Below are 57110 nucleotides of genomic sequence, written 5' to 3'. Positions count from 1 at the left end.
ACCGCTGTGAAGGCCAAGTCGATCCCCAGCCCGCCGACGCGCACCGGGGGCAGTACCCGCCGCACCCGCCCGATCACCGGCTCCGTCCAGGCATGCGTCAGCTCGCGGGCCCGGCTCGCCCACTGAGGTCCGTTCGCCAACACGCCCGACCAGTCCAGCACCATCCGGGCCAGCAACACCAAAATGAACGCCGACAGGGCGTACCCGACCAGGGCTCCGATCAGGCTCATGATCAACTCCTCCTTGGCGGCCACACTGGCCGTCTTGCCAGTATCAACGTTGCCGGCCGCCTAGGAATGTCCGCGTCGCCATCTTCTTAGCGGACTATCAGGCAAACCAGGGCCTGGGGGAACTGCGGACGTTCGGACGACGGCACGGCCCGGCGTGGCTTCAGTGTCCGAAAGCCCAGGCCACCACCGGCTGGTCAGGTTTGGTTCAGGGGGGTGGCGTAGAGGACCAGGTTTTGGGTGTAGTGGTGGGTTTTGTGGTTGTAGGGGCCGGTGCAGGTGATCAGGGCCAGGCGGGGTTTTGCGGCGCCGTGGAAGAGGTCGGCGGGTAGGGCTTCCTGGTTGTAGATGCGGCGGGCGACTATCTCGTACCGGTGGGGGCGGCCGTCGCCGGCGGTGATGGTGACCTTGGTGCCGATCGGGACGTTCCACAGGGGGGCGAAGACGCCGTTGCCTTGGCGGGCGGTGTCTACGTGGCCGACGAGGACGACGGTGCCACCGGCTGAGCCTGGGCCGGCGCCCGGAGCCCACCAGCCCACAGAGGTTGGGGACTTCGGGACCTGGAGTTGGCCGTCGGGGGCGGTTGCGACCGGGGTTACCGAGGCGTTGACGAAGCCGGGGAGGGTCAGGTGGGTTGGCGGGATCGCGGCTTCGGGTTCTGCGGCTGCGGGGGCGGCTTGGGGGACCTTGCCGGCGTCGCCGGGCGGCCCGCTGAGGAGCAGGGCGGCGCCGATGACGAACACTGAGAGGCCCAGGAGGTGCCGGCGGGCTCGGATCGGTTTGCCGGCGAGCAGGAGGATCCCGAGGCCGAGCAGGACCAGACCTGTCAGCGAGCGTATCGCCTGAGTGTCGGCCATCTGGCCACCGTCGCCGGTGGGCACCGTCGGGGACTGGGTCCCGACGTGGCAGGGACCTTTCACCATGTCCTGATGCATCTGGATCACCGGCTGGGCGCCCTTGGCCACTGACTTGACGGCGGGCTGGGTGCCGTTCGCCAGCTCGGCCGTGATCAGCGTCTGGTACTGCTGGTGCCACTCGCGCTGCAACGCCAGCCAGGCGTCGTCGTACCCAGAGGTCCCGGCCTTGGCCGCGAGGGCGTCGAGTTGCTGGCGCTGTGCCAGCGAAGGGATGGGGACCAGCCCGACCCCGAGTTGGCTTGCGGCCTCGAGCTCCTGCGCGGCCAGCTTGCGATGGTCGCGTTCCAGGATGGCGCCCGCCTGCCGCACGCACGCACTCTTGCCTTGGGTCTTGGCAGCCACGCTGGCCTGGATGATCGTCAGATTGACCTGGTGGGCAGAGTTGAGGTAGGTGACATCTTGTTGCGTCGTCGTCGCAATCGCCGCCTGCGCCGTTCCGAGCACACTCGCCACGACAAGCAGCAGGAACCCCGACACGCGGGCGATCGCCAGCCGTCGGGGAGAAGCCGAGCCTGCGTCCTGCCGCTGAGGCACCCCTACCTCCCAGCGCGCTCAGACGTCGGCGCCTGGGCCGACACCTCCAGCGTGATTCGTCGTACCCAAGACAGTAAGGCGGTGCGCAGTCCCGGTCCAGCCATCCGCGAGCCACGGCCTCATTCCACGGTGCGCAGAGCGCCTGGTGATGAGCCGGTGGCGGCCTTGATGTGGCGGCTCAGGTGGCTGACCGAGTCGTAGCCGGTGAGGTCTGCGATCGCCTGCAGAGGCAGGGTGGAGTTGCGGATGTGACCTAGGGCGTGGCGCAGGCGGACGTGCTGGAGGGCTGCGCGCGGGCTGGTACCGCGGAGTCGGGCGAACGACGCTCGGAGGCCGGACGGCGAGATGCCGAGTTCGGCGGCGACAGTGGCGATCCGGATGCGCGAGGCGAAGCGCTCCTCGAAGATCCGTTCGGCTTGTGCGATGAGTTGCTCCGCCGCGGTCACCGGCGACGTCGCCGCCGCGCGGCGCAGGAGGAGGTCGAGTTCGGCGAGCAGCAGTGTGCAGAGCCGGTCGCTGTCGTCGGAGGGCTGAGTACTTTCGCGTACGAGCGTGTCGAAGACTCGGCCGAGACTCCGGTCGCCGTCGTCGAAGCAGATGCGTGGCCACGGCGAGTCGGCGGCGGCGTCGACCTGGAGGAAGCGATTGGCGTAGCCGGTGCGGCTCAGCTCGGCGTGCCATGTCCGCGGAGGGGTGAGCAATACGGTCCCCGGCGTGGCGGCGTACGTCGCGTCGCCGACCGGGCAGGTGATCCGCCCGCGCACGTAGTAGACGAGCTCCCACGAGGTGTGCGCGTGCGACGGGTAGTCCTTGCCCGGCCCGGCGGTGTGGATGCCGGCGCCGAGCAGCTGACGCGATTCGTGCATAACCACTGTCGCCTTCTGCATTGTTTCGCGAGCAGGTCGCATCGATGCTGGCATCGATTCGTGCATCTGTGAAGGAGTGCTTGGATGGATATGACGACCGCATTGCGCGACCTCGGCGTGACCGGCGACGTACTCACGCAAGACGAGAAGGACCGTCTGGATCGCGATGGATTCCTCCCGCTGGAGGGTGTCCTCACGCCGGAGGAGGTGTCCGGATTCAACAAGCGGCTGGCGGAGCTCACCGCCGCCGAGGGCGACCGGGCAGGCCTGGAGGTGCACCAGGAGCACGGCACCGACCGGCTCGCCGACCTGATCAACAAGGATCCGAAGTTCGAGGTCTGCTTCAGCCACCCACGCGTGCTGGCCGCGATGAAGCACGTGCTCGGCGAGTTCAAGTTGTCATCCCTCAACAGCCGCGCGGCACATCCGGGTCAGGGGCACCAGGGCCTGCACGCCGACTTCGGTCACCCGGTCGAGCCCGGCGCCTACGAGGTGTGCAACTCGATCTGGCTGCTCGACGACTTCACGCCGGAGAACGGCGCGACGCGCGTAGTACCCGGGTCGCACCGGCGCGGAACCATGCCCGGCGACGAGATGGCCGACCCGGCCGACGAGCACCCGGACCAGATCCAGCTGACCGGCAAGGCTGGAACGGTCGTGGTGTTCAACAGCCACCTCTGGCACGGCGGCACCCAGAACCGCACCGACAAGCCGCGCCGGGCGATGCACTCGTATTTCGCGCTGCGTCACCTGCCACAACAGCTCGACCAGCAGGCCTACCTCCGAGTCGAGACCTACAAGCGGTTGAGTCCCGCACAGCGGTTCATCCTCGACGTCACCGGCACCGGCTGAGCACCCAGGCATTTCCAACCGGGTGCCTCCGGCGTAGCGTCGAATAGCTGCGTGTTCCCGCTGAATGAGGCACACATGAAACCCTCGGGACGACCACTTTTCGTCCTCGTCGCGGTGCTGGCGTTACTCGCCCTGGCAACCGGCTGCGGCTCGAATAACGGCGGAGCGAGCCCGTCCGCAACCGCGGCTCCGCCGGCGACCAGTGGTTCAGCCACGACCAGCGGTTCGGCCGCTCCCAGCGGCGGCTCGACGGTCGAGATCAACAACTTCATGTTCACGCCGATGAGCCTGACCGTCCCGGTCGGCGCGACGGTGACCTGGAAGTTCGACGACTCGACACAACACACCGTCACGGCCGATGACAACTCGTTCGCTTCGTCGGCGATGGGGAGCGGTCAGACCTTCACGCACACCTTCACCACCGCCGGCACGGTGCCGTACCACTGCTCCATCCACCCGTCCATGACCGCCACCATCATCGTGAAGTAGGCGGACCTGCCTCGGTGGCAGGATGCGCCTATGCGATTGTCTGTTCGGACCCATGGGCCGCTCGACGCTCAGGCGATGGTGTTGCTGCATGGGCTGACATCGGATGGATCGTCGTTCGACGGGGTCGTCGGGACGCTTGCTCAGAACTGGCGGGTGTATTTGCCCGACCAGCGGGGCCACGGTACGACAGGGCCGGCGGACGCGTATGCGTTCGAGTTACTGGCTGCCGACCTGGACGAGTTCCTCGAGGAGCGTGGACTCACTGCGCCGGTTGTGGTCGGGCACTCAATGGGCGCGGTCGCGGCGTACCTGCATGCGGCCCGGCGGCCGGACCGTACCGGCCCGCTGGTGCTCGTCGAGCCACCGCCGCCGTTCCCGCAGCGCCGGCCGGTACCCGAGCGCTCGGACGAACCGCTTGGGTACGACTGGGACGCGCGGGTCGCGCTTGTCGGACAGGTGAACTCACCCGATCCCGGCTGGCTCGGTGAGCTTGCCGAGATCCGCGTTCCCGCGCTGGTGCTCGGTGGCGGGCCGACCAGCCCTTTCCCGCAGGATCAGATGCGCGCGATGGCCGACCGGATGCCTCGCGGAACGTTCCAGGAGATCCCGGTCGGTCACAGCGTCCATCGAGAGGCACCTACGGCCTTCTTGGCGGCCGTCACCTCATTCCTCAACACCGCGATCTGATGACGTTCTCGGTAGCAGAAGTGAGCCAGGCACTGGGTGTTCCGGTGATCGGCGTCGACGTGGTCGAGACGTTCACGGCGTCGTCGGCCGACGTTGCCCGGCTACGTCTCCGGTTCGCGGACCGCCCGGACCTCAGCGTGATCGGTAAGCACGCGACAGGTGCCGGCGCGGTCGGAGCGCGCCGCGAGGTCCGGTTCTTCGAGCAGCTCGCGCCGCGCTGGGATCATCCAGCGCCTCAGCTGGTAGGCGTCAGTGACGCCGGCGAGGGTGGACGCATCCTGCTGCTGAGCGAGGACCTGAACGCGGCCGGCTATCGCCTACCAGGCGTCACCGTGTCAGAGGCGCAACTGCGCGGCACGATCGAAGCGCTGGTGGATCTGCACGCGCGATTCTGGAACGACGTCCCGTTCGATGTGCTCGACTCCGCGCATCCCGAGCCGTCGGCGACCAGTGTGGCGCAGGCCTGGCCGCCGGAGGTGATCACGCAGCATGCGGCAGCCGTGCGGGCCGAAGCTACGAGCTTCTTTGCCTCTACCAGTGAGCTCGACACTGCCGAGCGCTCACGGCTCGACGAGGTTCTCGACCCCTGGGTGCGGCAGTTCCACGCGCGTGTGGCCGACGGCCGGGCGATCACGCTGATCCACGGCGACTTCCACTTCCTCGGCAACGTCTTCTTCGCGCCGAACGACGTACGCCCGAAAGTGATCGACTGGTCGGAGGCGAAGCCGGGCCTCGGCCCGCATGATCTCGCGTACTGCCTCACCGTGGTGCCCGCCGACGACCGGCTCGCGCGGGATCGGGTCCTGCTGCGGCGCTACTGGGAAGGTCTGCGCGGTGCGGGTGTCGACGACTACAGCTGGGAGCTCTGTGAGTGGGACTTCCGGTTCTCGGTGTTCTGCAATCTCTTCCAGTCGGTCTTCCAGCGCAGCGTGAAGTGGTACCGGAAGTCCCTGGCAGCGATCGACGCACTCGACGCCCGCGCAGCGCTGGCCGAACCACCGCCGCTGCACTGACCTCCCGGGCCTGAGCCCGGGAGGTCAGTGCAGGTGTTGCTACGGCTGTTTGACCGTGTCGACGACCCGCCGGCGGTTCGACCCGGTCTACTGGACGACGCGGAAGCCGTTGCGTTGACCCAGTTTGGTCAGGCTCGTGATGCCCGGGATCCCGTCGAACGGGGGCGGGACCGTGGCCTTCTGGAAGAGCGCGTAGGCCTTGCGGAACTCGGTACCGGCGTAGCCGTCGACGAACTCCGCCGGCTTGAGGCCCTGGTGCCGCAGCGCCTTCTCCACGATCAGTACGTCGCGCTCGTGCAGCCCGTCCCCCTTCGGACGGAACTGGTCACGGCGCGCGGCGTCGATGACGTTGCTGAGGTCGACAACCGGCATCTGTGGTGGGGCCATCGGCCGAAAGACCCGGACTCCGTTGACGTCCTCGCTCCAGCCGCGGTACTGCTGTCCCCAGCTGCGGGTGATGAACGAGATCGCGACCCTGTCGATCTTGCCGTGCCGCTTGATGTCGTTGCTGAAGCAGGTCCCGTCGCCGGCGCTGATGGCGACGTGCCCGTCACCTCCGTTGGTCCACCAGACGGGGACTCCGAGTGGTGGCGTACCCGTGGTGCCGTGCCTGAAGTCGGCCCCGAAGTAGCCCTTCTCGGCCGACCCGTACAGCGGCCCGACGTTGAAGCACTTCCGGACGAAGACCAGACACTGGCGGAACCAATCCTGGCTCGGGTTCGTCACTTGGCCCTGCGCGAAGTCGATCGCGGCCTGCCCGGTGCGGATCGCCATCTCACTGCCCCCCGTCCGGATCGACCTCGTCGGCCGACTTCACGGCCTCATCGGGCCGAGTCTCCTGACCCGGCTCCTCGCCCGGTTCCAGGGCGACCTCATCGCTGTTGCCGCGCGGCTCGGCGAACTCGCTGTCGAGCGCCGGGTCATCGGCCAGCACTCCCGCCGACTTGCCCAACGGCAGCAACGTACTTTCGTCCAACACCTCGACAGATTGCGAACTGTCGACCACTACTTCGCTCATCGCGAAACCTCCCCTTGGGTTGCTGTTACTCCCCCCAACTTCTCTCCACACCACCCTTGCCACATCCGAGGGAAACCCTTAGATCCGCGGCACGAACCCTCAGATTCTCAGCCGGCCGTCAGACCGCTCAGATGGTCACGCTGAAGAGACGTTGCGCGTTCTCGAGCGATTCGGTGACCGCGGCCTGACCGTGCGGAGTCACGTCCCGCTGATACGACGTGAGCGCCTCGAGCACCGGGGTCTCTTCGGTCAGTGCCCGGGTCAGACGGACGGCGTCCCAGAGGGCGGTGTTGGCGCCGGCGCCGGCGGCGGGGGTCATCGGGTGGATGGCGTCGCCGAGCAGGGTGACGCGGGAGACGGGCCAGGTGGCGACGCGCCGGCAGGTCCGGAGGGTGATGGGGAACGCGGCGTCGACCTCCGCGGACGCGACCAGCTCGCGGACGGTCGGGTGCCACGACGCGGTCACGCGGGCGACGATGCTCCACAGGTCGGCCGGGGACATCGCGGAGAGTTCGTCATCGGCGCATCCGAGTACGGCGTTCGTCCCGGTGAGGACCGACATCAGGTAGTCGCCGTACTCCTCCGGCGGCGTCCGGAACAGCACCGGCGCGAACGCCGCACCCGCCCCGCGCCCGTTGCTGACGAAGCTGAAACCACGGAGGAACGCCTGTGGCACAAGGGATTTCACCGCCGGGCTCAGCGGCACCTTGCCGTAGATGCACCGCACCCCGATGTCGGCCACCTCGAAGTCGGGCACCACCTGAGCCCGAACGCGCGATCCGACACCGTCCGCCCCGACCAGTACGTCGGCAGTCGCCGAAGTCCCGTCCGCGAACCGGATCCCGACCTCGTCGCCGTCAACGACGTACGACTCGAACTGCTTGCCGAACACGAGGACGTCGTCGAGCCCGGTCATCAGCGCCCGCCGGAACGCATACCGATCGACCGCGGTCACCCTGTCGGGTCCGCCACCCGGAAAGACCTGCTCGAACATCGGCTTCAACTGACTGTCGAACCCGGCCAGCAGATCCCCCGGATGCGTCGCGGTCTCGATGACACGGCGGCGTACCGCATCCGGCAGCAGCGCGGCCAGCGCCTCCTCCCCCACCGGGCTGATGTGGATCCGGTACCCCTGGTTGCGGTGCCGCGGCGACGGATCCCGCTCGTACACCGTGACGTCCACGCCCGCCTTGACCAACCCGTGGGCCAGCGCCAGCCCGCCGATCCCGGCTCCGACGATCGCAACTCGCATCACGCACTCCTTAATCATCCATTGAGAGGATTCTATCAACCATCTGGATGATTAAGTTAGCACGGTGGATGGCAGCTCCGCTACGATGGGCGCTGTGCGGAGATCCCCAGGGCCTGATGAGCGCCGGCGCGACGCCGAGCGAAGCCGGCAGCAGTTGCTGGACGCGGCGGTGGCAGAGTTCGGCGCGCACGGCTTCAGCGGCGCGCGAGTCAGCGAGATCGCCCGGCGGGCCGGTGTCAACAAGCAGTTGATCTCGTACTACTTCGGCGGCAAGGAAGGTCTCTATCGCGCCGTTGCCGAGCGCTGGCGGGCCGGTGAGCCGACCATCACCGCGGACGCCGGCACGCTGGGCGAGGTCGTTGCCGCCTACGCACAGGCGGCGATGGCACAGCCCGATCTGCTCCGGCTGCTGGTCCGCGAAGGCGTCGACGGCGACTCCGACGGCCAGGACGAGGAGGGGCGGTTCGCGCGGTTCCAGGGCATGCTCGCCGACTTCCGCCAACGACAGGCCGCCGGCGAGCTCGCGGCCGACCTCGATCCGGCGTACGCCGGTCTTGCGCTGTTCGGCCTGGCCTCGGCGCCGGTGGTGTTCCCGCAGATCGCCCGCGCGCTCGGCCTGGATCCCGACGCCAAGGACTTCGCCGAACGGTACGCCGAGCAAGCCGCCCGGCTCGTGTCACACCTGGCCGGCAACGACTAGAGAGCGCCGGAGATGGCCTTCTTGCGGAGGTCGGCGCGATACGCCTCGAGCGCGATCAGCTGGCCGAACATCTTGTTGTAGTCGTCGGCGCGGTCGATCGGATTCGTCCGCTGCAGCTTGGATTTCAGGTCCTGGATCCGCCGCGCACACGTCAGCTCCTGCAACCGGGCCAGCAACGCCTGCGCGTACTGCTCGTCGGGCTCGCGCCCCAGCCGCAACGGATCCACGGCCAGCGCGCTGACCACCGCGGCCGCCGGATCGTTGCCGATGGCATCGCGCACGGCGACCACCCACGCCTCACCGGGAGGAGCGGCCGCCGGACCACCGGCCTTCGCCATCCCGGCGCGGACCGCGGCCAGCCAGGGATGCGTGAAGTCGTGGTCGTCGAGCTCGTCGAAGGCGACGCCGACCAGGAGCGGATGCTGCATCGCGATCTTCAGCGCGTCCCACTCGATCACGAACCGCTGGTCCCGCGGCGACGGGATGTCGACGCGCGGCGGAGGCGCCGGAGACTCGGTCTGTACGACGACCGGCCCGCGATCACTGGACGCTGCGGGCGCGGGGGCCGGCCGGGAGGCCGCCCGATAGACCTCGGAGCGGACCTGGTCGACCTCCATGCCGAGCTGCCCGGCGAGCTCGCGGGTGAAGGCGTCCACCTTCGACCGGTCGCGGATGCTGATCACCAGCCGGGCCGCCTCGCGCAGCGCGTCGATCCGCGTGTCCGCACGATCCAGGTCGTACTTCGACAGCACGTTGGTGAGCACGAAGCGGTACAGCGGGACCCGCCGGCCGATCAGCTCACGGACCGCGGCATCGCCCTTCTGCAACCGCAGATCGCACGGGTCCAGGCCGTCCGGCTCGACCGCGACGTACGTCTGCGATGCGAAGGCCTGGTCACCCGCGAACGCCTTCAGCGCCGCTCGCTGGCCGGCCTCGTCACCGTCGAAGGTGAAGATCACCTCGCCGCGGAACTGGTCGTGGTCGAGCAGCAGCTGCCGCAGGACCCGCGCGTGATCCTCGCCGAACGACGTGCCACAGGTGGCGACCGCCGTCTGCACCCCGGCCAGGTGGCAAGCCATCACGTCGGTGTAGCCCTCGACGACCACGGCCTGCCGGCCCTTCGCGATCTCGCGGCGGGCGACGTCGACGCCGTACAGGACCTTGGACTTCTTGTAGATCGGGGTCTCGGGGGTGTTCAGGTACTTCGCTTCGATCCGGTCGTCGTCGAACAGCCGGCGGGCGCCGAACCCGATCACGTCCGCGGACGCGTCCCGGATCGGCCACATCAGCCGGCCGCGAAACCGGTCGTACAGTCCACGCTGTCCCTCGGCGGACAGACCGGACGCGACCAGCTCGGCATTCGTGAAGCCGCGGCCGCGCAGGTGGTTGGTCAGCGCCTCACCGCCACGCGGCGCGAACCCGACGCCGAAGTGGACGGCGGCATCCTTGTCGAAGCCCCGCTTGTCCAGAAACTGGCGGCCGAGCGACGCGTCGGCCGCACCGAACAGCTGCTCGACGTAGTACTCCGCGGCGACCTTGTGCGCCTCGACCAGCCGGGGACGCTGGTTACCGGGTCCACGCTGCAGCGGCGCGCCGGACTCGTCGTACCGCAGCTGGATGCCGACCTTCGCAGCCAGCGTCTCGACCGCCTCGTGGAAGGTGATCTGATCGATCTTCTGGATGAAGTCGATCACGTCGCCGCCCTCCTGGCAGCCGAAGCAGTAGAAGAACCCGCGCGCCGGGGTGACGTTGAACGACGGCGACTTCTCGTCGTGGAACGGGCACAATCCCTTCAGCGAACCACCGCCGGCGTTCTTCAAGGTCACGTACGAGCCGACAATGTCGTCGATCCGGGCCCGCTCGCGCACCAGCGCGATGTCCTCGTCCTTGATCCGGCCTGCCACCCCGCGAGTCTACGACGCCGGTGCGGTGGACTTAACCTGGATGCCGTGCCGCGAACTCTTCGTCCTGGTCAACGGTCCGAGCTCTACGTCGTGGAGGTGGGCACCGGCGACAGCCGGCTGGTGTACAGCTCGTCCACGGTGCTGTTCGAGGCGCCCAACTGGACGCCCTCCGGCGACCTCCTGGTCAACGGTGACGGGCGGCTGTTCCGGGTCGGCGACGGGCTCGAGGAGATCGAACTCGGCGGGGTGCCGGCGATCAACAACGATCACGTGGTGAGTCCGGACGGCAGAACGGTCTACGTGTCGGCCGACGACGGCCATCTGTACGCCGTCTCGCTCGACGACGGCACGCCTCGACGCGTGACCAACGACCGTGGACCGGGCTACCACCACTACCTGCACGGAGTCTCGGCGGACGGCACCACCCTGGCGTACATCGGGTTGGAGCACGTCGACGGTCGCCGGATCACCAACGTGTGGACGATCCCGGCCGCCGGCGGGGACGACGTACAGGTCACCGACGACGAGCACGCGGACGACGGGTCGGAGTTCAGCCCGGACGGGAAGTGGATCTACTTCAACTCCGAGCGAGCCGGGCACGCGCAGTTGTTCCGGATCCCGGCCGGCGGCGGCGAAGCCGAGCAGTTGACGTTCGACGAGCGGGTCAACTGGTTCCCGCACCCGGCACCGGACGGGTCGGCGATCGCCTACGTGAGCTTCCCGCACGGAACCGAAGGGCATCCGGCGGACGTCGACGACGTACGCCTCCGGCTGCTCGCGGCCGACGGCGAGATCCGCGAACTCGCGACGCTGTTCGGCGGCCAGGGCACGATGAACGTGCCGAGCTGGTCGCCGGACAGCGCCCGCTTCGCGTACGTCGTCTACCCGCTCTAGACCTCGGACAGTTCGACCGAGGTGTCGGCCAGGCGGGCCGGGTCGACCTGCTTGCCGGAGCGGATCAGCTCCTGGATGGTGTCGGTCGCACCCCAGGTGTTGACGTGCATCCCGGCCAGCACGTGCCGGTCGTCGTCCAGCCAGAACGCGACGTAGGCGCCGGACTTCGGGTCGCCGCGCAGCACCACCTGGTACGACGTACCGCGCGGAACGTCGCCGGCATACTCCATGCCGAGGTCGAACTGGTCGGTGAAGAAGAACGGGATCGCGTCGTGCGCGACGTCCTGACCGAGCATCGCCTTCGCGGCCGACTTGCCGGTGTCCTTCGCGTTCTGCCAGTGCTCGACCCGGACCGGCCGCCCGAACAGCGGGTGGTCCCACCGCACCACGTCGCCGGCGGCGTACACGTCCTCGGCCGACGTGCGCAGATCCGGGCCGGTGACGATGCCCGAGCCGTTCTCCCGGGTCGCCACCTCGATACCGGCGTCCGCGGCCAGCTCGATGTTCGGCTGGACTCCGACACCGACGACCACCAGGTCCGCCGGAATCACCTCGCCACCGCTGACCCGCACCCCGGTCACCTTGTCGGTGCCCTCGAACCCTTCGACTCCGGTGCCGAACCGGAACTGGACCCCGTGCTGCCGGTGGAACTCGGCGAACAGCTCACCGATCTCTTCCCCGAGTACGGCGGCCAGCGCGGTCGACTGCGGTTCGACGACGGTGACCTCGCACCCACGTTCGCGGGCCGCCGACGCCGACTCCAGCCCGATCCAGCCCGCGCCGACCACGACCACCCGCGGCTTGGCGGCGTACGCGTCGGTCAGCGCCTGCGACTCCTCGGCCGTGCGCAGGTAGTGGACGCCGGGAAGGTCTGCACCCGGTACGTCGATCCGCCGGACCCGGCTGCCCGTCGCGATCAGCAGCTTGCGGTAGGACACCTGCGAACCGTCGTCCACAGTGACGGAGTGGGCCTTGGGGTCGATCGCGGTGACGGTCTTCCCGAGGCGCAGCTCGATGCTGTTGTCGTCGTACCACTGCTGGTCGTGCAGCTGAGCCACTTCGGTCTGATCCTTGCCGAGCAGCACCCCTTTGGACAGCGGCGGTCGCTCGTACGGCAGTGAGGTCTCGCTGCCGATCAGGACGATGCCGCCGCTCCACCCTTCGGTTCGAAGCGTCTCCGCCGCGGTCGCACCCGCGAGGCTCGCACCGACGATGACAATGGGCTGCTGGTCTGCATCAGTCATGCCTCCGACTCTAGTGCGCGAGGCCTTGTCGCGCTGTCGCCGAGTAATTACCCGTGACGCAGGACCACATAGAGGTGACCGTTCGGGGGCGCCGACCACCTGATCATTCAAGGGGTTGTCCCCCGAGCTGGTGGGTTGCCCCCTCGGATGACCAGGAGGCAACCCACCAGCTGAGGGGGCAACCCCTCCAATGGGGACGGCAATCCCGGGATGCCAGCGACTTGGAGGCTGGCGCGCTGGGGATCCGGGACCTGAGGGTCCAGGTGCGGGAGGCGAGTCGTGGATCGCGGTTGCCCAAGTCCTTCCCCACAACCACATTCCACGACTCAGCGATCACCTGGCCGCCGACGCGGTCGCGGTCAGGTGCCCGGGCCGGCGTAGAGAACGCTCCCCGGAGTAACGGGCGTCGGCGGATGAGCGTGGTGGACGGGGCCCGAGGATCGGGGTGCCGGGGTGCCGGGAGGGCGAGTCGTGGATTGCGGCTGGCGAGACCAAGGGGTTCCCGACAACCGCGGTCCACGACTCAACCATCGAGTCACCCAATGCCCTGGGATGCAAGGTGAGCGTTCGGGAGCGCTGACCGGCTGATCATTCGAGGGGTTGTCCCCCGAGCTGGTGGGTTGCCCCCTCGGATAACCAGGAGGCAACCCACCAGCTCGGGGGGCGACCCCTGAAATGGGGACGGCAATCCCGGGATGCCAGTGTCTTTAGGGGCCGGCGCGCCGGGGATCCGGCGGCGTACCGGGATCCGGAGTGCCGGGATCCGGCGTGCCGGGATCCGGAGTGCCGGGATCGGGGGTCTGAGGACCCGGGTGCGGGAGGGCGAGTCGTGGATCGCGGTTGCCACAACCCCTGAGCCCAAGCCCTTCCCACAACCACATCCCACGGCTCCTGGCCGCTGACACCGTCGCGGTCAGGTACACGGGCCGACGTGCCGAACGTGCTACGCGGTCCGGGAGATCAGGCTGAAGACTCGGCCGGTCCCCGGAGTGACGGGCGTCGGCGGATGAGCGTGGTGGACGGGCCCGAGGCTCGCAGCGCCGGACAACGCCGGACAACACCGCCGGGCGGATGTGCCGGAGGGGCCGCGGGTGTGCTGGGTGGGGTCAGCGGACTAGTTGCGCGTGCCAGGCCTGAGCCGAGGGGTCGGTGAGGGAGGCGACCTGGTCGACGATGACGCGGAGGCGGGCGTTGTCGTCAGCCGCCTCCGCAAAGTCGGCTCGGAAGGCGGCGTCGAGATGGCGTGGCGCCGTCTTCCACAGGGCTTCGACGAGGTCTGTCAGCAACTGACGCTGGGAGGCCCGGCGGGCCTGGCGTTCGGGTGAGTTGAGCACGTGGAACATCCCGACGCCCTTGAGCAGACCGATCTCGACGCGGACACCGTCGGGGATCACCAGATCAGCCTCGTAACGGATCAGCCGCGAGCGCCCGAAGACCGCATGTGTCGCCTGCTCGGCCGCGGTCGCGAAGCGGCCGATCAACTGGCTGGTCAGATCCTTCAGCCCGCCGAGCGCCCGCCGGCTGTCGTCGAACGGACCGCGCGGCCAGTAGTTCAGCGACGTCAGCCGCCGCCAGCCCTCGTCCAGCTCGGCATCGGTTGCCTCCGGCAAGTACAGCTGCCGGACGATCTCCCAGTACGGCGCCCGGTCCGCGTCGACCGCGGCGAGATCGATGTGGTGGGCAACGATCCCGTCCTCGACGTCGTGCACCGAGTAGGCGACGTCGTCGGCGAAGTCCATCACCTGCGCCTCCAGGCAGCGCCGCTCGCCGACGCCCTGGCGCAACCAGGTGAAGACCGCGAGATCGTCGTCGTACACCCCGAACTTGCGCTCGCCCGGACGCCGGGGCCACGGGTACTTGGTGGCGGCGTCGAGGGTGGCGCGGCTGAGGTTGAGGCCGACGCTGCGGCCGTCCGCGTCGAACGTCTTGGACTCCAGCCGGGTCAACAGGCGCAGGGTCTGTGCGTTCCCCTCGAAGCCGCCGATGTCCGCCGCGAGCTGGTCGAGCGCCCGCTCACCGTTGTGGCCGAACGGCGGATGACCGAGGTCGTGGGACAGACAGGCCGCGTCCACGATGTCCGGATCGCACCCGATGGTCGCGGCCAGCTCGCGGCCGATCTGCGCGACCTCGAGGCTGTGCGTCAGCCGGTTGCGGACGAAGTCGTCGCTACCGGCCGTCACGACCTGCGTCTTGGCCGCCAGCCGGCGCAACGCCGCGCTGTGCAGGACGCGCGCACGATCGCGCGCGAACGCGGTCCGCCCCGGCCGCTTGACCGGCTCGGCGACCCATCGCTCCGCGTCATGCTCGTCGTACCACTCATGCTGCTTCCTCATCACTGCTCACAGTAGCGGCCATCACCGACAGTTCGATGAACAACTCACGCCGTGCATGCGGCCGGGAAGATTGGGAACCTGAGGAACACAAAGGCAAACGACGGGACGAGCCATGAAGGACAGCGCAACCGCCGCCCTGCCTCCGGTCGTCGATCGCGACGCCTACCAGGCAGAGGTGGACGCACTGCGGATCCGCGAGAAGGCTCACACCCACGAGGGCGACGCGATCGCGGCGGCCCGGCGGCGACTGCCCATGGTCGAGGTGGATGCCGGCCTCACGCTGACCGGACCCAACGGACCGCTCACCCTGCTCGACGCCTTCGAAGGGCGCAAGCAGCTCATCGCGTACTACTTCATGTGGCACCCCGGCCACCCCGCGGCCGAGCAGTGCCAGGGCTGCACCTGGTGCAACGGCAACGTCGGAGAACTGTCCTACCTGCACTCCCGCGACATCACGTACGCCGTCTTCTGTCAGGGTCCGTACGCCGAAAGCGTCCGCTATCGCGATTTCATGGGCTGGCCGATGCCGTGGTACTCGGCCGTCGACTCCCTCGACGAACTCCTGGTCGGGCGGAAGATCAACATGATGCACATCGGGTGTTACGTCCGCGACGACGACCGCGTGTTCGAGACCTGGTGGACCACGATCCGCGGCGTCGAGGCGATGGACAACAGTTACTCGCTGATGGACCTCACTGTGTACGGACGCCAGGAGGCACACGAAGACTCCCCCGCCGGCTGGCCACAACAGTGGGAGGTCGGCGGGCTGACCGCCGACGGCCGTCCCATCTCTCAGTGGTCACGCCTCGAAGCCGGCCGCTCTGACGAACTCACCTGAGGGGCGTGAATCGCCAGAGCGGTCGTCACGTCGAGACGCAGTAGCGAAGCCAGACAACGCCTCCTTCGAAGACCTCGGTGTTGGCGTGACGCAGCGGCAGCCTGCGCGTGTCACACCAGGGCCGGCCGATCCCGACGAGCACCGGATGCACCAGGAGGGCGAGCTCGTCGAGCAGGTCGAGGTCGAGAAGCGCGTTGACGAGCGCGTCGTCGGAGTCGACGCGGACCGTCTGGACTCCACGGTCGCCGAGAACCTCGAGCGCCTCGGCCAGGTCGACCTGCTCGTATCCGGTGACGAGCTCGCGGGTCGTCGCGTCGGGCGGTCGCGCGGGCGTCTGATCGGCGTACAGGGCGAGGACGTCGGACCAGTAGCCGAGCTGCCGTAGCGCCTCCCACTCCCGGACCCGCGCCCGGCTGTCGACGACCGCGAGCAGCGGACCATCCGCCCGCGGACCCGGCCGGGGAGCGGCCCGTACGGCGGTCTCCTGCGCGAGGATCGTGTCCGCGCCGACCAGCGTGACGTCCTCCTGCCACAACGTCGCGAGCGCGTAGAACCGCGCGAGGTCGACGTCGAATCCCGACGTCACCCCGTCCAGCGAGACCGCCAGCTGAGCCACCACATGAGGCCGCATGCGCCACAAGCTACGGGCGGCGACCGACAGTTACCGAAATCCATTGCAGAGACTTCTCTGCAGAGATTACTCTGCAAGCATGCGACGGATCGATGCCCGCAGTCTGCGCGGACTGGCCCACCCGCTCCGGATGAGCATCCTGGAGGCGGTCGAGCTCGACGGGCCGGCCACGGCGACCACGCTGGCGGCGCGGCTCGGTGAGAACACCGGGACGATCAGCTGGCACCTCCGGCTGCTCGCCGAACACGGCTATCTCGAGGAGGACGTCGAGCGCGGGACCAAGCGGGAGCGCTGGTGGCGGATCCCGGGCCCGACCGTGCTCGACCCCTCCGAGTTCCGCGACGATCCGGAGACCAGCCGCGCGCTGGACGTCTACCTGCGTGGCCTGGTCGAGCGGTACTTCGACCGCGTCCGCGCGTACGTCGACGAGGACTGGCCGGGCGAGTGGCAGCACGCGGCCGCGCTGTCCGACTGGCGCGATCTCCGCCTCACCCCGGAGCAGTTGCACCGGCTCAACGAGGAGATCGGTGCCGTCATCGAGCGCTACACCGGGACGGAACCCGCCGGCGCGAACGCCGAACGGGTGATCGTCCAACTGCAGTCGTTCCCGCGTCGATCGTGAGCCTGCTGCGGCGGCATCGGGACTTCCGGCTGCTCTGGATCGGCGAGACGATCAGCCGGTTCGGCAGCGCGACCTCGTCGGTGGCGCTGCCGCTGATCGCGATCTCGATGCTTCGGGCAACTACCTTCCAGGTCGGCCTGCTGACCGCGGCCGCCTGGGCGCCGTGGCTGCTGATCGGGCTTCCGGCCGGCGCCTGGGTCGACCGCGTACGCCGTCGCCCGGTCATGCTCGCCTCGTCCATCGCTTCGCTCGGGCTGTTCGCCGCGGTACCGATCGCAGCGCTCGCCGACCTGTTGACGATCCGCTTCCTGCTGGCCGTCGCGATCGTCGCCGGAGCTTCCACAGTCCTCTTCCAGACCGCGTACACCGCCTATCTGCCCAGGTTGATCGACCCGGCCGATCACGCCGAGGGCAACGCGAAGTTGCACGGCAGCGCGTCCGCCGCACAGATCGCCGGACTCGGGTGCGGCGGGCTGGTGGTCCAACTCGCCGGCCCGGCGAACGCGCTGTTCATCGACGCCGCCACCTTCCTCGTCGCACTCGCCTGCCTGTCGGCGATCCGGTACCGGGAGCAGGACACGGCCGTCGACCACGAAGCCGGCCTGTGGGCCGGGATCAAGCTGGGGATCGGCCACGTCGCGAAGGACGTCTGGCTGCGTACCCTCACCCTGTTCGGCGCGGTCTCGAACCTCGCCCTGATGGGCTACCAGGTGATCGTCGTCGTCTTCCTCGTCCGTGACGCCGGTCTGTCCGCCGGCACGGTCGGCGCCCTGGTGGCCGCCGCCACGAGCGGTGGCGTCGCAGGCGCCTTCGCCGGCCGTCGCCTGGCCGCACGCTTCGGCACCGCCCGAGCGCTTCTGCTGTGCGAACTCGGCCTGCCGACCCTCGCACTGCTCATCCCGCTGAGCACGGTGAGCCCCTGGCTCTACCTCGCCGGCGGGTTCGGCGTCAGCCTCGGCGTTGTCGGCGGCAACGTCGTCAAGGCCACCTTCCAGCAGTCCTACTGCCCACCAGAACTGCTCGGCCGCCTGGCTGCGACAACGTCGTTCGTCAACTACGGAACGATCCCGCTCGGCGCACTCTTCGGCGGAACGCTCGGCCAAACCCTCGGTCTCGGCCCCGCACTCTGGATCACCACCGCCGGCGTACCCCTCGCCGGACTGGTCCTCATCGCGTCACCGATCCGCCGGCGCCGGGATCTCCCGGCTCACCAGGGCAGCGTCGTACCGGCGACGGCCGCCGACTCCAGCCGGGCCCGGACGGCCTGACGCGCCTGGTCGTACGTCGTGTCGTCGTTGAGCAGGATCGACGCGAGATTCGCAGCTTCGTAGTACGCGTTGAGATCGAAGGCCAACAGCTTGGGGTCTGCGGCCAACTCACCCCGCTCGACCGCTGCACCGATCGCGGTCTCGATCAGGTCCATCCACTCGCGATGCACGGCGGCGAGCGCATCGTGTACTGCTCCTTGGCGGGCGGCGTACTCGTGCGAGACCTTCTGGAAGAAGCACCCACCCGGGAACACCCGGCGCTGCGAGTACTCCAGCCAGTGCGTGCTCAACGCCCAGACCCGCCCGACGCCGGGCTCGACCTCGAAGGCCGGTGTCACCACGTTGTCGGCGTAGATTCGGCGCGCGGCCCGGATCGTCGCGAGCTGCAACTCTTCCTTCGACCCGAAGTGCGCGAACAGTCCGCTCTTGCTGATCCCCAGCTCGGTCGCGAGCCGCCCGATCGACAGTCCCTCGAGCCCGTCGACCGACGCGATGTCGACCGACCGCCGCAGCACCGCGCGGCGGGTCTGATCACCCCGCACCAAGCGTCCGTCCACCTTCTCCACGACTACCGATCCTAAGGCTGTTGACGTCCAGGCCCTGACAAACTAATAATACGACCGTTCGTATAGTTTGCCAGTCGAGGAGCGTCATGAAGAAGCTGATCAACACCGGATTGTCGACAATCGGATCGTTGTCACCCCGACTGGCCGGGCGCCTCGCGTTCGAGCTGTGGCGCCGCCCGATGGCCCGCGGCCAGGTCCGCGACTCCGAACGCATGATCCACGCGGCCGCGCGGGTCGAGGTCGTCGAAGGGGTCGTCAGCTATGCGTGGGGCGACGGCCGCCGCCCGGTCCTGCTCGTTCACGGCTGGCGCTCCCGTGCGTCCCGGTACGCCGGTTTCGTCACCAGGCTGCTCGAGCTCGGCTACAGCCCGGTCGCGTACGACGCTCCCGGCCACGGAGACTCCCCCGGACCGATCGTCTCGATCCTCGGCCACCAGCGGATCATCCGCCGGCTCGAGGAGCGCCACGGCCCGTTCGAGGGCGTGATCGCCCACTCCCTCGGCGTCCCGTTCGCCCTGTACGCCGTCCGCGAGGGGGTCGCCGCCAAGCGGCTGGTGATGATCAGCGGGGTCGCCGACTTCGGCTATCTGGCCGACGCGTTCTGCCATGAGCTCGGACTGGGGCCGAAGATCAACAAGGTGCTCCGGCGGTCGATCGAGCGCCGCTACTTCGACGGTGACGACCAGATCTGGACCAGATTCTCGGTGGCCACCGGCGACGTCGACCTACTGGTGATCCACAACGACGAGGACGACGTGGTGGATCCCCGGCAGGCCCGGGTACTGCTGCGGGCCTACGGGCCGCAGGCCCACTTTCTCGCGACGAGCGGCCTCGGTCACCGCCGGATCATGATCGATCCGGAGGTGATCACCGAGGCCGCCGCCTTCCTGCAAGACCAACAGAGCCTGCAGGACTCAGATGTCCCTGAACGTCTCGATCTGGGCGCCTAGCGAGTTCAGCCGGGTGGCCAGGTCCTCGTAGCCGCGGTTGATCACATAGACGCTGCGCAGGACCGACGTACCCTTCGCGGCCATCATCGCGATCAGCGTGACCACGGCCGGGCGGAGCGCCGGCGGGCACATCATCTCGGTGCCGGAGAAGTGCGTCGGGCCCTCGACCATCACCCGGTGCGGGTCGAGCAGCTTGACCCGGCCGCCGAGCTTGTTCAGGTCGGTCAGGTAGATCGCGCGGTTCTCGTAGACCCAGTCGTGGATCAGTGTCTGCCCGGTCGCCTTCGCCGCGATCACCGCGAAGAACGGCAGGTTGTCGATGTTCAGGCCGGGGAACGGCATCGGGTGGATCTTGTCGATCGGCGCGTGCAGCTTCGACGGCCGGGTGGTCAGGTCGACCAGCCGGGTCCGGCCGTTCTCGGCCAGGTACTCGGCGCTGCGGCTGTAGTCGAGCCCCATCTCCTCCAGCAGCGCGAGCTCGATCTCGAGGAACTCGACCGGCGCCCGCCGGATGGTGATCTCCGAGCCGGTCACGATCGCCGCGGTGAGCAGGCTCATCGCCTCGATCGGGTCCTCGGACGGGGCGTAGTCGACGTCCACGTCGATCTCGGCCTTGCCGTGCACGGTCAGCGTGGTGGTGCCGATGCCGTCGATCTGCACGCCGAGCAAGTCGAGGTAGAAGCACAGGTCCTGGACCATGTAGTTCGAGCTCGCGTTGCGGATCACCGTGACGCCGTCGAACCGGGCGGCGGCCATGATCGCGTTCTCGGTCACGGTGTCGCCGCGCTCGGTCAGCACGATCGGCTTGCCCGGGGTGATCGCGCGGTTCACCACGGCGTGGTACTCACCGCCGGTCGCCTTCACCTCGAGGCCGAACGGCCGCAGCGCGGCCATGTGCGGCTCGACGGTCCGCGTGCCCAGGTCGCAGCCACCGGCGTACGGCAGCTGGAAGGTGTCCTCGCGGTGCAGCAGCGGGCCGAGGAACATGATGATCGAGCGGGTACGACGGGCCGCCTCGGCATCCATCGCACCAAGGTCGAGGTGGGCCGGCGGGACGATCTCCAGGTCGCCGGCGTCGTTCAGCCAGGTGGTCCGGACGCCGATCGAGTTCAGCACCTCGAGTAGCCGGTTGACCTCTTCGATCCGCGCGACCTTGCGCAGGGTGGTGCGGCCCTTGTTCAGCAGGCTGGCGCAAAGCAGCGCGACCCCGGCGTTCTTGCTGGACTTCACGTCGATCGACCCGGACAACCGCAGGCCGCCGACGACACGAAGGTGGACCGGGCCCCCACCGAGAGAGACAATTTCAGAGTCGAGTGCCTCGCCGATCCGGGCGAGCATCTCGAGGGTGAGGTTCTGATGACCCTTTTCGATCCTGTTCACCGCACTCTGGCTGGTGTTCAGTACTTCCGCGAGTTGCGTCTGTGTCCAGCCGCGATGCTTGCGGGCGTCCCGGATGAGGTTTCCGATCCGGCTCAGGTAGTCATCGGTCATGCGCCGGACCTTATCTCACATGTGAGATACCTCTGCATCGACCCGCCGGTGCCAGCGTAGCCAATGTCACGTCGGCCCGCACACCGGGCCCCGGTCGACCCCTCACCGTCCGTCGAACCAGCAGCCGCCTACAGTTACTCCAACTCCCGCCGCCACTCGGAGAGGACCAGCAGATGCCCGACGACACCTCCGCCGCGGTGGTGAACGAGTTCGAGGCGGAGTCCTGGCCGCTCGAGGCTGCGGCCGACAGCCTGCACCAGGTGATCGACGGGTTCCAGAACGGTGACACCCGCCCGCTGGTGATCGGCGACGGCGACCAGCCGGTGCTGGTGGTGCTGGCGATCGCGGACCTGGCCGACTTCCGGGCCAGGGTCGCCGAGCTGCTGTCCAGCCCGGTCGACGCCGGCTGGCTGCGGTACTACCTCCGCTCGAACTTCGACCTGAGCTCCGAGCGGCTGGTCGAGCTCCTCGGAGTCGACAGCGACCACGGGCTGTCCTCGCTGGCGAGTCAGGTGAACGTCGAGCAGGCCGCCGTACTGATGCCTGATCACCTGCGCCGGACCGAAGCCGGTGGGAACCCGCTGATGCTGATCGGCGACGGGATGATGGCGACCGCGGCGCTGGTCGCGTTCCCGGCGTTCCAGGTGCTGGTCGCGATGGAGGGCGAGGGCAAGGGCGAGGACGACTCCTGCGCGCACGACGACGAGGAGAAGCCGACCACGCCGCTGGAGGTGCTGGCCGAGCGGCTCGGGCCGGTGTCGACCCAGCTGGTCGCGCAGCTCAACGCCGGCCGCGAGCCCGGCCTGCCGCGGTACGAGCTGCACTTCGAGGACGACCTGGTCGACCACCTGCGGGACCTGGAGGCGCGAGCGCAGAAGGCACCGGGCGGCGGGGCGTACGACGAGCTGAACGGGCTGCTCCATCAGTTCGACCAGATGCGCAGCGGGCTGACCGAGGTCGAAGAGGAGGAGGCGGCGGAAGCGCCGTACCTCGAAGCCTCGGATCTGAAGGCCGCGCTGCCGGATCTCCGGGACAACTACCGCGAGGGCGGCGACGACCCGTACCTGATCGGCCTCGACGGCCGTCCGCTCGCCGGACTGATCACCTTCGACCTCTACGAGGAGCTGCAGAAGGTGTCGGTCGAGCTGGACGGGACCGACGAGGCGCCAGTGCTCCCACTCCCCCAGCCACGCTGGGAGAACGGGCCGCCGCTGCTGCCGTTCGAGGTCGCGCTCGAGGCCTGCGACGCGGTGATCGAGGACATCTCCAACGGCGAGGCGTCGATGATCTTCATCGCCGACGAAGACGGCGAACCGGAACTGGTCCTCGCGCCACTCGTCTGGCTCTGGGCCTACGTCGACCACCTGGACCTGGAAGCCGCCGACGTCTGACGCCCCGGTGAACCGGAGCAGCGCGACTATTGAGGTATGTACCGGATCTATCTGAGCGCCGCAGTTGTCTGCCTGGTCGCGGCCGGGTGTTCGTCCGGTGCCGACCACCCAGCCATTCACGTCGATCACGCGGTCGCCCTCGCCGACCAGGCCGTCCACCTGACGGTGACCGACCTCGAGCCCCACGCGAAGGTCACGGTCGACGCCGTCGCGGTCGACCGCGACGGCAAGAAGTGGCACGCCGAGGCGACCTTCGCCTCCGATGACCACGGCACCGTCGACCTCGACCGCGCCCAACCCTCCGGCGGCAGCTATCAGAACACCGACGGCATGGGCCTGTTCTGGTCGATGAACCCACCGAACGGCGACCCCGACCAGCAGACGTTCACCCCACCGACCGTGGACGATCGCCCGGTCGAACAGGTCGACGTCCTGGTCCGCAAGGACGGCCGCGAGGTGGCGCGCACGACCTTGACCCGAGAGTGGTTGGGCCGGGGCGTCACCACGAGACCCGTCACCCTGGCCAAGGACAAGATCAGCGGCGTGTACGTCGCTCCGCCCGCCGGTCAGGCCAAGCACCCCGCAGTCGTGCTGATCGGCGGGTCCGAAGGCGGAGTGGCCTCACCGCCCTTGACGGACCTGCTGGCATCGCACGGGTATCCCACACTGGCCTTGGCCTACTTCCACGCGCCCGGTCTGCCGACCGATCTGCGCAACATCCCACTGGAGTACTTCGCGTCCGCTGCCCGCTGGCTGGCCCGTCAACCCGGTGTCGATCCAGCGCACGTCGTCGCCGCAGGTGGGTCCCGAGGGACCGAGGCCGCGCTCCTCCTGAGCCAGAACTTCCCGAACCTGGTTCACGGGGCCGTGCTCTACGCACCGAGCGCGAAGATCAACGGTTCGTTCCCGGATAACCAGGGCGCGCCCTGGACGCTGCACGGCCGGGCGCTGCCAGTCGGCGACGAGCCGATACCGGTCGACCACATCAGCGGCCCGGTGCTGGCGATCGCCGGCACAGGTGACCTCTTGTGGGAGTCGCAGTACGCGGCAGCGCAGATCGTCCGTGAGCTCGACAGCGCACACAACCGGTTCCCGCATCAGGCCCTGGTCGTGCAGGGCGCCGGGCACGGGGTCAGCGGAGCGCCGTACCTTCCGCATGGGACGACGCTCGTGCATCCGGTGCTCATGCGCCCGCTCCACCTCGGCGGAAATCGCGCGGCCAACGAGTCCGCGCTCCGGCAGGGGTGGGCCAGGACCCTCGCCCTGCTGGGCTCGCTCAGCTGATCGGGAAGAGCGGCTCCCACTCCGCGAGGGTCGCGAGCTCGTAGACGTTGGCCGGGGTGTAGGGGTCCTTCGCGAGGATGTCGCGGAGCTCGGCTTCGTCGGCGACGTCGTACACGAGGAGGGCGCCGGTCTGGTCGGTGAAGGGTCCGGCGGCGACGAGCTTGCCGGCCGCCTTCAGCTCGGTGAGGTACTCGCGGTGGGCCGGACGGACCTCCATCCGGCGGTCGGACGCGGCAAGGTCGAAGCGCAACTGCACGACATAGAAGGCCATACCGAAACCCTACAACGGCCTTGAAAACAAGAGGATTTGGTGCGGGAAGGGTGTCACGAGCCGCCACAGCGGCTGGTTCAGGTCAGACCCGAAAGTCGACGAGTGATCGCCCTTCCCGCCCGGTTATTCTCACCAGCCGGCGAGCGCTTACGCAAGGGGTTGGTTAAGGGAAATTACGCGGACAGCTCCCACCCGTAACCCACAGTGTTCGCCGGTCCGATCCAGTCTCTGAGAACCCCGATCCCGCTCTACGGACGGTCACACCTGCCCGCTGTCAAGCAGTCCACACAGCAACCCGGCCCGACCATTCGAGGGGATATCCGGCTTTTCTGCTGGATGTGTGGCGAGGTGAGCCAGGCTGGCCGGTGTGCAGCTCGACAGGTGGTGTCGGTCCAGGGTGCCGGTCGGGCGAGGCGTTCACGCCTGAGATCGGCCGGCCCGGCCGGGCCTGGGGCCGACACCTCCTAATGAGAGTTACCGGGTCGCCGTCGGGCAGACTCGGGGCTGGTGAGCCGCCGGTGGGTGAGCACTTGTACCTCCTGGACCGTTTGAGTCCTGTCGACAGATCGTGCCCCTGCCGGTGACCGGGAGATTTGATCGCTGATGGGATGTCGTGCCCGGCCCTTGGTGTGGTTGGGGGGCGTGAGCACTGCTTCATTAGGTCGCTGATGGTTCTCCCGACCGGCTTGCTGGTGGTGTGGATGGCGTCGAGAGTGTGGGAGATCGGTGTTGAAGTTCTTTGTGGGAGATGACTGGGCCGAGGCGCATCACGATGTGGAGGTGATGGACCCGGCGGGGCGGGTGCTGGCCAAGGCGCGGTTGCCCGAGGGGGTGGCGGGGATGGCGCGGTTGCATGCGCTGGTGGCCGAGCAGTTCGGTGCGGCTGATCCTGACGAGGTCGAGGTGGTGGTCGGGATCGAGACCGATCGGGGCCCGTGGGTGGCCGCGCTGGTGGCCGCGGGGTACCTGGTGTTCGCGGTGAACCCGTTGCAGGCCTCGCAGTACCGCAAACGGCACGCGGTGTCGGGTGCCAAGAGCGACGCGGCCGACGCGCATGTGCTGGCCGACATGGTCCGCACCGACTCCCACCAGCTGCGCCCGGTGGCCGGTGACAGCGCCGAGGCCGAGGCGATCAAGGTCGTCACCCGGATGCACAAGACCCTGATCTGGGAACGGACCCGGACCACGCAGCGGTTGCGGCACGCGCTGCGCGAGTACTTCCCGGCCGCGCTGGAAGCCTTCGAGGACCTGGACGCCGCCGACACCCTCGAGCTGCTGACCAAGGCCCCCGACCCGGCCGCGGCGGCCCGGCTGACCACCGCCCAGATCACCGCGGCGCTGAAACGGGCCCGTCGCCGCAGCATCGCCGACAAGGCCGCGGCGATCCAGGCGGCGCTGCGCGCCGAGCACCTCGGCCAGCCCGCCGTGGTCACCGCCGCCTACGCCGCCTCGACCCGCGCACTGGTCGCGGTCCTGGCCGTCCTCAACGAGCAGGTCACCGGCCTGCAAGGGCAGGTGGAGGCCCATTTTGGCCGGCACCCGGCCGCTGAGATCATCTTGTCCCAGCCCGGGCTGGGACCGATCCTCGGCGCCCGGGTGCTCGCAGAATTCGGCGACGACCCCGACCGCTACGCATCGGCCAAAGCCCGCAAGAACTACGCCGCGACCAGCCCGATCACCCGCGCCTCGGGCAAGAAGAAAGTCGCCCTGGCCCGCTACGTCCACAACGACCGGCTCATCGACGCCCTCATGAGCCAAGCCTTCGCCGCACTCAACGCCTCGCCCGGAGCCCGCGCCTACTACGACAAACAACGAGCCCGCGGAGCCGACCACAACCCCGCCCTACGCCAACTCGCCAACCGACTCGTCGGCATCCTCCACGGCTGCCTCAAAACCAACACCCACTACAACGAAACAACCGCCTGGACCCACCCCACCCAAACCCTCGCAGCTTGACACCCAAACTCCTGGGATGTCTGTCGACCTTGCACGTCCCAGCCTCCAATTGCCCCCATCAGCCTCCGACCGCACCGACCGGACCGAACCGACCGCACTGGGGGGCAGGGTTGAGCGGGAGCCGGGCGGGGCAGCGCGGAGCGGGAGCCGGGCGGGGCAGCGCGGAACGGGAGCCGGGCGGGGCACGGCGGAGCGGGAGCTGGGCGGGTTCGTGGGGCTGACGGTGGGATCGGTGCGGATCTGCGGGACCTGGGACACCAGCTGGGGTCGCCGGACAGGTTGTGCCGGGTCCGCGGTCCCTGGCCCCTGTCCGAGGTCGCAGCGATCCCGCCGTCGCCCCGGTGGCCTCACACAGGACGTGGTGCGCGGGGACCTGACATTGCAGATCCCCGCCCACCACAAGCTGTCTCAGGTCAACGGATCCGGCCCCCGACGAGGACGCGGCACGTCGGCCACCACCCACACATCGAGCAGAAGACCCGGATATCCGCCGGACTTGCCCCTTCTCCGCCCGTATCCGAGGGAGAGAAGGGACAACCCACTGGGATATCCCGTCGATCGGCGCCGGTCAGTCGAGGGCTGCGCGGCCGGCCTCGAGGCGGGCGACCGGGATGCGGAACGGGGAGCAGGAGACGTAGTCCAGGCCCACCTCGTGGAAGAAGTGGATGCTGTCAGGGTCGCCGCCGTGCTCACCGCAGATGCCGAGCTTGAGGTCGGGCTTGCTGGCACGGCCGCGGTCGACACCGGTGCGAACCAGCGCGCCGACCCCCTCGCGGTCGATCGACTCGAACGGCGACACGGCGAAGATGCCCTTCTCCAGGTAGCGGGAGAAGAACGCGCCCTCGACGTCGTCGCGGCTGAAGCCCCAGGTGGTCTGGGTCAGGTCGTTCGTCCCGAACGAGAAGAAGTCGGCCGCCTCGGCGATCTGGTCCGCGATCACCGCGGCCCGCGGCAGCTCGATCATCGTGCCGATCGGGATGCTCCAGTCGACACCGACGTCGGCGAGCACGCGCTCCACCTCGTCCCGGACCAGATGCAGCTCCTGGACCGCGCCGACCAGCGGGATCATGATCTCCGGCCGCGGGTCCTTGCCCTGCGCCCGCAGTTCCACCGCCGCGGACGCGATCGCCCGCACCTGCATCGCGAACAGGCCCGGGACGACCAGGCCGAGCCGGACCCCGCGCAGGCCGAGCATCGGGTTCTCCTCGTGCAGCCGCTCGACCGCGGTCAGCAGCGCGGCGTCGTGCCCGAGCTCCTCGCCACGCTCGCGCGCCAGCGCGACCTTCACCGCGAGGTCCTCCATCGACGGCAGGAACTCGTGCAACGGCGGGTCGATCAACCGGATCGTCACCGGCTGCCCGTCCATCGCGGCCAGCAACTCGAGGAAGTCGCCACGCTGCAACGGCTCGAGCTCTGCGAGCGCCGCCTCGAGATCGGCGTCGTTGTCCGCCAGGATCAACCGCTCGACCGACTCGCGCCGCTCCCCCAGGAACATGTGCTCGGTCCGGCACAGCCCGATCCCCTCGGCGCCGAACCGGCGCGCCCGGGCCGCGTCGTCCGCGGTGTCCGCATTGGTCCGTACGCCGAGCCGCCGTACCTCGTCGGCGTGGGTGATCAACCGGTGCACCGACGCCACGAGTTCGTCCCCGGCGTCCGGGGACAGCGAACCCTCGAAGTACTGCACGACCGGTGACGGGACGACCGGGACCTCGCCGCGGAACACCTCGCCGGTGGTGCCGTCGATCGAGATCGTCTCGCCGGCCTCGATCACCGTGCCGTTGACCTTGATGGTGCCTTGGGCAACATTCACGTCGAGTTCCTCGGCGCCGCAGACGCAGGTCTTGCCCATGCCGCGGGCGACCACGGCCGCGTGCGAGGTCTTGCCGCCGCGGCTGGTCAGGATGCCCTGCGCGGCGATCATGCCGTGCAGGTCGTCCGGGTTCGTCTCGCGCCGGACCAGGATCACCTTCTCGCCCTTGTCCGCCGCCTCGACCGCGGCCGCGGAGGTGAACACGACCGTGCCCGAGGCCGCGCCGGGCGACGCGCCGATCGCCTTGGTGATCAGGTCCTTGTCCGCGTCCGCGTCGAACCGCGGGAACATCAGCTGCGCGAGTTGCGCGCCCTTCACCCGGCGCAGCGCCTCGTCGGTGTCGATCACGCCCTCGTCGATGAGGCTGGTCGCGATCCGGAACGCCGCCGCCGCGGTCCGCTTGCCGACCCGGGTCTGCAGCATCCACAGCTTGCCGCGCTCGACGGTGAACTCGATGTCGCACAGGTCGCGGTAGTGCCCCTCGAGTTTCGCCATGATGGTCATCAGATCGTCGTACGACGTCTTGTCGATCTGCTCGAGATCCGCGAGCGGGACCGTGTTCCGGATGCCGGCCACCACGTCCTCGCCCTGTGCGTTCTGCAGGTAGTCGCCGTACACGCCGGGCTGACCGGTCGAAGGGTCGCGGGTGAACGCGACGCCGGTGCCGGAGTCCATGCCGAGGTTGCCGAACACCATCGAGCAGATGTTGACCGCCGTACCGAGGTCGGTGGCGATCCGTTCCTGGCGGCGGTAGAGGATCGCGCGCTCGGAGTTCCACGAGCCGAAGACGGCCTCGATCGCCAGGTCCATCTGGGTCCGCGGGTCCTGCGGGAACTCGCGGCCGGTGTGGTCGTGCACGGACTGCTTGAACGTCTCGACCAGGCCCTTCAGGTCGTCGGCGTCGAGTTCGAGGTCTGTACTCGCGCCCTTGGCGTCCTTGGCCGCATCGAGCGCCTGCTCGAACACCTCACCGTCCATCCCGAGCACGGTCTTGCCGAACATCTGGATCAATCGCCGGTAGGCATCCCAGGCGAACCGCGGGTTGCTCGACTGGTGCGCGAGGCCGTTCACCGAGTCGTCGTTCAGGCCGACGTTGAGGACGGTCTCCATCATGCCGGGCATCGACGCCGCCGCACCGGACCGCACCGAAACCAGCAACGGGTCGTCGGCCTGACCGAGCTTCTTGCCCATCTTCTGCTGTAGTACGTCGACGTGGTGGTCGATCTCGTCGGCCAGTTCCGGCGGGACCGAGCCGGTCCGCAGGTAGGCCTTGCAGGCCTCGGTGGTGATGGTGAAGCCCGGTGGCACGGGCAGGCCGAGATTGGTCATCTCGGCGAGATTCGCCCCCTTTCCGCCGAGCAACTCCTTCATCGTCATGTTGCCTTCGGCGAAGTCGTAGACGAGTTTCGGCACTGTCACTCCCTTGGTTCGGGCGGTGCTGGTGAGTCGCGGTGTGGTGGTCCGCTGGCCCATCGACTCCGGTGGCGGGGGCGTGCTTTCAGAGTAAGCCAAAAAACCAGTCCAGTTGAACACTGGTCTCACGATGCCGGCGTGACCCTCCCCACAGGTTGAAGGCCGGAAAACCCTTCCCTGGTTGACAACGCGAGACAATCCGGCGATTCGTCGACGAAACGCAGAAGCAGGGTGCTACCCGCATTTCCGACGGGTTACACCCTGCTTTCGGGACTGAGACAACTAGAGTTTGCGGCGGGTTCGGAGGTAGTCGCCGACGACGGCTGCGCCGAGGCCGTCCGCGTCGGGCGCGAGGACGCGGCCGCCGCTGCGGCGGGCGAGGAGGTCGACGAAGGCGTTCAGCCGCGGGTCGTCGCCGAGGCGGAACACGGTCAGCGAGGCGCCGAGTTTTGCCAGCCGGTCCACCTCGAAGACCGTCTTCCGCAGCGTCGCCGGCTCGGGCGGGTAGGAGAACTCGGCCGTCCCGTCCGGCTCGAGGTGCGCGGTCGGCTCGCCGTCGGTCACCATCAGCACGACCGGCTGCGCGTCCGGGTGCCGCCGCAGGTGACGTCCGGCCAGCAGCAGGGCGTGGTGTGCGTTGGTGCCCTGCTCCCAGGTGCCTTCCATCCCGATCAACTGCGGCAACTCGACGACTCCGGCGTACCGCCCGAAGGTGATCAGCTGGAGCGCGTCGTTGCGGTAGCGGGTCGAGATGAGCTGATGCAGCGCGAGCGCCGTCCGCTTCATCGGCAGCCAGCGACCCTCCTGGACCATCGACCAGGACGTGTCGACCAGCAGTGCGACCGCGGCCCGAGCCCGGTGTTCGGTCTCGGCGATCTCCACGTCCGCCACATCGAGCTTGACGGACCCGCTGCGCGAGGCGGTCCGCAGTACGGCGTTCCGCACGGTCCGCGGAACGTCCCACGGCTGAGTGTCGCCGAACTCCCACTGCCGCGTGGACCCACTCAACTCACCGGCCGCGCCCGCGTTGGCCGCGTCGCGTTCACCTGAGCCCCGAGCAGTCCGCAGTACGTCGGCCAACGCAGTCTGACCGAGTTGTCGCAGCGCCTTCGGCGACAATCGCAACGATCCGTCGGGCGCACGTTCGAGCAGCCCCTGATCGCGCAGCTGCCGCTCGAGCTCGCTCAGCCGGCGCGCATCGACCGTCGCCTCTTCGCCGAGCTGCTGGGTGAGCGCATCGAGGTCGATGTCCTCCAGCCGCGCGCCCGGATAAGACTGCGAGAGTTGCTCGGCCAGCGCATCCAGCTCGGCAAGATCCGACATCGCCCGTGCGCCGTCGGCGAGACCGAGTGGATCGTCTCCACTCATCCGCTCCGAACCGGACCAGTCCTCGCCCGGCCGGAGCGACTGCAGCTGAGCATCCAGCTGCGCGAGCTGCTGAGCCAGCTGCGGACTGCCGAACGCCTGCTGCGACAGCTCCATCAGCTCGGCCCGCTGCTCGGGTGTCATCGAGTTCATCATCCGCTGGGCCGCGGCCGCCCGCTGCGCGAGTACGTCGATCAGTTCGTCGACGTTCTGTGGATTCTCCGGGAAGAACTCGCCGTGCTTGGCCATGAACTCGTCGAACAGCTGCGGCACCTCCGGTCGCCCCTGCGCATGCGCCGCGAGCAACGCGTTGAGGTCGGTGAGCATCTCGTTGATTCGCTCGACGTCCTCGGGCGTGGTCTGCTGCAACGCCTCCTTCATGCCCTCGAACCGCGACCCGAGCAGCTCGCGGCCGAGCAGCTCACGGATCTGCTCGTACTTCTCCCGCGCCTCCGACGACTCCCACTGATAGCTCGCCAGCTCCCGCACGGCGGCCGCCGTACCGGATGGGAGTGCGTCGAGCTCGGCCTCCTTGAACCGGGCGTCGTCGGACGGGTTCGGGAACAGTTCGTGCCGCTCGGCCTCGAGTGCTTCGTCGAGCAGGCGCTGGACGTCCCGCAGAGTTCCGTCGAGGTTGTGCCGCCGCTGGATCTCGCGGCGGCGCTCCCACAACCTGCGGGTGAGGTCGTCCAGGCCCTGGGTGTTCCGGGTGCCGCGCCGGAGCAACTCCTCCAGCGCGGACCGGGGCGACGATCCGTTCATCACGTCGCGGCCGATCTCGTCCAGCGCGTCGCGCAGATCCGCGGGCGCCTTGAGTGGATCCGGCCCGTCGTGCCACGGCCCGTACGACCAGCCTTCCGGAATGGACGCGGTCATGGGGCGTCCCGGCCTGGACTGAGGAGCGCAGGGAGCGCAGCGACCGGAGCGACGAGGGAAGGCCGGGACTCAAAGCCCCATGACCCCCGCGCCGCAGGCGCGGCATTCAACACTTTCATGTCAGATCCCGTAGATCGTCGTGTCGTCGTCGGCGTCTTTGGCGACGCGTTTGGACAGGTACAGCGCCTCCAGGGCGAGCTCGACCGCGGCAGCGATCCGGCCCGGCGACTCGTCCGGCTCGACGCCGGCGCGGGCGGCGACGTCGTGCAGCACCGGTAGCTCCGGCAACGCGGCCAGCACATCCCGGCCGGGCACCCGCTCACCCGTGGTCACAAGGTTGCCGTCGGCAATCGCATGGGCCAGCGGGCTCAGGTCGAGACCGGCGAACCGCTCCCGCGCGGTGTCCGCGACGGACCGGCGCAGCAGGTACTCGAGCAGTTCGATCTCGCGCCCTTCCTCACCGGGCTCGAACTCGAGCTTGCCGCGCAGTACGGCGGGCACGGCCTCGAGATCCACCGGCCGGGCGACGGCCGGCTCCTCACCGGTGATCGCGCTCCGGCGCAACGCGGCGGCAGCGATCGTCTCGGCCGCGGCGACCGCGAACCGCGCGGACACCCCGGACCGCTGGTCGATCGCGGTCGACTCCCGCAGGTGCCGGACGAACCGGGCCAGCACCTCCAGCAGCGGCTCGCCGACCTCGGCGGTGAACTCGGCCTCCTGCCGGATCACGTCCACCTCGGCGTCGATGTCGAGCGGGTAGTGGGTCCGGACCTCGGCGCCGAACCGGTCCTTCAGCGGCGTGATGATCCGGCCGCGGTTGGTGTAGTCCTCCGGGTTGGCCGTTGCCACCAGCAACACGTCGAGCGGCAGCCGGAGCGTGTACCCGCGGACCTGGATGTCGCGCTCCTCCATCACGTTCAGCAGCGCGACCTGGATCCGCTCGGCCAGGTCCGGCAGCTCGTTGATCGCGACGATGCCGCGGTGCGCCCGCGGGACCAGTCCGAAGTGGATGGTCTCCGGGTCACCGAGACTGCGGCCCTCGGCAACCTTCACCGGGTCCACGTCACCGATCAGGTCGCCGACCGACGTGTCCGGGGTCGCGAGCTTCTCGGCGTACCGCAGGCTGCGGTGCAGCCACGCGACCGGAAGATCGTCGCCGAGCTCGGCGGCGCGGCGGCGCGAGGCGGGCGTGATCGGGTCGAGCGGGTGCTCGGGCAGTTCGGCGCCCTCGATCACCGGGGTCCACTCGTCCAGCAGCCCGACCAGGGTCCGCAGCAGCCGGGTCTTGCCCTGGCCGCGCTCACCCAGCAGTACGACGTCGTGCCCCGCGAGCAGGGCGCGTTCGAGTTGGGGAATCACCGTGCGGGTGAATCCGACGATGCCGGGCCAGGGATCACGCCCGGCCCGGAGCTCTGTCAGCAGGTTGTCACGAATCTCGGCCTTGATCGACCGGGGGAGATATCCGGCGGCCCGGAGGTCACCGGCCTTACGAGGAAGTTCAGCAGGTGCACTAGTCACATGTGAGACGTTAGCTCGCCAACCCCAGCAACGCCCGCGGTATTTCAGACCTTGGGCGTGACCCGGCCGGAGCTGAAGAGGTGAGTCGGGGTGAAGGTCAGCGGCACCCATGGGTGGTTGGGCGAGGCCCTGACGACGAAATGATCGCCGTCGGCGGGCTCGGTCGGGAGCAGGTCGTACTCGGTCGCGGCCTCCTCGGCGAACGCCAGCCGGTCGCCGGTGGCGTGCTCGACGAGGACGAGGCGGTCGTCCCGGCGTACGACGTCCAGCCGCACGCTGGTCCGTTCGTACCGGCCGACGTGGCGATCGTCGGTCGGAACGTCGACAGGCTGCGGCGGTGCCGGGTGCGCGATGCCGGCGTACTCCGTGAACACCTCGGACGCCAACGGCTCGAACAGCGCCGGACCGTTGCCGGAGTTGGTCAGCAGGCAGACCACCAGCCGCGCGGCGGGATCGATGCGGAGGAACGCCGTCTGGGAGATCGTCGAACCGTCGTGACCGAACAGCGGCCGACCGCCCCAGTCGTAGATGCGCCAGGCCAGGCCGAGGTTCGTGAAGCCGCCGACGCCGCCGGCGAACGGCACCTGCGGCTCTCGCATGGCCGCGTACCGGTCGTCGGTCAGATGCATCAGGGCGAACTGAAGAACGTCACCGGCACTCGCCGTGATCAGCCCCGCCGCTCCGATGCTGCGGGGCAACTGCCACGTCTTCACCGGCGCTCCGTCGCTCGCGACGTGACCGCGCGCGGCACGATGCAGGATCGCCTCCTCCGGCAGTGTGACCGTCTGCGTCAGGCCGAGCGGCTCGAGCAGCCGGGCCTTCAGCGACTCGTCCCAGGTCCGGCCGTCGAGAACCTCGATGATCCGGCCGAGCACCACGTAGCCCGCGTTGCAGTAGGAGTACGCCGTACCCGGCTCGAACAGCAGGTCCACATCACCGAGGAGCGCGACGTACCGCTCGACGCAGTCATCGCCGCGGCCGGTGTCGGTGAACACGTCGCCGTCGATGCCGCTGGTGTGGGTGAGCAGGTGCCGAACCGTGATCCGCGGATCAATCGGTGCCTCAGGCAACAACTTGACCACGGCTTCGTCCAGGTCCAGCCGATCCTCGGCGGCGAGCTGGACGATCATCGTCGCGGTCCACGTCTTGGTGACCGAACCGATCTGGAACAGCGAGTCGGCGGTGGTCTCGACCCCGGTCGCCGTGTTCAGGACGCCGTACGGCGTGACCGTCGTCTCCCCGTCGTGCCAGATCCCGAGCACCGCTCCGGGGACCTCGGCCGCTTCTGCCAACTCATTCAACCGCGCAGACCAGTCAGGCATGCAGCCAAACCTACTTCGCCGCCTCCTCGAGCAGTGCACGGAGGGCGGTCCAGGCTGCTGTCTCGTCGAGACCCTGCTCGAGCAGGATCTTCGTCGCGAGGCCTGCCGAGTCCCGGTAGAACGCCAGCAACAGGTGCTCCGTGCCGACGTAGTTGTGGCCGAGGGTGACAGCCTCCCCGACGGCACCTTGCAGGACATGCGCGGTACGGCGGGTGTACGGCGGATTCTCGGAATCCAGGGTCTTCGGCGGATCGGTCGGCGTACCGACCGGGCTGAGGACGTCGACGGCTTCGCGGACCCGGTCCTCGGTGATGTCGTGCTGCAGCAGGACCTTCGTGGCCAGCGCTTCGGGCTGGGTGAAGAACGCGAGCAGCAGGTGCTCGGTGCCGATGAAGTCGTGGTTGCGTTCGCGGGCGACGTCGGCCGCGGCCTGCACGACGGCCTTGGTCCGCGGGGTGTAGCGCTCGAACGCGGGCTTGGTCGTCCACGAGTCGGCGAATCGCTTGTGCGCGGCTTGCTTGCTCACCCCGAGCACTGCGCTGATCTCGACCCACGACTTGCCGGCGCCGCGGGCGCGGTCGACGAAGAAGCCGAGCGCGGCGTCGCCGGTGCTGGTCAGTTCGCTGATCGTCGTCGCCGCGGCAGCTAGCTGCCGCAACTCGTCGTCGCTGCCGGCGTCCGCCTTGATCGTGGTGATGAGCTGCTGCAAATCAGGTCCAGGAGTCATGCCGTCAACCCTAGGTTGACAGCAGATATCTCGTCAACCTTGGGTTGACGATCTCAGCAGCTGTGCCGGACGTCGTCGGTCAACGACCACCCGGTCCGCCCGTCTGGCAGCCATGCGTACCGAAGGACGGGTGGAAGTCGCCGATCGGCGGGTCCTACGGCCTCAGGCAGGCGTGACGCCGGTCGGCGATCACCACTACTACCCGTCCTTCGGTACGGTGTGCCGCGTGCAACCTCTGCCAGATGTGATCAGTGACGGGTTGCGGGTGCTGTTCTGCGGGATCAATCCGGGGCTGATGTCGGCGGAGACCGGTCATCACTTTGCTCGGCCGGGGAACCGGTTCTGGCCGGCGTTGCACCTGAGTGGGTTCACGCCGCGGCAGTTGCGACCGGCCGAGCAGGGTGAGCTGCTGGCCTACCGGCTCGGGATCACCAACGTGGTCGATCGGCCGTCCGCGCGCGCCGACGAACTGACTCGCGCGGAGTACGTGGCCGGCGGAGAGAACCTGCTGAAGAAGGTGCTCCACTTCCAGCCGGAGTGGCTTGCTGTCGTCGGCGTCACGGCGTACCGGGACGCTTTCGGCGAGCGGACCGCGCAGATCGGTCGGCAGGAGCGCCTGATCGGCTCCACCCGGGTCTGGATCCTCCCGAACCCGAGTGGTCTCAACGCCCACTACACGTTGCCGAAACTGGCCGCCGCGTTCGCCGAACTCGAGCAGGTCAGTTGAGCGCCTGACACCAGCGGTTCGGCAGGATGGGCTCATGCGAGCCACGGATCTGCTGCGGTCGATCGACCACCTCCCGCACGGCCAACGCCTCCGGAGCGTCGCACTTGAAGGCCGACGCCTGCGCGGGACGGCCGAGTTGCGCGAGCTGCTCGGCGAGCTCAGCCGCGGTACGCCGTTCGAGCGAACCCTCGGCCTGGTTGTCGCCCAGGTGGCGGGCGAGGTCGACTACGTGACGCACTTGCTGCGCGATCCCATGCCGTCGGTCCAGCAGCGCGCGCTCGCAGCGGTCCGCGCCGGCGTCGCGGTCTCGGACGACGACCTCCGGATCCTGTACGACGACGCACCCGCGGAACTGCGGACGAAGCTCATGCAGGTCATCCGGAAGAACGGCCGGACGTTTCTGGCTGCTCGCCTGATCGATGAGCATCGCGAACGCTGGGGCGACCGCGCCGCCGCGAGCCTGCTCAACTCTACCGACGATCAGACCGTCGAGCGTCTGCTCCCGGAGCTTGCCTACTGCCTGGGCAGCGGCGAGTGGCGGCGCCTGGGCGCCAAGCATCCGAAGGTGGTCCTCGCCTACGCGACTACGACGCTGCCCACCGGCCCGGACAAGGACGAGTGGTGGCAGGGTCCGGCGTACGGCGTCGTCGGCGTACTCGACCGTGACCCGTCGCAGGCGGCCGCCCTGCTCACGACGGCGCTGCCACCCGATCAGTTGCCGATGGCAATCGTCTCGGTTCTCGGCCGGCTGATCGACGCCGACCCGGGCGGGGTACTGGCGATCCTGCTCGCACCCGATCGGGCGCCGGTACTGGGGACTGCACTGACAACCGCGGTTCGGCGTCGGCTGCACCGCTACTCCGACGACGACCTGATCGGGCTCGGCCGGCTCCTCTGGCCTGACCTGACCCAGTTGCTCGAAGACCTCCCACCGTCACGACGGGCGACGGTGTTCACCGCCGTCACCAGCAGCGTCGATCTGGGCCAAACCGTTCTCTCTACGGAACTTCTCGCCGTACTCCCCCGCGCGCTCCGGTTTGCCCAGGCCCGCCGCATGCTCACGCTCGCGCCGATCGCGGAGGACCACCACGAGCGGTGGCGGATCACCGCCTTCCTCCCGTACGACGAGGCGTTCGCGCTGCTCGAGCCGGAGATCGGCCGGCCGGACGCCGAGGATCGCGCGCAGGTCTACCGGGCGGTCGTCGACGCGGCCGGTCACTCCCGGGAGGCCGCGGCAGTCGAGAGCGCACTGTCGTGGGCGACGCGCGTACGGAACGATCGCGACATCGTCCGGCAGGGGGTCTTGCGGGGTGTCGAGGAACTGCCGCCGTCGATGCTGACCAACCGGTTGGTTGCTTCGCTCCAGACGCTGCTGACCGACGCGCTCGAGGCCCGCGACACGGCGTGGTACACCCGCTCGGCGCTCGGCACGATCGCGGAGACCGCCGTACGGCAAGGGGCGTTGCGGCGTGACCCGTCGTTGCTCGAGTGGGGTTTGCAGGCGCATGCCCGGATCACCGAGAACCAGGGCACGATCCAGCTGTACGGCGTGATCGACGGGCTGCCTCGCGGTCAGGAGGCCGCGGTGTACGACGTACTGCGGAAGTACGTGGACGATGCGGTGGCGCGGCGGGAATTCCGGCTGCCGTTGGGGGTCGCCCGGGCTTTCGGCAAGCGTGGCTGGTCGAACGAGCACTTGCAGGCCGCGCTCGAGCAGGGCGTGTGGTCGAACCAGGAGTACACCGTTGCGGAGGCAGCGGAGCTGTGGCTCTGGCCGACCGCGACCAGGGGCGAGCGGACCGAGCGGATCATCAAGCGCGACGTCGGCATGGCCCGGTGGGATCCGGTGTGGCGGGCGGTCACCGAACTGCGGACCGACCTCCTGGACGCCGTACTCGCGAAACCCGACCGGATCCGGCGGTTCGATCGGAACCACCCGGCGTGGCAGGTGTCCGACTGTGCGCTGAGCCGCTGGCTCCCCCGCCAGCAGGCCCGGTACGCCGAACTTGTGGCGCGTGCTGCGCGGGACGAGCGGATGCCGGACTGGGCGCGGGCGAACGCGGTGTCGATGCTCGGGCACGTACCCGGGACCGGACGCGCTGCCCTCGAACCGTTCTTGCGGCACGAGTCCGTGCTGCTGCAGGAGGCGGCACTGGGTGCGTTGGCCTGGACCGATGCGCCGCAGGAGGCGCTGCCGGTCCTGCTGTCTCATGCGGGTGACGATCGGGCTCGGGTCGCGATCTATGCGGCGACTCGGGCGGCGCGGTTCGTGCGGCCGAGTCTGTTGCCCGGACTGCTGCATCCTGTGCTGGTTGGTGCGGATGCGAAGGTGACGTCGCGCAAGGAGGCCGCGCGGCTGCTCGGGCAACTCCGTGCTCCCGGGGCGAGCGCCGTACTGGCTGATGCTTGGGCGTCGACGCATCGTGATGTGAAGGCGGCGATCGCCAGTGCGGCCTCGCAATATCTCCTGCACGAGCCGGCGAGTTGGGCGCTTTTGCAGCAGGCTGTGCATGACAGCGCGGCGACGGCGACGGTGCTGACCCAGCGTGCGGCGTATGGCATGGCCTTGAAGTACCGGTCGCGCTACGCGGACCTTCTGGTCGCGATCACCAACCGGCCCGAGCCGGAGGTAGTCCGGGTCGCTCTGCGCGCACTGCCGCGGTGGGCCCGCTGGAATCCTTCGGTGGCGCCGGTGTGTGCCGGTGTCATGACCGATCTGACCGCGCGGACGACCTGGAACGACGCGACCATTTCTTTGGTTGCCATCGTCGCCAGCGATCCGCGACTCGGCCTCGACGACCTGCTGGCCGCCGTGCGGTTGCTGGTCAGGCTGGAAAGCGACCCCAACCTGCCGAACGCAACCCCCGACCGCGACCACCCCGCGCGGCAACGTCTAACTACTCTCACCAAGCGCCTGACCGAAGCCTTCAAGCCGAAGCCGGCCGACGCACGCCAAACCCTCAAGCCCGTAGCCGCCGAGCTCGACGACCCAGGCATCCTCCATCTCCGCCTAGAACTCATCGTTCACTCCATCGCCTGGCCCAACCTCGCCGCCGAACTCCCCACCCTCATTACCGCAGTAGCCCACCGCCCACTACTCGCCCACCACACCGCATCCCTCCTCGGCGCCCGCCTGAGCTGGACCCACCCCCAATGGACCCCGTCCCTCCTCGAACAACCAGCCCACAACCTGGTGCAAGGCGATTCCCTGATGGAGGGCTTACTCGCCTGGACCCTGATCGGAGAAGCAGGCAGCCGCACAAACTGGTCGCCCGCCTGGCGCGACCTCCTAGTTGCCTTACGCAACCACTCTCGACCGGACGTCCGTCAGCTCGCCCTCGACCTGACGACATCCCCCGAGGCCTAGCTCTTCTCCTCCGTCGCCTTCTCCTCGGCTTCGCGGGCGCGTTTGCGGCGTTTGCCTTCGTGCATGGCTATGACGCGGGCGATCGGGATCGCGCGGCCTTCTTCGAGGAGGTCTTCGGGGAGGGACTGGGGTGCGGGGAGTTGAGCGGCCCAGCGGTCAGCGTCGCCTAGTTGCGCGACCGCGGTACGGACGGTGAAGTCGCGCGGGGTGACCCGGTCGAGGTCGTCCCAGCCGACCGGGAACGACACCGGCGTACCGGGTCGGACGCGTGGGCTGTAAGCGGCGACGACAGTGGCCCCGCCGGAGCGGGTCGAGTCGACGAAGACCTTCCCGTGCCGGTCCTCCTTGATGTACGCCGTGGTCGCGACAGACGGATCGAGCTTCTCGGCACGGGCGGCGATCGCCCTGGTGGCAGCCGCGGCGTCCTCGATCGACACCGAATCGTCGATCGGCACGAAGACGTGCACGCCCTTGGCGCCACTTGTCTTGACCGCACCGGACAGCCCGGCGTCGGTCAGCGCCTGCCGGACCAGGAACGCGGCCTGCACCGCCATGGCGAACGTCTCCCCCTCGGGCGGGTCGAGGTCGAGCACCAGATGCGTGACGCGGTCCCAGCGGTCGGCGCGCACGAGCGTCGGGTGGTACTCGACCGCGCGCTGGTTCGCGAACCACAGCAATGTCCGCCGGTCGTCGCACAACGCGTACGACACCTCGCGCTTGGACGCCTCCGCCCACACCGGCACTGTCTTCACCCAGTCGGGCGTGTACTTCGGCACGTTCTTTTGCATGAACGCCGGCTGCCCCGGCCGGATCCGGATCACCGACAGCGGCCGCTCCCGCAACTCCACCAGGATCCGCCCGTGCACCGCGTCGAGGTAGTCGACCAGATCCCGCTTGGTCGCCTCCGCCCCGTCGAACAGCGGCTGATCCAGGTTGGTCAGGTCGACCCCGTCACGCGTCTCATCCGGCTTGCTCGCCATTACACGAGCTTAGAAGGCTGACCAGGGCATCGAGAACCACCGCGTCCTCTCCGGGTTCGAGCGTCTGCGGGTTGAGGGCGATCGCGTCGTCGGGCAGGCGGAAAGTACCGACCGCGATCCGCGGGTCGCGGTCCCACAACGCGGCCACCAGCCCGTCCCGTGTCCACCCGCAGGTTGTCGACAATCGGACGATGGCGCGGCTGTGGGGTTGGCCGGCCTCACTCGGGTAGCCGCGCTCGACCACCACTCCAGGCAGTCCTTGCAGGCCGGCGATCCAGCGGTCGACCATCCGCTCGTAGCCCGCGAGCATCGCGTCCTCGTCCTGCTCGAGCGTCCACTCGACGGCGGCGAGGAGGGCGAGCAGTTCCTCCTTGCCGACCTTCATCCCCCGCCCGATCTCCTGGTACGGCGACGCATGGGCGCGGCATCTGTCGACAATCCACCGCTTACCCAGCACCAGCCCACTGGCCTGTGGTCCGCGCAGCCCCTTCCCCCCGCTGAAGATCACCGCATCCGCACCAACCTCCGTCGTGAACCGCCACAACGAAGAAACCGGCGGTATCTGCGCCGCGGCGTCAACGATCACCGGCACGGCCCGTGGACCGGGAAGTGCCGGGTCAGTCCCAGAGAACCCTGGACGTTCCGGAGCGGTCAGGTCCGGGAGACCTCGAGGCTCCAGGGCGGTCGTGTCGGGCAGTGATCCGGCGACTTCTCGGGCGACGCGGACCACGTCTTCGATCGGTAGGGCACCGCCCGCGAGGTGCTCTCCCGCGAACCACAGGACGCAGACCGGGCGTCGTACCAGCGCCTCCCGCAGCTCGGCGACCGACGGGCCGATCTCCACGATGCGGGCGCCGGTCAGGCGGCCCGAGTAGTCGTAACCGTTGCGTTGACCGGCGAACATCACCACCTCGGCGTCGGCCGGGAACGTCTGCGCGGGATCACCGACGCACGACGCGACCGTGAGGGTGATCGCGGCCGCGGCACCGGACGTCACACACGCCGCCTCGTTGCGGGTGAGCTCGGCCAGGCGTTCGCCGACCCGGTCGTGGAGTTCGGGCAGGTCGACGAAGTGTGCGGCCGCGTCCGCCATCGCCTTCAGCGCCGGCGGCGGCATCAGGGAGCCACCAAGCACGGTCAACGTGGCGGACGCGTTGATCACCGACCGCACCCCGAACGGGTTCGTCATGCCGACCACCTCCGAAGTGCGCTGGTCATCCGCCCCGGACTCCTCCAGGTCGGGTCGATCACCCGACCCGCGCACCTCCGCGCCGGGGCGATCATCCGACCCGGACTCCTCCGGGTCGAGGCGGTCATCCGGCCCGGACTCCTCCGGGTCGAGGCGGTCATCCGGCCCGGACTCCTCCGGGTCGAGGCGGTCATCCGGCTCGGGCTGTTCTGGGTTGGGGTGGTCATCCGGCTCGGGCTGCTCTGGGTTGGGGTGGTCATGTGGTGATGAACTTCGAGAGGGGCTGGACGCCGGAGAGTTGGGCCAGCCAGGCGTCCAGGTAGTCGTTGTCGGTGCCGTCGAGGTGGGTCAGTTTGTAGACCTCAGCAGGTGGCAGTGCCTCGATGAGCGAGGCGCACCAGTCGGGGTCGTCGACGGCGAGCATCGTGCGGGCGGTGACGGCGGGCGCGTGCCGGGCAGGGTCGAAGTAGGCAAACGTATTGTCGACAATCTGCGCCGACGACCCCGCCCGCAGGTGATCGTTGATCTCCTCGAGTGGGTAGTAACTGGACTTCAGCCGAGCCTCCATCGCCCGGTAGAACAGCAACTCCGCCACCCGGACCGCGCTGAACCCGGGCCGCCGCGCAGCCGTCAGCACCGCCAGATCGTCGCCACTCACGGCCACCCGCGCGGGATCCACCTCCGACAGACTCATCAGGAACTCGGCCGCCCGCAGACAGTCCGCTGCGATCCCGCGATAGATGTACGACGCCGGGTCGTCGATGCCCATCGTCAACAATCCCGGGTACGCCGCCGAGAACCCTTCGTCGGCCAGCCGCTGACCACGGTGCATCAGACCGAGAACGACGTACCGGCTGCGATCGTTCGGATGGGGGACGTGGTTGACGCTCCCGTAGCGGGGCGTCTGGAGCAGCGCGGGGAACGGCCCTTCGCCGGCCGGGATGCTGAGATGACCGAAGACGCGGTAGGGCCCAATGCTGGTGAGGCGCACGGTGTAGCTGGTCGCCTCATCGGTGGTCCGGGCCGGCACGAGATCGAGCACCGGCCGGGAGGGTATCGCGGCCAGTTCCTCGTCGACCGCGGCCCAGTAGTTGTCGAAGTTCATCGGTTCACCGTCCCGGACTGAGGTGTTCGGCAAGGAAGTCCTCCACGATCCGCATCACGCCGGGCAGCCCAGCGTGGTGGGCGCAATGCGGGTAGGTATGAAAGGTGGTCTCACAGGTCAGCACACGATGCAGGGCGAACCCGGTCTCCGGCGGGCAGACGTCGTCCTCGAGCCCGAGATAGAGCAGCGTCGGCGCCTGCACCTTCGGCGCGAAGTTGAGCCCGTCGTAGTACGCGACCGTCTCGCGCACGCGGTCGACGTCCTTCGGGTGCACCCGCAGGTACTCGTTGATCTCCTCGTACGGATACGACCGGGCGAGCGTCGGAGCCGTCATGATCCCGCACAGGTACGGCGCTCCCGCGGCAACGCACCGGATCACGTCGGGCATCAGCGCGGCGGTGCTGATCCCGAGCCCACCGCCCTGGCTCGACCCCTGCAGTCCGATCCGCAGATTGTCGACTTCCGGACGATCGAGTAGAACCTCGACGGCGCGCACCACGTCGAGATAGAACCCGCGGTACCCGTAGGTGTTGGGATCGACGATGTTGTGCGTCAGCAGCCCCGGGTAGCCCGGGTTGAACACAGAGTTCGACCGCAACTTCCCGCGAGGGGCCACCGCGAGAGCGGCGTACCCGAGCTCGGACCACTCCTTCGGGATGGTCGGCTCGGAGATGTAGCCGGGGATCGTGACCAGAGCCGGGTACGGCGCCGGCCCGCCGCGCGGGACCGTGTACCAGCCGGCGATCCGCAGACCTCCGTAGCTCGTGTAGCGCAGATCGTAGACAATCACCTGGTCCGTGGAGAGTGCGGGCATCTCGGTCAGCACCGGGTCCAACGGGTACGACGCGCAGTCGGCCAGGCCGGCCGCCCAGAAGTCGTCGAAGTCGTCCGGCAGCTCGACCTCGACGGTCGCGTTCTCGGGGTCTCTCAAGAGCGTTCCTCTCGATGGGGTGGGGTCGTGCTGGTGGTCCCGCGCCGTCGCGAGCAGGTGCTCGGTGCGGTGCATCGGCGTACTGGTGCGAAGGCCTCGATGTGGTTCCATCGTGGCCTTGCACCGGCCGCGGAAACACAGGTGATGTGCTGAGCGGGCGGCCAACACCAGTGGGCTGGGACATCCTTCGGTGGCCGGGGACATGAAATAACCCATCCCACCCCACCACGTCCTGTCCGAGGCCCCCACTTCCACCCCCCCCAGTCGGACCAGCTACACCCGGCCGCCACACACAGCCCGTGAGAGCGATGTGCGGCGTCGCCGGAGGCGGCTACCGGAACAGCCGCCGCTGGAGGCGGGAGCATTTGTTGACCGCCGGAGGTGGTGTCCTCAGCCGCCGGAGATGCCGAGTTCTGCGTCGGCTAGGTCGGCGGTTAGGCCGTCGGTGTCGTCGAGCCAGCCTTGCGGGAGGACGATGTGGTCGCGGGGGCTGCCCTGGCGGCCGCGGGGAGCGCCGAGTTCGGCGACGGGGAAGGGGACGGTGGGGTCTAGTTGGGCCAGCAGATCGTCCAGTTGGGCAAGGGATTCGACCATGCCCAGGGCGGCGCGGAGCTCGCCGCCGGCGGGGAAGCCCTTCAGGTACCAGGGGACGTGTTTGCGGAAGTCGCGGAGGCCGCGCGGTTCGCCCATCAGATCCGCCAGCAGTTCACCATGCCGGCGCATGACGACTGTGACCTCGCCCAGCGTGGGGAGGTTGAGGGTCTCGCCACCGGCGAAGGCGGCGGCGAGGTCGCGGAAGATCCAGGGGCGGCCGAGGCAGCCGCGGCCGACGATGACGCCGGCGCAACCCGTCTCCGCGACCATCCGGAGCGCGTCGCCGGCTTCCCAGATGTCGCCGTTGCCAAGCACCGGGATGCTCACGTGCTCCACGAGCGCGGCGATCTTGGTCCAGTCGGCCTGACCCGAGTACGCCTGGGCCGCCGTACGGCCGTGCAGCCCGATCGCCGCGGCGCCCGAGTCCTCGGCGATGCGGCCGGCGTCGAGGTACGTCTGGTGGTCGAGGTCGATCCCGATCCGCGTCTTCATCGTCACGGGTACGCCGTACGGCGTGGCAGCGTGGACCGCCGAGCGCAGGATCGCGCCGAGCAGGTTGCGCTTCCACGGCAGTGCGGCACCACCGCCCTTGCGCGTCACCTTCGGGACCGGGCAGCCGAAGTTCAGGTCGATGTGTGCAACGCCGTACTCGTCACAAAGGATCTGCACCGCGCGGCCGATGTACATCGGGTCGACGCCGTACAACTGCACCGACCGGACCGTCTCACGTGAGTCGAACGTCAGCATGTCGAGCGACTTCTGGTCGCCCTCGACGATGCCGCGCGACGTGATCATCTCGCACACGTACAGCCCGGCGCCCTGCTCGGCGCACAGCCGCCGATACGCCGCGTTCGTGATGCCGGCCATCGGCGCCAGCACCACGGGGGTGTCGATCGTGAGGTTGCCCAGCTTCAGCATGACTAGGCCTTCGTCACCAGGACCTGGCCGTTGCCGGAGACCTGCGCCTTGTACGGCTGGACCGCGTTCCCGGTCGTGGTGACATCGCAGGCTAGCGGCGGACCGGCCGACTTCACCACAGCAACGTCCTCCATCGTGCAGGTGACCTTCGCCGCGCCGGAGACCGTGCGGAGGACCGCGTCGACCACCTTCGGCTTCACGATCGCAACCGACTCGGAGGTGAATTTGTACGAGGCGCTGTACTGCTGAGCGTCGATCGTCAGCGTCCCGCTGTACGACTTCCCGGCGTATGTGACCGTGCAGGTCAGCTCATGCTTCCCGGGCGTCTCGGCCTTCTCGATGCCCGGGCACTTCACCGTCGTGGTGGCGGCCTTGCCGGCCGTGATCTGCGCCTGCTTGGCGATCGCGAACCGGATCCGGTCGGCCAGCGGCGCGTCGTCCGCCGGCGCGCCGGTGACCTTCGGCGTCGGCCACGGCTTGGATGGCGTCGGCAGCGCGGTCAGCGACGGCGTCGACGCGGTCGGGATCCGCGCGCTCGAGCTTCCCGCGGGCGCCGACGGCCCGGGACTGTTGCCCGCCTCCGGCTTGGAGTCCGAGCACGCTGCCAGCAAGAACACCGCGACCGCGGACAGCCCGAAAACGGCCAGCCCGAAGCGCAACCGCTCCCGCGTGAACATCATCGTCAGCAACCCACCAGGTGCTGGGCGAGGTAGCCGGTGACCTCGGTCAGGGCGACGCGCTCCTGCTTCATCGAGTCGCGCTCCCGAATCGTCACCGCCTGGTCCTCGAGCGTGTCGAAGTCGACGGTGATGCAGTACGGCGTACCGATCTCGTCCTGCCGGCGGTACCGGCGGCCGATCGCGCCCGCGTCGTCGAAGTCCACGTTCCAGTTCTTCCGCAACTCGGTGGCCAGATCGCGCGCCTTCGGGGACAGGTCCGCGTTGCGCGACAACGGCAGTACGGCGGCCTTGACCGGCGCGAGCCGTGGGTCGAACCGCAGCACCGTCCGCTTGTCCACGCCACCCTTGGCGTTCGGCGCCTCGTCCTCGGTGTAGGCGTCGAGCAGGAACGCGAGCACGTTGCGGGTCAGGCCGGCCGCGGGCTCGATCACGTACGGCGTCCAGCGCTCGCCCTTCTCCTGGTCGAAGTACGACAGGTCGACCCCGGAGTGCTTGGAGTGGGTGGACAGGTCGAAGTCGGTCCGGTTCGCGATGCCCTCGAGCTCGTCGAACTCCTTGCCGCCGAAGTGGAACCTGTACTCGATGTCGACGGTGCGCTTCGAGTAGTGGCTCAGCTTCTCCTTCGGGTGCTCGTAGAACCGCATGTTGTCCGGGTTGAGACCGAGGCCGGTGTACCAGTCCCAGCGGGTCTTCAGCCAGTACTCGTGCCACTCCTCGTCCGAGCCCGGCGCGACGAAGAACTCCATCTCCATCTGCTCGAACTCGCGGGTGCGGAAGATGAAGTTGCCCGGGGTGATCTCGTTGCGGAAGCTCTTGCCGACCTGGGCGATGCCGAACGGCGGCTTCTTCCGGGCGGTGCCCATCACGTTCGCGAAGTTGATGAAGATGCCCTGCGCGGTCTCCGGGCGAAGGTAGTGCAGGCCCTCCTCGGACTCGACCGGGCCGAGGTAGGTCTTGAGCAGGCCGTTGAACATCCGCGGCTCGGTGAACGTGCCCTTGTTGCCGCAGTTCGGGCAGGCGATCTCGGCCAGCTTGACGTCGTCGACGTCCTTGTTCTTCCGCCGCGCGTAATCCTCACGCAGGTGGTCGTCGCGGAACCGCTTGTGGCACGACTGGCACTCGGTCAGCGGGTCGACGAACTCGGACAGGTGCCCGGACGCCTCCCAGACCTTGGTCGGCAGGATCACCGACGAGTCCAGGCCGACGATGTCGTCACGGCTGGTCACCATCGCCCGCCACCACTGGGTCCGGACGTTGTTCTTCAGCTCGACACCGAGCGGCCCGTAGTCCCAGGCCGACTTGGTTCCGCCGTAGATCTCGCCGCACGGGTACACAAAGCCTCTCCGCTTACTGAGGCTGACGACGGCATCGACGGTTTCCACGGGCACTTTGAGACTCCAGAACAGGCCAGTAATGAACACACTTGCACTTCGGAAGGGTCCAGGCTATCGGTCCGAGGCGGCCGTCGTCGCATCAGTGCTACGGAAGCAACTCGGCGAGGTCCTCATACGCGGTCGGCTCGTCGACAGCCTGGGAAAGGAGCGGTACGGCGGTCAGCTTCACCTCGTACGGCGACAACGCCCGGCGATAGCTGCCGACGTTCTCCCACTCCATGTTCAAGGCCAGCAACTCCGGGTCATCGACATTCCGCCCGACCTGCGCCGAGACGAACCCCTTCTGCTTGGCCAGCACGTCGATGGCAGCCCGCACTCGGACGGCGAACTCGGCCTGCGCGTCCTCCCCCACCCGGAACCTGATCACCACGAACACGCCCGCCACCCTAGTTCACCCGCTCCGGCCACCCGGTCCCCACCGCCCGCCCAGGCCGCCGCGCCCCACTCGCCTGCGAAGCACTCGGCGGCCGCGCCACCCCCAACGGCCGCGACGAGGCCAGCGGCCGTTGACCCGCCCACGCGTGGGCGATCGCTCGCTTCGCCTCCAACTCCGCCCGTCGCGCCGCTCCACTCCCGCCGTCCCCCGGCACCCGATCCCCGAACCGATCAAGCCCCGGTTGCCGATCCCCCAGACGCCGCCCCAACCGACCACAAACATGCGCATACACGCTGTTGGCCCCGTAACGCGCCCGCACCGCCAACAACTCGCGCCGCGGAAGTTCGCCCGGCGCCGCAGCTCCAATCTCACGGAAGACAAGGCGGAAGTCGGCAGACCTCTGGGGGCGGACTGTAGGTACGCCGTGACACAGTCGCGGAGATCGCCCTTGCCGGGCTCGTACCCGAGAGCGTGGTGGCCGTTGGAGTTGCCGCTCGCGAGGTCAACCATCTCGCGCACGATGCGCTGCCGCAGCATGGCTTCGGGACCGCCGGGGTTGCGGCTCGCGGCGGCGTCGATCCGGCGGTAGTCCAGGTCGAAGTCGCGGTTGCCCAGCAGCAGGTAGCCACTGGGCGGGCTCATGGGTTCTTGCCATCTTCGCGGCGGATCTCCTCCAGGATCTGCTGCGTGTCAGGACCCATGCGAGCTGCCCACTCGTCGAGGTCCATTGGGCGGCTGTCTGGGAGGGGTTGGGTGGCGTAGGTGCGGACTGTTGGGTCGTCGACTACGCCTGCGGGTGGCTCGTCGTCGCCTCGGAGGTGGCGGTACTGGGCGACGGACAGCACGACCGCCTCGGGCACGCCGGACTCGCCCCACACCACCGGCGCCCCGTCGCCGGCGCGCGCCGCGGCCACCACCGCGGCCAACTCGCCCGCCAGCCGGCCCGGCTCCAGCACCTCCGCACCCACGACGAACTTCGACTCACCGCCGAGGTCCTCGAATTCGTCGTACGTGAGCACGACGGCCTCCGGCACGCCCGCGCCGAAGCTGAAGGCGCGCGTCCGGCCGGCGCGGAAGCGGGTCAGGATCGCGGGGAGGTCGGCACGGACGCCGGCAACGGAAGGCAGATCGGTCATGCCCTTGAATGTATTGGTTCGCGCTGCGGGGCGTCCGGAGTTATCCACAGCTTCGGCGGCCTGGAACAATAGAGCAATGAGTTCCCAGGGCAGTCAGCCGGTGAGTCCGCTGCGGCAGCGGATCACCAAGTTCAGCTATCCCTATATCGCCCGGCTGCACAGCATGCCGAAGCTCACCCTGCCCGGCATCACCCTGGTCCTCGCGCTGGTCGGTGTCTTCGGCCCTGTCGCCCTTGCCGTCCCCGCGCTGATTCTGCTGGCACTGCTGTTGTCCTGGCTCGGATTCCTGTCGTGGCCGGTCGTCGGCACCGGCGCCCGCCTGCTCCGGATCTTCTCGATCCTGGTGATCCTGCTCTTCGCCGTTTCCCGCATCGCCAACGGCTGACGCTACGGACGGCCCAGGCTGTCGTACGCCGCGTCGACGGCAGCGGATCGCAGTTCGGCGACCGGGACGTGGTCGATCATCACCGCGCAGTCGGAGAGCCCGCCGATCGCGACCATGCAGCGGACCTGGTCGGCGAAGGCCGGGGCCGGGCCGATCAGGAGGTCGGCGAGCTGCCCGCGCCATTGGATGAAACGGTCGGCGAGTTTCAGCTCATGCAGGACCGCCAGGTCGCGGATCGCCAGCTGGATCAGCGTGCGATGACGGTACGCGAGGTCGAAGTACGAGCCCAGTAGCTCCCGTGCCTCGACGGGGGCGGCCGCCTGCTGCTCGGCGGCGTACGCCTCGAAGTCCTCGACCAGTGGCTGGACCAGGCTGTTCAGCAGGTCCTCCCGCGAGGCGAAGTGGTAGTAGAGCGCCGGCTTGGTGACACCGAGGCGGTCGGCGATGTCGCGCAGGCTCGTCTGCTGGACCCCCTGCTCGGAGAACAGCTCGATCGCGACCCGCTGGATCCGCGCCCGGGTGTCCCCGGTCCGTTGTCTCGGCATACCGCAAAGATTAACTGACTTTCCGTTAAGTAAGCCATTGACACGGCCGCAGTCGATCACTTACTTTCCGTTCAGTAAGCGAGTCAAGGGGGTTCCCGTGAAGATCCTGATCTCGGGTGCGAGCGTGGCCGGTCCGGTGCTCGCCTACTGGTTGCACCGCTACGGTTTCGAGCCGACCGTCGTCGAGCGCACCCCGGCGATGCGGCACGGTCTCGGTGGTCACGCCGTCGATCTGTTCGGCCCGGGCGCCGAAGTCGCCCGCCGGATGGGCTGCTGGGACGCGATCGAGGCGGCCCGGACCAGGATCGAGTCGATGACGATCGAGCGCTTCGGCAAGCGCCCGGTTCACGTCGACCTCAGCCGCCTGTACGCCGGCATCTCCGGAAGTCACGTGGAGATCCTCCGCGGCGAGCTCACCAAGATCCTGTCCGACGCCACCCGCGCCGGCACCGAATACGTCTTCGGCGACTCGATCGCGACCCTGCACGACGACGGCGCCGGCGTCGACGTCACCTTCGAGTCCGGCGACGAGCGCCGGTTCGACCTGGTGATCGGTGCCGACGGCATGCATTCGACCGTCCGCAGGCTCGCGTTCGGCCCGGAGGAGTCGATGCGCCGGCCACTCGGCGGCTACCTCGCGGTGTTCTCGATGCCCGACGTCCTCGACCTCGGCAACGGGATGGTCGCGCATTTCTCCGTCGACCGGATCGTCGCCGGGTACGGCGTTCACCAGACCGGCCAGACCCGCGCGGGCTTCCTGTTCCGGACTCCGCACGAACTGCACTACGACTACCGCGACAAGGACGAGCAGAAAGCCCTGCTGGCCAAGGAGTTCCGCGACTACGGCTGGAAGGCGCCACTGCTCCTCGAGCACCTACCCGCGGCCGAGGACTTCTACTTCGACTCCATCTCGCAGATCACGCTCGACACCTGGCAGCGCGGCCGGATCGGCCTGGTCGGCGACGCCGGCTTCTGCCCGGCACCGGCTGTCGGTGGCGGCACCAGCCTGGCGGTCGTCACGGCGTACATCCTGGCCGGCGAGCTCGCCGCGGCGCGCAGCGATCTCCCCTCCGGACTGCGGAACTACGAGAGGACGGTCCGGCGGATGGTCGACCTGAGCCGGGCGATCGGGCCGAAGGTGATGCGCACACTGATTCCCGGCAGCCCGACCGCGCTCAAGCTGATGCCGTTCGCGGCGGCCGCCGTACCGAAGCTGCCGACCTCGGTGCAACGGTTCATCTGGTCGCAGAACGCCGTGGGCAAGGCACTCAGCTCGGTGCCGCTTCCCGACTACTCCGACCTGACAAGAGTGCCGCGCGCGGCCTAGTCGATCGCCTGCAATCCCAGCCCTGTCAGGCGATCGCGAAGCCACCGCAGTTCTTTGGCGATCCGCTTGGCCAGCTGCTGCTTTGTCTTAGGAGGGCGCGGCCACGCGTAGACCTCGGACTCCAAGTGATGCGTGAGTGGATGGCCACCGCCGACCAATCTGGTCAGACAGTCCTCCAAGGCAAGAGTTGTCGCCGAGAGCGGAGGTGGCGGCGCGGTGTGGGCTGGGACGTGGGCATGCATGCGCCAGGCCGAGTGCCCAGACAGCTCGTACGCCTGCGCGACATCGTCCACCCCCGGCCCACCCCACTCACGGACCTGCCGCAGGTACTTCGGAGTTCCGAGCTGACCGAGCGCATAGCGACCGGCAGCGTCGGACGGGTCCACCAACGTCGGCGCCACCGCCAGTTGTCCCTTCACCACGTCAACGCCGGCCCGCCACAGTGTCTCGAACGCGTCCGCGGGCTCCTCGAACTGCACCGCCAGATGACAGGTGTCCAATCCCAGTCCGATCCGCGACGTACCGACGTTCGGACTGGAATATCGGCTCAGCCAGGCGGCGGCCTGGCCGATCATCTCGAGGACGCAGCCGGGTTCGGGTTCGACGGCGATCCGGATCCTCCGACCCGTCCGCGTCTCGGTCCGGGCGAGGTGCTGCTCGACACCGTCGAGCGCCTTCCGGGCCGCGGCGTCGCGCGCCTTCGACCACGGCACGCGCCACGCGAGCGGCAGCGTCGAAATCGATCCGTACGACGCGTCCGCCGGGAGCAACTCGGCCAGGACGTCGACCAGATCGAGGGTGTACCGGAGTCGCTCGGGCTCGGTCCAGTCCGGGCAGAACACCTTGGTGCCGACGACCTGGTCGGTGAAATGTGCGTGTGGGATGCCGTTCAGCGTGACGACTTCCAAGTGGTTCCGGGTGAGCGATCGACGCAACTTGTTCAGCGAGGACGGCGAGTTCGCCAGCCGATCGGCCACTGGACTCGCGAGCCACAGACCGATGCCGAGCACCGGCACATCCAGCTCCACGCGGACCCGCCGCGCGCAGCCGTCGAGATCGGCGATCACCCCGTCGAGATCGTCGGCCGGATGGACGGTCGCGCAGTACCCCACATGGACGGTCGACCCGTCCCGATGACGGAACCTCATCAGCACTCCTCACCCCGTACAGCCACCGAAGGTAGTCGTGAGCGGACCCTCTGTGACCTAGCAGAACTGTAGGAGCCCGAGGCCCTGGGCGGAAGGGGTGATTTTCAGTTAGCCCGCGTGGATGTGTTCCGGCTCCGCGGTGACCAAGTCGCGCGAGCGGTCCGCGACCGCCATCGCCGCCAGCGCGGTGGTCAGCGGGACGGCCGCGATGATGCCGAGGCTGCCGACGAGGCCGCGCACCACTTCCATCGCGACCAGTTCGGTCGAGACGACGTATCGGCCGGGCAAGCCCTGGATGGCGAAGACGAGCAGGATCGGCATCGCGGCACCGGCATACGCGAGGACGAGGGTGTTGACCACCGAGGCCACATGGGTGCGGCCGATGCGCAAGCCCGCGCCGACCAGCTCACGCCGGTTCGCGGCCGGGTTCGCTGCGGACAACTCCCAGACCGCGGCCGCCTGCGTGACTGTGACGTCGTCGAGCACCCCCAACGCACCGATCACCATCCCGGCGACCAACAGTCCGGTCAGGTCGATATCGGGCGCGAACTGCTGGGCGGCCGACGCTCCCTCGGACGCCCACCCACTCAACTGGCAGAGCTTGGTGAAGAACCAGCCCAGGACCACGGTCAGCCCCAGCGCAGCGATCGTTCCGGACAGCGCTATCGAACTCTCCGCAGTGATCCCGTGCGTGAGGAACAGCGCTATCGCCATGATCACCGTGCCACCGACGACCGCGACCACCAGCGCGTTCGAGCCCTTGAGGATCGCCGGCATGATGAATTGCGTCAGCATCACCGCGGTCACCGCCAGCGCGATCAACGCCGCGAAACCACGCCAGCGCGACAGCGCCACGACCGCGATCGCGAAGATCACCGTCAGCAGCAACAACGGCTTGGTCCGGTCGTGGTCGACGTAGTTGTACCGGTCGGCGAGCGTCGTCGCGCCGGTGTTCACCCCGAGCATGAGCGGCTGCCCGACCTTGATCGGGATCGGGGCCTGGCCGGCCTTCGGGACCTGGACCGGCACGAGCTTGCCCTTGTCCGGCCCGCTGCTCAGCTTGACCGTCGCCTGGTCGCACTGATCCTTCGGGTTCGGGCACGCCTTGAGCGCGGTGACCTCGCCGCGGGCGGTGTCGGTCTGGTACGACGTGACCTTGACGCCACCACCCGGCCACATCACGATCATCGCCACCACGGCGGCCGTGAGCAGCGGGATCAGTACGGCGGCGACCACGATCCGGACCCGCCGGGCGACGATCGCGTCCGAGTCCACCACCGAGGTGTCGACCACGTGGTCGCCGTGCCCGTGCCCATGCCCGTGACCATGCCCGTGACCATGGCCGGCGGGAATGTCGAGCTTACGGCGGCGGTTGCTCCGGTGGTCGGCGCGCCGGCGCCCGACAGTACGGCTGGCCATCGGTCAACTCCCTGTTTTGACAATGACTTCCACTTAAATGAAAATGATTGTCATGAGATCTAGTACTCGTGCTGTCGTCGCCGGCGCCACCGCCCTGGCGGCCCTCACCCTGGTGGGGTGTGGTGGCTCGACCGCCAGCGGCTCCGGCGACGGCAAGCTCGACGTCGTGACCTCGTTCTACCCGCTCGAGTTCATCGCCCGCTCAGTGGGGGGCGACGCGGTGCACGTCACCACCCTGACCGCGCCGGGTGTCGAGCCGCACGACCTGGAACTCACCCCCAAACAGGTCGGCCACGTCGCCACCGCGAACCTGGTCGTCTACGAGAAGGGCCTGCAACCGGCCGTCGACGAGGCGATCGACCAGAACGCCAAGGACGCCGGCTTCGATGTCGCCCCGGCCGCCAAGCTGGAGGCCACCGGCGCCGACTTCGAGGAGCATCAGGAGCCCGGCGGCGCGGCACCGGCCGCGCACACCGAGGACGCGCTCGACCCGCACTTCTGGCTCGACCCGGTCCGGTACGCCGATGTCGTCAACGCGGTCACCGAGAAGCTGGTCGCCACCGACAGGGCGAACGCCGAGGGCTACCACGCCCGGGCCAAGACGCTGCTGGCCGAGATCGGCAAGCTCGACAGCGATTTCAAGACCGGCCTGGCCGACTGCCGGCTCAAGACCTTCGTGACGAGTCATCAGGCCTTCGCCTACCTCGCGAAGCGATACGGTCTGACGATGGTCGGCATCGCCGGGTTCACCCCGGACGCCGAGCCGACCCCGGCCCGGATCAAGGAGGTCCAGGACATCGTGAAGGCACAACAGGTGACCACGATCTTCTACGAGGAACTGGTCAGCCCGAAGGTGGCCGAGACGATCGCCCGGGACGTCGGCGTGCACACCGCCGTACTGAGTCCGATCGAGGGCCTGTCGGACGCGAACTCGCAGGAAACCTACCTGACCCTGATGCGGCAGAATCTCCAGGAGCTCGAGAAGGCGAACAGCTGCGCGTGACACCTCCAGAAACCTCCGCGAAGGCCGTTCAGGTCGCCGATCTCTCGGTCGACCTGGGCGGTCGTCTCGTGCTCCGGGGCGTCGACCTGCAGATCCGCCAGGGCGAGGTGGTCGCGGTCCTCGGCACCAACGGCTCCGGCAAGTCCACGCTGATCCGGACCATCGTCGGTCTGCTCCCGGCTGCTCGTGGAGAGGTCCGCCTCTTCGGTACGCCGGTCCCCCGCTTCCGGCAATGGCGTCGGGTCGGGTACGTCCCGCAGCGGATCACCGCGGCCGGCGGCGTACCGGCGACCGTCTACGAGGTGGTGTCGTCCGGACTGCTGTCGAAGCGGCGGATGTTCACCCCACTCGGCTCGGCCGGCAAGGAGGCGATCGACGCGGCGCTGGAGATCGTCGACATGGCCGACCGGCGCAAGGACGCCGTGGCCGAGCTGTCCGGCGGGCAGCAGCAACGGGTCCTGATCGCGCGGGCGCTGGTGTCCGACCCGGAGCTGCTGATCCTCGACGAGCCGACCGCCGGGGTGGATCTGGCCAGCCAGCAGATCTTCGCCGACGCGATCCGGGAGCGGGTCACCCGCGGCACCACCGTGGTGATGGTCAGCCACGACCTCGGCCCGATGGACGCGCTGATCGACCGCTCGGTCGTCCTGCGCCGGGGCCGGATCGTGTACGACGGCCCGCCGCACGCCTCCCAGACCCACGCCCACGTCCACCACTCCCACAGTGATGACGACTCAGGGTGGCTGACGTCCTGATGACCATGTTCCAACTGGAGTTCATGCAGCGGGCGTTGATTGCCGGGCTGCTGACTGGTCTGTCTGCCCCTGCCATCGGCACCTATCTGGTCCAGCGGCGGCTGTCGTTGATGGGTGATGGCATCGGCCACATCGCGATCACCGGTGTCGCCCTCGGTCTGCTGACCGGCACGGCGCCGGTGTTCACTGCGGTCCTCGTGGCGATCGCCGGTGCGACCGCGATCGAGCTGGTCCGCGCCCGTGGCAAGGCCAGCGGCGACGTGGCGCTCGCACTGCTCTTCTACGGCGGTATCGCGGGCGGTGTGCTCCTTATCGGGCTTGCCGGCCAAGGCGCCGCCACCCTGAACACCTACCTGTTCGGTTCACTGACCACTGTGTCCCCCAGCGACCTGTACGTCGTCGTCGGGCTGGCCGTGACCGTCCTGGTGGTGGCGATCGGACTGGGACCGCAGTTGTTCGCGGTGTGCCAGGACGAGGAGTTCGCCCGCACTACCGGACTCCGGGTCCAACTACTCAACCTGGTGATCGCGGTGATGGCTGCCGTGACGGTGACCGTGGCGATGCGGACGGTGGGCCTGCTGCTGGTCAGCGCGCTCATGGTGGTCCCGGTGGCGACCGCACAGCAGCTGACCCGGTCCTTCCGCAGTACGTTCGTGACCGCGTGTGGGATCGGTGTCGTGGTGTGCCTGGCCGGCATCATCACGTCGTACAACGCGAACGTGGCTCCGGGCGCGACCATCGTCGTACTGGCGCTGGCGTGCTTCGTGGTCGCCGCGGCGGTGGGCACGCTGCTCCGGCGACGGTCCGGCCGGGCCCGCCCGCTCGCGGACGAGGAGCCGGAGGTCGGCGTACCGGCTCCGGAGCCGCATGTGGTGAGCTCTGGTCACCCGCACGCGCACAACCCGGCCTGCGGCCACAAGAAGGTCGAGCACGGCGATCATCTCGACTACGTCCACGACGGTCACCTGCACGCGGCCCACGACGATCACTGGGACGAGCACTGACTTGCTGACTTCTGAGAGAATCGGTGTGACTTGAGGACAGGAGGAATGGTGGCCATCGGAACACGCTCGACCCGTCAGCGCGCGGCGGTCGCGCTCGCGCTCGACAACCTCGACGAATTCCGGACCGCGCAGGAGATCCACCAGGAGCTCCGGTCCGCGGGTGAGGCCGTCGGCCTGACCACTGTCTACCGGACCCTGCAGGCGCTCGCGGATTCGCGCGAGGTCGACGTCCTGCGCACCACGGACGGCGAGACGGCGTACCGGCGCTGCTCGAAGGGTCACCACCACCACCTGGTCTGCCGCAACTGCGGCCGCACGGTCGAGGTCGAAGGCCCGGCGGTCGAGCGCTGGGCCGACAAGGTCGCGGCCGAGCACGGGTACGCCGACGTCAGCCACACGCTGGAGATCTTCGGGACCTGCGCGGACTGCCAGCAGCCCTAGCGACCTGTGACGCAGGTCACCTTTGCCTTTGAGCGCACTCGAAGGCCTACGGTTGACGACATGAACACCACGGAGTTGCTCGACCAGCCGGTCGACCGGCACTTGCTGGGGCTGCTCGAGCTCCCCGACGACCTCCCCGAGCACCTCTCGATCGCCGAGGCCGCCGCGATCACCGGGCTCACCGCCCACACCCTGCGGTACTACGAACGGATCGGACTGGTCCAGGTCGGTCGCGACGACGCCGGCTACCGCAGCTACGACCGGCACGCGATGGGCCGGATCGTGTTCGTCACCCGGCTCCGGGCGTCCGACATGCCGATCGGCACGATCAGTCACTACCTGGACCTGGTCGAGCAAGGCGATCACACCGCGCCGCAGCGGCTCGCTCTGATGGAAGAGCACCGGGCCGGCATCCAGCGCCGGATGCGTGATCTGCAGGCGGCGCTCGCGGTGACCG

Annotated in this window: 52 protein-coding genes (2 of these 52 running past the window's edge); 22 read left to right on the top strand and 30 right to left on the bottom strand. The window is 68.7% G+C overall.

Going from position 1 to position 57110, the window contains the following annotated elements; genetic code table 11:
- The 3 genes from OG555_RS27300 to OG555_RS27290 all read right to left on the bottom strand — a co-directional run.
- A protein-coding gene (locus OG555_RS27300) for a YggT family protein (protein ID WP_329475405.1) crosses the window boundary here: on the bottom strand, positions 1 to 230 show its 5' portion. It extends 46 nt beyond the left edge of the window; 230 of the gene's 276 nt are visible here — the first part of the coding sequence; the start codon lies at positions 228 to 230; its stop codon lies beyond the left edge, outside the window.
- Between the two features lie 194 nt (positions 231 to 424).
- Positions 425 to 1678 carry a DUF4142 domain-containing protein gene (locus tag OG555_RS27295; protein WP_329475404.1) on the bottom strand — a complete coding sequence of 418 codons (1254 nt, stop codon included), beginning with the start codon at positions 1676 to 1678 and terminating at the stop codon, positions 425 to 427.
- A gap of 119 nt (positions 1679 to 1797) precedes the next feature.
- A complete protein-coding gene (locus OG555_RS27290) occupies positions 1798 to 2544 on the bottom strand; it encodes an AraC family transcriptional regulator (protein ID WP_329475403.1) in 747 nt (248 codons plus the stop codon).
- A gap of 84 nt (positions 2545 to 2628) precedes the next feature.
- Between OG555_RS27290 and OG555_RS27285 the strand changes: the two genes are divergently transcribed.
- The 4 genes from OG555_RS27285 (at position 2629) to OG555_RS27270 (ending at position 5585) form a co-directional block, all read left to right on the top strand.
- A complete protein-coding gene (locus OG555_RS27285) occupies positions 2629 to 3396 on the top strand; it encodes a phytanoyl-CoA dioxygenase family protein (protein WP_329475402.1) in 768 nt (255 codons plus the stop codon).
- Between the two features lie 75 nt (positions 3397 to 3471).
- Positions 3472 to 3885, top strand: coding sequence for a cupredoxin domain-containing protein (locus tag OG555_RS27280; protein ID WP_329475401.1), 414 nt, complete (start codon positions 3472 to 3474; stop codon positions 3883 to 3885).
- A gap of 30 nt (positions 3886 to 3915) precedes the next feature.
- Positions 3916 to 4572 (top strand): alpha/beta fold hydrolase, encoded by a 657-nt coding sequence (locus tag OG555_RS27275; protein WP_329475400.1) that lies wholly within the window; start codon positions 3916 to 3918, stop codon positions 4570 to 4572.
- On the top strand, positions 4572 to 5585 hold the full coding sequence (locus tag OG555_RS27270) for a phosphotransferase family protein (RefSeq protein ID WP_329475399.1): 1014 nt from the start codon (positions 4572 to 4574) through the stop codon (positions 5583 to 5585). Before OG555_RS27275 ends, OG555_RS27270 begins: the two co-directional genes overlap by 1 nt.
- Positions 5586 to 5672: 87 nt before the next feature.
- Here OG555_RS27270 and OG555_RS27265 read toward each other — a convergent pair whose 3' ends face one another.
- The 3 genes from OG555_RS27265 to OG555_RS27255 all read right to left on the bottom strand — a co-directional run bounded on the left by OG555_RS27265 (position 5673) and on the right by OG555_RS27255 (position 7855).
- A complete protein-coding gene (locus OG555_RS27265) occupies positions 5673 to 6359 on the bottom strand; it encodes a hypothetical protein (protein ID WP_329475398.1) in 687 nt (228 codons plus the stop codon).
- 1 nt (position 6360) lies between these two features.
- Positions 6361 to 6603: a hypothetical protein gene (locus OG555_RS27260; protein ID WP_329475397.1), complete on the bottom strand. Its 243-nt coding sequence runs from the start codon at positions 6601 to 6603 to the stop codon at positions 6361 to 6363.
- A gap of 127 nt (positions 6604 to 6730) precedes the next feature.
- Positions 6731 to 7855, bottom strand: a complete 1125-nt coding sequence (locus OG555_RS27255; protein ID WP_329475396.1) for an FAD-dependent oxidoreductase — start codon at positions 7853 to 7855, stop codon at positions 6731 to 6733.
- Positions 7856 to 7949: 94 nt separating this feature from the next.
- On the opposite strand from OG555_RS27255, the gene OG555_RS27250 reads away from it, so the two are divergent.
- Positions 7950 to 8555, top strand: a complete 606-nt coding sequence (locus tag OG555_RS27250; protein WP_329475395.1) for a TetR/AcrR family transcriptional regulator — start codon at positions 7950 to 7952, stop codon at positions 8553 to 8555.
- Here the strand turns inward: OG555_RS27250 and dnaG are convergent.
- Positions 8552 to 10459, bottom strand: a complete 1908-nt coding sequence (gene dnaG, locus OG555_RS27245) for a DNA primase (RefSeq protein WP_329475394.1) — start codon at positions 10457 to 10459, stop codon at positions 8552 to 8554. The genes OG555_RS27250 and dnaG overlap by 4 nt on opposite strands.
- Before the next feature lie 45 nt (positions 10460 to 10504).
- Here dnaG and OG555_RS27240 point away from each other — a divergent pair, with 45 nt between their 5' ends.
- Complete coding sequence (locus OG555_RS27240; RefSeq protein WP_329475393.1) at positions 10505 to 11353, top strand: TolB family protein; 849 nt, start codon at positions 10505 to 10507, stop codon at positions 11351 to 11353.
- Here the strand turns inward: OG555_RS27240 and OG555_RS27235 are convergent.
- Positions 11350 to 12597, bottom strand: a complete 1248-nt coding sequence (locus tag OG555_RS27235) for an NAD(P)/FAD-dependent oxidoreductase (protein WP_329475392.1) — start codon at positions 12595 to 12597, stop codon at positions 11350 to 11352. The two genes, OG555_RS27240 and OG555_RS27235, sit on opposite strands and share 4 nt — an antisense overlap.
- 1106 nt (positions 12598 to 13703) lie before the next feature.
- The gene (locus OG555_RS27230) at positions 13704 to 14930 is read right to left on the bottom strand and encodes a deoxyguanosinetriphosphate triphosphohydrolase (protein WP_329475391.1); all 1227 of its coding nucleotides are present in this window, start codon (positions 14928 to 14930) and stop codon (positions 13704 to 13706) included.
- A gap of 112 nt (positions 14931 to 15042) precedes the next feature.
- Between OG555_RS27230 and OG555_RS27225 the strand changes: the two genes are divergently transcribed.
- Positions 15043 to 15768, top strand: coding sequence for a DUF899 family protein (locus tag OG555_RS27225; protein ID WP_329475390.1), 726 nt, complete (start codon positions 15043 to 15045; stop codon positions 15766 to 15768).
- A 25-nt stretch (positions 15769 to 15793) separates the two neighbouring features.
- Here OG555_RS27225 and OG555_RS27220 read toward each other — a convergent pair whose 3' ends face one another.
- The gene (locus tag OG555_RS27220) at positions 15794 to 16399 is read right to left on the bottom strand and encodes a dihydrofolate reductase family protein (protein ID WP_329475389.1); all 606 of its coding nucleotides are present in this window, start codon (positions 16397 to 16399) and stop codon (positions 15794 to 15796) included.
- Positions 16400 to 16478: 79 nt separating this feature from the next.
- Between OG555_RS27220 and OG555_RS27215 the strand changes: the two genes are divergently transcribed.
- A complete protein-coding gene (locus tag OG555_RS27215) occupies positions 16479 to 17021 on the top strand; it encodes a helix-turn-helix domain-containing protein (protein WP_329475388.1) in 543 nt (180 codons plus the stop codon).
- Positions 17018 to 18289: an MFS transporter gene (locus OG555_RS27210; protein WP_329475387.1), complete on the top strand. Its 1272-nt coding sequence runs from the start codon at positions 17018 to 17020 to the stop codon at positions 18287 to 18289. The genes OG555_RS27215 and OG555_RS27210 overlap by 4 nt, the downstream gene beginning before the upstream one ends.
- On the opposite strand, the gene OG555_RS27205 is transcribed toward OG555_RS27210, so the two are convergent.
- On the bottom strand, positions 18229 to 18855 hold the full coding sequence (locus OG555_RS27205; protein ID WP_329475386.1) for a TetR/AcrR family transcriptional regulator: 627 nt from the start codon (positions 18853 to 18855) through the stop codon (positions 18229 to 18231). The two genes, OG555_RS27210 and OG555_RS27205, sit on opposite strands and share 61 nt — an antisense overlap.
- Positions 18856 to 18941: 86 nt before the next feature.
- Between OG555_RS27205 and OG555_RS27200 the strand changes: the two genes are divergently transcribed.
- Positions 18942 to 19805, top strand: coding sequence for an alpha/beta hydrolase (locus OG555_RS27200; protein WP_329475385.1), 864 nt, complete (start codon positions 18942 to 18944; stop codon positions 19803 to 19805).
- Here the strand turns inward: OG555_RS27200 and OG555_RS27195 are convergent.
- Complete coding sequence (locus OG555_RS27195) at positions 19770 to 21296, bottom strand: helix-turn-helix domain-containing protein (protein ID WP_329475384.1); 1527 nt, start codon at positions 21294 to 21296, stop codon at positions 19770 to 19772. The two genes, OG555_RS27200 and OG555_RS27195, sit on opposite strands and share 36 nt — an antisense overlap.
- A 173-nt stretch (positions 21297 to 21469) precedes the next feature.
- Between OG555_RS27195 and OG555_RS27190 the strand changes: the two genes are divergently transcribed.
- Positions 21470 to 22687: a hypothetical protein gene (locus tag OG555_RS27190; RefSeq protein WP_329475383.1), complete on the top strand. Its 1218-nt coding sequence runs from the start codon at positions 21470 to 21472 to the stop codon at positions 22685 to 22687.
- Positions 22688 to 22723: 36 nt separating this feature from the next.
- Positions 22724 to 23971 (top strand): acyl-CoA thioesterase/bile acid-CoA:amino acid N-acyltransferase family protein, encoded by a 1248-nt coding sequence (locus OG555_RS27185; protein ID WP_329475382.1) that lies wholly within the window; start codon positions 22724 to 22726, stop codon positions 23969 to 23971.
- Here OG555_RS27185 and OG555_RS27180 read toward each other — a convergent pair.
- Positions 23964 to 24242, bottom strand: coding sequence for a YciI family protein (locus OG555_RS27180; protein WP_329475381.1), 279 nt, complete (start codon positions 24240 to 24242; stop codon positions 23964 to 23966). The two genes, OG555_RS27185 and OG555_RS27180, sit on opposite strands and share 8 nt — an antisense overlap.
- A gap of 783 nt (positions 24243 to 25025) precedes the next feature.
- Here OG555_RS27180 and OG555_RS27175 point away from each other — a divergent pair.
- Positions 25026 to 26198 (top strand): IS110 family transposase, encoded by a 1173-nt coding sequence (locus OG555_RS27175; protein WP_329484779.1) that lies wholly within the window; start codon positions 25026 to 25028, stop codon positions 26196 to 26198.
- Between the two features lie 568 nt (positions 26199 to 26766).
- Here OG555_RS27175 and ppdK read toward each other — a convergent pair.
- The 5 genes from ppdK to OG555_RS27150 form a co-directional block, all read right to left on the bottom strand.
- Positions 26767 to 29481 carry a pyruvate, phosphate dikinase gene (ppdK, locus tag OG555_RS27170; protein ID WP_442914448.1) on the bottom strand — a complete coding sequence of 905 codons (2715 nt, stop codon included), beginning with the start codon at positions 29479 to 29481 and terminating at the stop codon, positions 26767 to 26769.
- A 222-nt stretch (positions 29482 to 29703) separates the two neighbouring features.
- The gene (locus OG555_RS27165) at positions 29704 to 31662 is read right to left on the bottom strand and encodes a vWA domain-containing protein (protein ID WP_329475380.1); all 1959 of its coding nucleotides are present in this window, start codon (positions 31660 to 31662) and stop codon (positions 29704 to 29706) included.
- Positions 31663 to 31782: 120 nt separating this feature from the next.
- Positions 31783 to 33180: an ATP-binding protein gene (locus OG555_RS27160; RefSeq protein ID WP_329475379.1), complete on the bottom strand. Its 1398-nt coding sequence runs from the start codon at positions 33178 to 33180 to the stop codon at positions 31783 to 31785.
- Positions 33181 to 33224: 44 nt separating this feature from the next.
- A complete protein-coding gene (locus tag OG555_RS27155; protein ID WP_329475378.1) occupies positions 33225 to 34502 on the bottom strand; it encodes a serine hydrolase domain-containing protein in 1278 nt (425 codons plus the stop codon).
- 10 nt (positions 34503 to 34512) lie between these two features.
- Positions 34513 to 35229: a Clp protease N-terminal domain-containing protein gene (locus OG555_RS27150; protein ID WP_329475377.1), complete on the bottom strand. Its 717-nt coding sequence runs from the start codon at positions 35227 to 35229 to the stop codon at positions 34513 to 34515.
- Positions 35230 to 35455: 226 nt separating this feature from the next.
- Between OG555_RS27150 and mug the strand changes: the two genes are divergently transcribed.
- On the top strand, positions 35456 to 35956 hold the full coding sequence (mug, locus tag OG555_RS27145) for a G/U mismatch-specific DNA glycosylase (protein ID WP_329475376.1): 501 nt from the start codon (positions 35456 to 35458) through the stop codon (positions 35954 to 35956).
- Positions 35957 to 35990: 34 nt separating this feature from the next.
- Entirely contained in the window at positions 35991 to 39323 is a 3333-nt protein-coding gene (locus tag OG555_RS27140; RefSeq protein ID WP_329475375.1) for a HEAT repeat domain-containing protein, read from the top strand.
- Here OG555_RS27140 and ligD read toward each other — a convergent pair.
- The 9 genes from ligD to OG555_RS27095 form a co-directional block, all read right to left on the bottom strand.
- Positions 39320 to 40303: a non-homologous end-joining DNA ligase gene (gene ligD, locus OG555_RS27135; RefSeq protein ID WP_329475374.1), complete on the bottom strand. Its 984-nt coding sequence runs from the start codon at positions 40301 to 40303 to the stop codon at positions 39320 to 39322. The genes OG555_RS27140 and ligD overlap by 4 nt on opposite strands.
- A complete protein-coding gene (locus OG555_RS27130; RefSeq protein WP_329475373.1) occupies positions 40284 to 41492 on the bottom strand; it encodes a hypothetical protein in 1209 nt (402 codons plus the stop codon). The genes ligD and OG555_RS27130 overlap by 20 nt, the downstream gene beginning before the upstream one ends.
- Before the next feature lie 256 nt (positions 41493 to 41748).
- Positions 41749 to 42597, bottom strand: a complete 849-nt coding sequence (locus OG555_RS27125; protein WP_329475372.1) for an acetylxylan esterase — start codon at positions 42595 to 42597, stop codon at positions 41749 to 41751.
- Positions 42598 to 42601: 4 nt separating this feature from the next.
- Positions 42602 to 43639, bottom strand: a complete 1038-nt coding sequence (locus OG555_RS27120; RefSeq protein WP_329475371.1) for an acetylxylan esterase — start codon at positions 43637 to 43639, stop codon at positions 42602 to 42604.
- 279 nt (positions 43640 to 43918) lie between these two features.
- A complete protein-coding gene (dusB, locus tag OG555_RS27115) occupies positions 43919 to 45040 on the bottom strand; it encodes a tRNA dihydrouridine synthase DusB (RefSeq protein ID WP_329475370.1) in 1122 nt (373 codons plus the stop codon).
- A 2-nt stretch (positions 45041 to 45042) separates the two neighbouring features.
- The gene (locus OG555_RS27110; protein ID WP_329475369.1) at positions 45043 to 45720 is read right to left on the bottom strand and encodes a hypothetical protein; all 678 of its coding nucleotides are present in this window, start codon (positions 45718 to 45720) and stop codon (positions 45043 to 45045) included.
- Between the two features lie 2 nt (positions 45721 to 45722).
- Positions 45723 to 47108, bottom strand: coding sequence for a glycine--tRNA ligase (locus OG555_RS27105; RefSeq protein ID WP_329475368.1), 1386 nt, complete (start codon positions 47106 to 47108; stop codon positions 45723 to 45725).
- Between the two features lie 91 nt (positions 47109 to 47199).
- Positions 47200 to 47490 carry an antibiotic biosynthesis monooxygenase family protein gene (locus OG555_RS27100; protein WP_329475367.1) on the bottom strand — a complete coding sequence of 97 codons (291 nt, stop codon included), beginning with the start codon at positions 47488 to 47490 and terminating at the stop codon, positions 47200 to 47202.
- 638 nt (positions 47491 to 48128) lie between these two features.
- A complete protein-coding gene (locus OG555_RS27095; protein WP_329475366.1) occupies positions 48129 to 48626 on the bottom strand; it encodes a hypothetical protein in 498 nt (165 codons plus the stop codon).
- Positions 48627 to 48702: 76 nt separating this feature from the next.
- Here OG555_RS27095 and OG555_RS27090 point away from each other — a divergent pair, with 76 nt between their 5' ends.
- Positions 48703 to 49011 carry a DUF6703 family protein gene (locus OG555_RS27090; RefSeq protein WP_329475365.1) on the top strand — a complete coding sequence of 103 codons (309 nt, stop codon included), beginning with the start codon at positions 48703 to 48705 and terminating at the stop codon, positions 49009 to 49011.
- 2 nt (positions 49012 to 49013) lie between these two features.
- Here the strand turns inward: OG555_RS27090 and OG555_RS27085 are convergent, their stop codons facing one another.
- Entirely contained in the window at positions 49014 to 49556 is a 543-nt protein-coding gene (locus tag OG555_RS27085) for a TetR/AcrR family transcriptional regulator (protein ID WP_329475364.1), read from the bottom strand.
- Between the two features lie 97 nt (positions 49557 to 49653).
- Between OG555_RS27085 and OG555_RS27080 the strand changes: the two genes are divergently transcribed.
- Entirely contained in the window at positions 49654 to 50883 is a 1230-nt protein-coding gene (locus OG555_RS27080; RefSeq protein ID WP_329475363.1) for an FAD-dependent monooxygenase, read from the top strand.
- On the opposite strand, the gene eboE is transcribed toward OG555_RS27080, so the two are convergent.
- Together eboE and OG555_RS27070 are read right to left on the bottom strand one after the other, a co-directional pair.
- The gene (gene eboE / locus OG555_RS27075; RefSeq protein ID WP_329475362.1) at positions 50880 to 52031 is read right to left on the bottom strand and encodes a metabolite traffic protein EboE; all 1152 of its coding nucleotides are present in this window, start codon (positions 52029 to 52031) and stop codon (positions 50880 to 50882) included. The two genes, OG555_RS27080 and eboE, sit on opposite strands and share 4 nt — an antisense overlap.
- A 108-nt stretch (positions 52032 to 52139) precedes the next feature.
- Positions 52140 to 53450 (bottom strand): YibE/F family protein, encoded by a 1311-nt coding sequence (locus tag OG555_RS27070; protein WP_329475361.1) that lies wholly within the window; start codon positions 53448 to 53450, stop codon positions 52140 to 52142.
- Positions 53451 to 53502: 52 nt separating this feature from the next.
- Between OG555_RS27070 and OG555_RS27065 the strand changes: the two genes are divergently transcribed.
- The 5 genes in view from OG555_RS27065 to OG555_RS27045 are tightly spaced (at most 60 nt apart) and all read left to right on the top strand, a layout consistent with a single transcriptional unit that may run on beyond the window.
- Positions 53503 to 54453: a metal ABC transporter substrate-binding protein gene (locus tag OG555_RS27065; RefSeq protein ID WP_329475360.1), complete on the top strand. Its 951-nt coding sequence runs from the start codon at positions 53503 to 53505 to the stop codon at positions 54451 to 54453.
- Positions 54450 to 55208: a metal ABC transporter ATP-binding protein gene (locus OG555_RS27060; protein WP_329475359.1), complete on the top strand. Its 759-nt coding sequence runs from the start codon at positions 54450 to 54452 to the stop codon at positions 55206 to 55208. The genes OG555_RS27065 and OG555_RS27060 overlap by 4 nt, the downstream gene beginning before the upstream one ends.
- Complete coding sequence (locus OG555_RS27055) at positions 55208 to 56212, top strand: metal ABC transporter permease (protein WP_329484878.1); 1005 nt, start codon at positions 55208 to 55210, stop codon at positions 56210 to 56212. Before OG555_RS27060 ends, OG555_RS27055 begins: the two co-directional genes overlap by 1 nt.
- 45 nt (positions 56213 to 56257) lie before the next feature.
- Positions 56258 to 56653, top strand: coding sequence for a Fur family transcriptional regulator (locus OG555_RS27050; RefSeq protein WP_329475358.1), 396 nt, complete (start codon positions 56258 to 56260; stop codon positions 56651 to 56653).
- A 60-nt stretch (positions 56654 to 56713) separates the two neighbouring features.
- A protein-coding gene (locus tag OG555_RS27045) for a MerR family transcriptional regulator (RefSeq protein WP_329475357.1) crosses the window boundary here: on the top strand, positions 56714 to 57110 show its 5' portion. Its footprint extends 41 nt past the window's final position; 397 of the gene's 438 nt are visible here — the first part of the coding sequence; it begins with the start codon at positions 56714 to 56716; its stop codon lies off the right edge, out of view.

Origin of the sequence: Kribbella sp. NBC_01484 (assembly GCF_036227145.1) — a bacterium.
Classification (GTDB): domain Bacteria; phylum Actinomycetota; class Actinomycetes; order Propionibacteriales; family Kribbellaceae; genus Kribbella.
The sequence above is the reverse complement of the archived record's forward strand: the minus strand, read 5'-3'. Positions and strand labels throughout refer to the sequence as shown.

Excerpts from the sequence above, each read along its gene's own strand:
- OG555_RS27190 (WP_329475383.1), top strand. The coding sequence starts at position 21,470 with ATGCCCGACGACACCTCCGCCGCGGTGGTGAACGAGTTCGAGGCGGAG.
- OG555_RS27055 (WP_329484878.1), top strand. The coding sequence starts at position 55,208 with ATGACCATGTTCCAACTGGAGTTCATGCAGCGGGCGTTGATTGCCGGG.
- OG555_RS27200 (WP_329475385.1), top strand. The coding sequence starts at position 18,942 with ATGAAGAAGCTGATCAACACCGGATTGTCGACAATCGGATCGTTGTCA.
- OG555_RS27185 (WP_329475382.1), top strand. The coding sequence starts at position 22,724 with ATGTACCGGATCTATCTGAGCGCCGCAGTTGTCTGCCTGGTCGCGGCC.
- OG555_RS27140 (WP_329475375.1), top strand. The coding sequence starts at position 35,991 with ATGCGAGCCACGGATCTGCTGCGGTCGATCGACCACCTCCCGCACGGC.
- OG555_RS27280 (WP_329475401.1), top strand. The coding sequence starts at position 3,472 with ATGAAACCCTCGGGACGACCACTTTTCGTCCTCGTCGCGGTGCTGGCG.
- OG555_RS27110 (WP_329475369.1), bottom strand. The coding sequence starts at position 45,720 with ATGATGTTCACGCGGGAGCGGTTGCGCTTCGGGCTGGCCGTTTTCGGG.
- OG555_RS27085 (WP_329475364.1), bottom strand. The coding sequence starts at position 49,556 with ATGCCGAGACAACGGACCGGGGACACCCGGGCGCGGATCCAGCGGGTC.
- OG555_RS27180 (WP_329475381.1), bottom strand. The coding sequence starts at position 24,242 with ATGGCCTTCTATGTCGTGCAGTTGCGCTTCGACCTTGCCGCGTCCGAC.
- OG555_RS27285 (WP_329475402.1), top strand. The coding sequence starts at position 2,629 with ATGGATATGACGACCGCATTGCGCGACCTCGGCGTGACCGGCGACGTA.
- ppdK (WP_442914448.1), bottom strand. The coding sequence starts at position 29,481 with ATGGGCCAGCGGACCACCACACCGCGACTCACCAGCACCGCCCGAACC.
- OG555_RS27230 (WP_329475391.1), bottom strand. The coding sequence starts at position 14,930 with ATGAGGAAGCAGCATGAGTGGTACGACGAGCATGACGCGGAGCGATGG.
- OG555_RS27290 (WP_329475403.1), bottom strand. The coding sequence starts at position 2,544 with ATGCACGAATCGCGTCAGCTGCTCGGCGCCGGCATCCACACCGCCGGG.
- OG555_RS27155 (WP_329475378.1), bottom strand. The coding sequence starts at position 34,502 with ATGCCTGACTGGTCTGCGCGGTTGAATGAGTTGGCAGAAGCGGCCGAG.
- OG555_RS27235 (WP_329475392.1), bottom strand. The coding sequence starts at position 12,597 with ATGACTGATGCAGACCAGCAGCCCATTGTCATCGTCGGTGCGAGCCTC.
- OG555_RS27130 (WP_329475373.1), bottom strand. The coding sequence starts at position 41,492 with ATGACGAACCCGTTCGGGGTGCGGTCGGTGATCAACGCGTCCGCCACG.
- OG555_RS27090 (WP_329475365.1), top strand. The coding sequence starts at position 48,703 with ATGAGTTCCCAGGGCAGTCAGCCGGTGAGTCCGCTGCGGCAGCGGATC.
- OG555_RS27215 (WP_329475388.1), top strand. The coding sequence starts at position 16,479 with ATGCGACGGATCGATGCCCGCAGTCTGCGCGGACTGGCCCACCCGCTC.
- OG555_RS27220 (WP_329475389.1), bottom strand. The coding sequence starts at position 16,399 with ATGCGGCCTCATGTGGTGGCTCAGCTGGCGGTCTCGCTGGACGGGGTG.
- OG555_RS27125 (WP_329475372.1), bottom strand. The coding sequence starts at position 42,597 with ATGAACTTCGACAACTACTGGGCCGCGGTCGACGAGGAACTGGCCGCG.
- OG555_RS27095 (WP_329475366.1), bottom strand. The coding sequence starts at position 48,626 with ATGACCGATCTGCCTTCCGTTGCCGGCGTCCGTGCCGACCTCCCCGCG.
- OG555_RS27175 (WP_329484779.1), top strand. The coding sequence starts at position 25,026 with ATGGACCCGGCGGGGCGGGTGCTGGCCAAGGCGCGGTTGCCCGAGGGG.
- eboE (WP_329475362.1), bottom strand. The coding sequence starts at position 52,031 with ATGAGGTTCCGTCATCGGGACGGGTCGACCGTCCATGTGGGGTACTGC.
- OG555_RS27270 (WP_329475399.1), top strand. The coding sequence starts at position 4,572 with ATGACGTTCTCGGTAGCAGAAGTGAGCCAGGCACTGGGTGTTCCGGTG.
- OG555_RS27165 (WP_329475380.1), bottom strand. The coding sequence starts at position 31,662 with ATGACCGCGTCCATTCCGGAAGGCTGGTCGTACGGGCCGTGGCACGAC.
- OG555_RS27225 (WP_329475390.1), top strand. The coding sequence starts at position 15,043 with ATGAAGGACAGCGCAACCGCCGCCCTGCCTCCGGTCGTCGATCGCGAC.
- dusB (WP_329475370.1), bottom strand. The coding sequence starts at position 45,040 with ATGCTGAAGCTGGGCAACCTCACGATCGACACCCCCGTGGTGCTGGCG.
- OG555_RS27065 (WP_329475360.1), top strand. The coding sequence starts at position 53,503 with ATGAGATCTAGTACTCGTGCTGTCGTCGCCGGCGCCACCGCCCTGGCG.
- OG555_RS27150 (WP_329475377.1), bottom strand. The coding sequence starts at position 35,229 with ATGACTCCTGGACCTGATTTGCAGCAGCTCATCACCACGATCAAGGCG.
- OG555_RS27070 (WP_329475361.1), bottom strand. The coding sequence starts at position 53,450 with ATGGCCAGCCGTACTGTCGGGCGCCGGCGCGCCGACCACCGGAGCAAC.
- OG555_RS27275 (WP_329475400.1), top strand. The coding sequence starts at position 3,916 with ATGCGATTGTCTGTTCGGACCCATGGGCCGCTCGACGCTCAGGCGATG.
- OG555_RS27195 (WP_329475384.1), bottom strand. The coding sequence starts at position 21,296 with ATGACCGATGACTACCTGAGCCGGATCGGAAACCTCATCCGGGACGCC.
- OG555_RS27260 (WP_329475397.1), bottom strand. The coding sequence starts at position 6,603 with ATGAGCGAAGTAGTGGTCGACAGTTCGCAATCTGTCGAGGTGTTGGAC.
- ligD (WP_329475374.1), bottom strand. The coding sequence starts at position 40,303 with ATGGCGAGCAAGCCGGATGAGACGCGTGACGGGGTCGACCTGACCAAC.
- OG555_RS27120 (WP_329475371.1), bottom strand. The coding sequence starts at position 43,639 with ATGGAACCACATCGAGGCCTTCGCACCAGTACGCCGATGCACCGCACC.
- OG555_RS27050 (WP_329475358.1), top strand. The coding sequence starts at position 56,258 with ATGGTGGCCATCGGAACACGCTCGACCCGTCAGCGCGCGGCGGTCGCG.
- OG555_RS27265 (WP_329475398.1), bottom strand. The coding sequence starts at position 6,359 with ATGGCGATCCGCACCGGGCAGGCCGCGATCGACTTCGCGCAGGGCCAA.
- OG555_RS27255 (WP_329475396.1), bottom strand. The coding sequence starts at position 7,855 with ATGCGAGTTGCGATCGTCGGAGCCGGGATCGGCGGGCTGGCGCTGGCC.